The 56,412-nt window shown below is 68.7% G+C and carries 50 protein-coding genes and 11 pseudogenes; 31 read left to right on the top strand and 30 right to left on the bottom strand.

Annotated elements, in window-relative coordinates; genetic code table 11:
* Window positions 1-97 precede the first annotated feature (97 nt).
* Window positions 98-973 (top strand): alpha/beta hydrolase, encoded by an 876-nt coding sequence (locus tag AB0L95_RS34065; protein WP_365168619.1) that lies wholly within the window; start codon window positions 98-100, stop codon window positions 971-973.
* A gap of 115 nt (window positions 974-1,088) precedes the next feature.
* Window positions 1,089-2,225 carry a zinc-binding dehydrogenase gene (locus tag AB0L95_RS34060; RefSeq protein ID WP_365168551.1) on the top strand — a complete coding sequence of 379 codons (1,137 nt, stop codon included), beginning with the start codon at window positions 1,089-1,091 and terminating at the stop codon, window positions 2,223-2,225.
* 311 nt (window positions 2,226-2,536) lie between these two features.
* Here the strand turns inward: AB0L95_RS34060 and AB0L95_RS34055 are convergent, their stop codons facing one another.
* The gene (locus tag AB0L95_RS34055) at window positions 2,537-3,154 is read right to left on the bottom strand and encodes a TetR-like C-terminal domain-containing protein (protein WP_365168549.1); all 618 of its coding nucleotides are present in this window, start codon (window positions 3,152-3,154) and stop codon (window positions 2,537-2,539) included.
* A gap of 68 nt (window positions 3,155-3,222) precedes the next feature.
* On the opposite strand from AB0L95_RS34055, the gene AB0L95_RS34050 reads away from it, so the two are divergent.
* Window positions 3,223-4,557 carry an alpha/beta fold hydrolase gene (locus tag AB0L95_RS34050; RefSeq protein ID WP_365168547.1) on the top strand — a complete coding sequence of 445 codons (1,335 nt, stop codon included), beginning with the start codon at window positions 3,223-3,225 and terminating at the stop codon, window positions 4,555-4,557.
* Window positions 4,558-4,869: 312 nt separating this feature from the next.
* Here AB0L95_RS34050 and AB0L95_RS34045 read toward each other — a convergent pair whose 3' ends face one another.
* From AB0L95_RS34045 to AB0L95_RS34035, 3 genes are all read right to left on the bottom strand, one after another.
* Window positions 4,870-6,747 (bottom strand): FG-GAP-like repeat-containing protein, encoded by a 1,878-nt coding sequence (locus AB0L95_RS34045; RefSeq protein WP_365168545.1) that lies wholly within the window; start codon window positions 6,745-6,747, stop codon window positions 4,870-4,872.
* A gap of 387 nt (window positions 6,748-7,134) precedes the next feature.
* Complete coding sequence (locus AB0L95_RS34040; protein ID WP_365168543.1) at window positions 7,135-7,746, bottom strand: DUF4232 domain-containing protein; 612 nt, start codon at window positions 7,744-7,746, stop codon at window positions 7,135-7,137.
* A gap of 294 nt (window positions 7,747-8,040) precedes the next feature.
* Complete coding sequence (locus tag AB0L95_RS34035; RefSeq protein WP_365168616.1) at window positions 8,041-8,289, bottom strand: hypothetical protein; 249 nt, start codon at window positions 8,287-8,289, stop codon at window positions 8,041-8,043.
* Window positions 8,290-8,632: 343 nt separating this feature from the next.
* Between AB0L95_RS34035 and AB0L95_RS34030 the strand changes: the two genes are divergently transcribed.
* The 4 genes from AB0L95_RS34030 (at window position 8,633) to AB0L95_RS34015 (ending at window position 11,438) form a co-directional block, all read left to right on the top strand.
* On the top strand, window positions 8,633-9,508 hold the full coding sequence (locus AB0L95_RS34030) for an SDR family NAD(P)-dependent oxidoreductase (RefSeq protein WP_365168540.1): 876 nt from the start codon (window positions 8,633-8,635) through the stop codon (window positions 9,506-9,508).
* 224 nt (window positions 9,509-9,732) lie between these two features.
* A complete protein-coding gene (locus AB0L95_RS34025; protein ID WP_365168538.1) occupies window positions 9,733-10,326 on the top strand; it encodes a TetR/AcrR family transcriptional regulator in 594 nt (197 codons plus the stop codon).
* A gap of 499 nt (window positions 10,327-10,825) precedes the next feature.
* Window positions 10,826-11,158, top strand: coding sequence for a hypothetical protein (locus AB0L95_RS34020; protein WP_365168536.1), 333 nt, complete (start codon window positions 10,826-10,828; stop codon window positions 11,156-11,158).
* Complete coding sequence (locus AB0L95_RS34015) at window positions 11,124-11,438, top strand: hypothetical protein (protein WP_365168534.1); 315 nt, start codon at window positions 11,124-11,126, stop codon at window positions 11,436-11,438. Before AB0L95_RS34020 ends, AB0L95_RS34015 begins: the two co-directional genes overlap by 35 nt.
* A 244-nt stretch (window positions 11,439-11,682) precedes the next feature.
* Here the strand turns inward: AB0L95_RS34015 and AB0L95_RS34010 are convergent, their stop codons facing one another.
* Window positions 11,683-11,979 carry a hypothetical protein gene (locus AB0L95_RS34010; protein ID WP_365168532.1) on the bottom strand — a complete coding sequence of 99 codons (297 nt, stop codon included), beginning with the start codon at window positions 11,977-11,979 and terminating at the stop codon, window positions 11,683-11,685.
* Window positions 11,980-12,451: 472 nt separating this feature from the next.
* On the opposite strand from AB0L95_RS34010, the pseudogene AB0L95_RS34005 reads away from it, so the two are divergent.
* A pseudogene (locus AB0L95_RS34005) lies at window positions 12,452-13,955 on the top strand (hypothetical protein); the annotation flags it as partial.
* A gap of 449 nt (window positions 13,956-14,404) precedes the next feature.
* Here AB0L95_RS34005 and AB0L95_RS34000 read toward each other — a convergent pair.
* Both AB0L95_RS34000 and AB0L95_RS33995 read right to left on the bottom strand, forming a co-directional pair.
* Window positions 14,405-14,704 (bottom strand): hypothetical protein, encoded by a 300-nt coding sequence (locus AB0L95_RS34000; RefSeq protein ID WP_365168530.1) that lies wholly within the window; start codon window positions 14,702-14,704, stop codon window positions 14,405-14,407.
* 805 nt (window positions 14,705-15,509) lie between these two features.
* Window positions 15,510-16,205: a glycerophosphodiester phosphodiesterase family protein gene (locus tag AB0L95_RS33995; protein ID WP_365168528.1), complete on the bottom strand. Its 696-nt coding sequence runs from the start codon at window positions 16,203-16,205 to the stop codon at window positions 15,510-15,512.
* A gap of 824 nt (window positions 16,206-17,029) precedes the next feature.
* Between AB0L95_RS33995 and AB0L95_RS33990 the strand changes: the two genes are divergently transcribed.
* Complete coding sequence (locus AB0L95_RS33990; RefSeq protein ID WP_365168526.1) at window positions 17,030-18,331, top strand: hypothetical protein; 1,302 nt, start codon at window positions 17,030-17,032, stop codon at window positions 18,329-18,331.
* A gap of 284 nt (window positions 18,332-18,615) precedes the next feature.
* On the top strand, window positions 18,616-19,551 hold the full coding sequence (locus AB0L95_RS33985) for a LysR family transcriptional regulator (RefSeq protein WP_365168523.1): 936 nt from the start codon (window positions 18,616-18,618) through the stop codon (window positions 19,549-19,551).
* A gap of 134 nt (window positions 19,552-19,685) precedes the next feature.
* On the opposite strand, the gene AB0L95_RS33980 is transcribed toward AB0L95_RS33985, so the two are convergent.
* A complete protein-coding gene (locus tag AB0L95_RS33980; RefSeq protein WP_365168613.1) occupies window positions 19,686-20,468 on the bottom strand; it encodes an MBL fold metallo-hydrolase in 783 nt (260 codons plus the stop codon).
* A gap of 98 nt (window positions 20,469-20,566) precedes the next feature.
* Here AB0L95_RS33980 and AB0L95_RS33975 point away from each other — a divergent pair, with 98 nt between their 5' ends.
* On the top strand, window positions 20,567-21,175 hold the full coding sequence (locus AB0L95_RS33975) for an ABATE domain-containing protein (protein ID WP_365168521.1): 609 nt from the start codon (window positions 20,567-20,569) through the stop codon (window positions 21,173-21,175).
* A gap of 616 nt (window positions 21,176-21,791) precedes the next feature.
* Here the strand turns inward: AB0L95_RS33975 and AB0L95_RS33970 are convergent.
* Together AB0L95_RS33970 and AB0L95_RS33965 are read right to left on the bottom strand one after the other, a co-directional pair.
* On the bottom strand, window positions 21,792-22,310 hold the full coding sequence (locus AB0L95_RS33970; RefSeq protein ID WP_365168610.1) for a LysR substrate-binding domain-containing protein: 519 nt from the start codon (window positions 22,308-22,310) through the stop codon (window positions 21,792-21,794).
* A gap of 200 nt (window positions 22,311-22,510) precedes the next feature.
* Window positions 22,511-22,633 (bottom strand): annotated as a pseudogene (locus AB0L95_RS33965) (LysR family transcriptional regulator); the annotation flags it as partial.
* A 150-nt stretch (window positions 22,634-22,783) separates the two neighbouring features.
* On the opposite strand from AB0L95_RS33965, the gene AB0L95_RS33960 reads away from it, so the two are divergent.
* Both AB0L95_RS33960 and AB0L95_RS33955 read left to right on the top strand, forming a co-directional pair.
* Window positions 22,784-23,464, top strand: a complete 681-nt coding sequence (locus tag AB0L95_RS33960) for an SDR family NAD(P)-dependent oxidoreductase (protein ID WP_365168607.1) — start codon at window positions 22,784-22,786, stop codon at window positions 23,462-23,464.
* Between the two features lie 264 nt (window positions 23,465-23,728).
* Window positions 23,729-24,715, top strand: a complete 987-nt coding sequence (locus tag AB0L95_RS33955) for a L,D-transpeptidase (RefSeq protein WP_365168518.1) — start codon at window positions 23,729-23,731, stop codon at window positions 24,713-24,715.
* Between the two features lie 272 nt (window positions 24,716-24,987).
* Here AB0L95_RS33955 and AB0L95_RS33950 read toward each other — a convergent pair whose 3' ends face one another.
* Window positions 24,988-26,079 carry an aromatic acid exporter family protein gene (locus AB0L95_RS33950; RefSeq protein WP_365168515.1) on the bottom strand — a complete coding sequence of 364 codons (1,092 nt, stop codon included), beginning with the start codon at window positions 26,077-26,079 and terminating at the stop codon, window positions 24,988-24,990.
* A gap of 287 nt (window positions 26,080-26,366) precedes the next feature.
* On the opposite strand from AB0L95_RS33950, the gene AB0L95_RS33945 reads away from it, so the two are divergent.
* Both AB0L95_RS33945 and AB0L95_RS33940 read left to right on the top strand, forming a co-directional pair.
* Window positions 26,367-26,681: a transposase gene (locus tag AB0L95_RS33945; protein WP_365168513.1), complete on the top strand. Its 315-nt coding sequence runs from the start codon at window positions 26,367-26,369 to the stop codon at window positions 26,679-26,681.
* A 40-nt stretch (window positions 26,682-26,721) separates the two neighbouring features.
* Window positions 26,722-26,892, top strand: a pseudogene (locus tag AB0L95_RS33940) (transposase); the annotation flags it as partial.
* 99 nt (window positions 26,893-26,991) lie between these two features.
* Here AB0L95_RS33940 and AB0L95_RS33935 read toward each other — a convergent pair.
* Window positions 26,992-27,516, bottom strand: coding sequence for a GNAT family N-acetyltransferase (locus AB0L95_RS33935; protein WP_365168510.1), 525 nt, complete (start codon window positions 27,514-27,516; stop codon window positions 26,992-26,994).
* A gap of 512 nt (window positions 27,517-28,028) precedes the next feature.
* Here AB0L95_RS33935 and AB0L95_RS33930 point away from each other — a divergent pair.
* Together AB0L95_RS33930 and AB0L95_RS33925 are read left to right on the top strand one after the other, a co-directional pair.
* Window positions 28,029-28,349: pseudogene (locus AB0L95_RS33930) on the top strand (AMP-binding protein); the annotation flags it as partial.
* Between the two features lie 131 nt (window positions 28,350-28,480).
* Complete coding sequence (locus AB0L95_RS33925) at window positions 28,481-29,140, top strand: AMP-binding protein (RefSeq protein ID WP_365168508.1); 660 nt, start codon at window positions 28,481-28,483, stop codon at window positions 29,138-29,140.
* Window positions 29,141-29,670: 530 nt separating this feature from the next.
* Here AB0L95_RS33925 and AB0L95_RS33920 read toward each other — a convergent pair.
* On the bottom strand, window positions 29,671-30,459 hold the full coding sequence (locus AB0L95_RS33920; RefSeq protein ID WP_365168505.1) for a crotonase/enoyl-CoA hydratase family protein: 789 nt from the start codon (window positions 30,457-30,459) through the stop codon (window positions 29,671-29,673).
* A gap of 165 nt (window positions 30,460-30,624) precedes the next feature.
* Here AB0L95_RS33920 and AB0L95_RS33915 point away from each other — a divergent pair, with 165 nt between their 5' ends.
* Both AB0L95_RS33915 and AB0L95_RS33910 read left to right on the top strand, forming a co-directional pair.
* Window positions 30,625-30,900, top strand: coding sequence for a hypothetical protein (locus AB0L95_RS33915; RefSeq protein WP_365168502.1), 276 nt, complete (start codon window positions 30,625-30,627; stop codon window positions 30,898-30,900).
* Window positions 30,901-31,306: 406 nt separating this feature from the next.
* The gene (locus AB0L95_RS33910) at window positions 31,307-33,406 is read left to right on the top strand and encodes a SpoIIE family protein phosphatase (protein WP_365168500.1); all 2,100 of its coding nucleotides are present in this window, start codon (window positions 31,307-31,309) and stop codon (window positions 33,404-33,406) included.
* A gap of 50 nt (window positions 33,407-33,456) precedes the next feature.
* Here AB0L95_RS33910 and AB0L95_RS33905 read toward each other — a convergent pair.
* The 4 genes and pseudogenes from AB0L95_RS33905 to AB0L95_RS33890 all read right to left on the bottom strand — a co-directional run.
* Window positions 33,457-33,734: pseudogene (locus tag AB0L95_RS33905) on the bottom strand (alpha/beta fold hydrolase); the annotation flags it as partial.
* Between the two features lie 73 nt (window positions 33,735-33,807).
* Window positions 33,808-34,131, bottom strand: a complete 324-nt coding sequence (locus tag AB0L95_RS33900) for a helix-turn-helix domain-containing protein (protein ID WP_365168498.1) — start codon at window positions 34,129-34,131, stop codon at window positions 33,808-33,810.
* 136 nt (window positions 34,132-34,267) lie between these two features.
* Entirely contained in the window at window positions 34,268-35,173 is a 906-nt protein-coding gene (locus AB0L95_RS33895; protein WP_365168496.1) for an NADP-dependent oxidoreductase, read from the bottom strand.
* Between the two features lie 85 nt (window positions 35,174-35,258).
* Window positions 35,259-36,329, bottom strand: coding sequence for an alkene reductase (locus tag AB0L95_RS33890; RefSeq protein ID WP_365168494.1), 1,071 nt, complete (start codon window positions 36,327-36,329; stop codon window positions 35,259-35,261).
* Between the two features lie 246 nt (window positions 36,330-36,575).
* On the opposite strand from AB0L95_RS33890, the gene AB0L95_RS33885 reads away from it, so the two are divergent.
* Window positions 36,576-37,106 (top strand): MarR family transcriptional regulator, encoded by a 531-nt coding sequence (locus AB0L95_RS33885; protein WP_365168492.1) that lies wholly within the window; start codon window positions 36,576-36,578, stop codon window positions 37,104-37,106.
* A gap of 73 nt (window positions 37,107-37,179) precedes the next feature.
* Here the strand turns inward: AB0L95_RS33885 and AB0L95_RS33880 are convergent.
* Window positions 37,180-38,099: pseudogene (locus AB0L95_RS33880) on the bottom strand (transposase); the annotation flags it as partial.
* 242 nt (window positions 38,100-38,341) lie between these two features.
* Window positions 38,342-38,728, bottom strand: a complete 387-nt coding sequence (locus AB0L95_RS33875) for a VOC family protein (RefSeq protein WP_123965401.1) — start codon at window positions 38,726-38,728, stop codon at window positions 38,342-38,344.
* 587 nt (window positions 38,729-39,315) lie between these two features.
* Between AB0L95_RS33875 and AB0L95_RS33870 the strand changes: the two are divergent.
* Window positions 39,316-39,542: pseudogene (locus AB0L95_RS33870) on the top strand (IS5/IS1182 family transposase); the annotation flags it as partial.
* Window positions 39,543-39,655: 113 nt separating this feature from the next.
* Here the strand turns inward: AB0L95_RS33870 and AB0L95_RS33865 are convergent.
* A complete protein-coding gene (locus AB0L95_RS33865; RefSeq protein ID WP_365168489.1) occupies window positions 39,656-39,964 on the bottom strand; it encodes a hypothetical protein in 309 nt (102 codons plus the stop codon).
* 168 nt (window positions 39,965-40,132) lie between these two features.
* Entirely contained in the window at window positions 40,133-40,945 is an 813-nt protein-coding gene (locus AB0L95_RS33860; RefSeq protein WP_365168604.1) for a class I SAM-dependent methyltransferase, read from the bottom strand.
* 748 nt (window positions 40,946-41,693) lie between these two features.
* Between AB0L95_RS33860 and AB0L95_RS33855 the strand changes: the two are divergent.
* A pseudogene (locus AB0L95_RS33855) lies at window positions 41,694-41,891 on the top strand (alpha/beta hydrolase); the annotation flags it as partial.
* Window positions 41,892-42,093: 202 nt separating this feature from the next.
* Here AB0L95_RS33855 and AB0L95_RS33850 read toward each other — a convergent pair.
* Together AB0L95_RS33850 and AB0L95_RS33845 are read right to left on the bottom strand one after the other, a co-directional pair.
* On the bottom strand, window positions 42,094-42,237 hold the full coding sequence (locus AB0L95_RS33850; RefSeq protein WP_365168486.1) for a hypothetical protein: 144 nt from the start codon (window positions 42,235-42,237) through the stop codon (window positions 42,094-42,096).
* 187 nt (window positions 42,238-42,424) lie between these two features.
* Window positions 42,425-42,880, bottom strand: a complete 456-nt coding sequence (locus AB0L95_RS33845; protein WP_365168484.1) for an ATP-binding protein — start codon at window positions 42,878-42,880, stop codon at window positions 42,425-42,427.
* 132 nt (window positions 42,881-43,012) lie between these two features.
* Between AB0L95_RS33845 and AB0L95_RS33840 the strand changes: the two genes are divergently transcribed.
* The 4 genes from AB0L95_RS33840 to AB0L95_RS33825 all read left to right on the top strand — a co-directional run bounded on the left by AB0L95_RS33840 (window position 43,013) and on the right by AB0L95_RS33825 (window position 46,594).
* Window positions 43,013-43,495 carry a MarR family winged helix-turn-helix transcriptional regulator gene (locus tag AB0L95_RS33840; protein WP_365168482.1) on the top strand — a complete coding sequence of 161 codons (483 nt, stop codon included), beginning with the start codon at window positions 43,013-43,015 and terminating at the stop codon, window positions 43,493-43,495.
* 136 nt (window positions 43,496-43,631) lie between these two features.
* Window positions 43,632-44,870, top strand: a complete 1,239-nt coding sequence (locus AB0L95_RS33835; protein WP_365168479.1) for a cytochrome P450 — start codon at window positions 43,632-43,634, stop codon at window positions 44,868-44,870.
* Window positions 44,871-44,905: 35 nt separating this feature from the next.
* Entirely contained in the window at window positions 44,906-45,115 is a 210-nt protein-coding gene (locus AB0L95_RS33830; RefSeq protein WP_365168477.1) for a ferredoxin, read from the top strand.
* Between the two features lie 156 nt (window positions 45,116-45,271).
* The gene (locus AB0L95_RS33825; protein ID WP_365168474.1) at window positions 45,272-46,594 is read left to right on the top strand and encodes an FAD/NAD(P)-binding oxidoreductase; all 1,323 of its coding nucleotides are present in this window, start codon (window positions 45,272-45,274) and stop codon (window positions 46,592-46,594) included.
* On the opposite strand, the gene AB0L95_RS33820 is transcribed toward AB0L95_RS33825, so the two are convergent.
* Together AB0L95_RS33820 and AB0L95_RS33815 are read right to left on the bottom strand one after the other, a co-directional pair.
* Window positions 46,525-47,127: an MOSC domain-containing protein gene (locus AB0L95_RS33820; RefSeq protein ID WP_365168472.1), complete on the bottom strand. Its 603-nt coding sequence runs from the start codon at window positions 47,125-47,127 to the stop codon at window positions 46,525-46,527. The two genes, AB0L95_RS33825 and AB0L95_RS33820, sit on opposite strands and share 70 nt — an antisense overlap.
* Window positions 47,128-47,197: 70 nt before the next feature.
* Window positions 47,198-47,311, bottom strand: a pseudogene (locus AB0L95_RS33815) (MOSC domain-containing protein); the annotation flags it as partial.
* A gap of 280 nt (window positions 47,312-47,591) precedes the next feature.
* On the opposite strand from AB0L95_RS33815, the gene AB0L95_RS33810 reads away from it, so the two are divergent.
* Together AB0L95_RS33810 and AB0L95_RS33805 are read left to right on the top strand one after the other, a co-directional pair.
* A complete protein-coding gene (locus AB0L95_RS33810; RefSeq protein ID WP_365168470.1) occupies window positions 47,592-48,005 on the top strand; it encodes a hypothetical protein in 414 nt (137 codons plus the stop codon).
* Between the two features lie 231 nt (window positions 48,006-48,236).
* Entirely contained in the window at window positions 48,237-48,422 is a 186-nt protein-coding gene (locus tag AB0L95_RS33805; RefSeq protein WP_365168601.1) for a tyrosine-type recombinase/integrase, read from the top strand.
* 17 nt (window positions 48,423-48,439) lie between these two features.
* Here the strand turns inward: AB0L95_RS33805 and AB0L95_RS33800 are convergent.
* From AB0L95_RS33800 to AB0L95_RS33780, 5 genes and pseudogenes are all read right to left on the bottom strand, one after another.
* Window positions 48,440-49,162 (bottom strand): annotated as a pseudogene (locus AB0L95_RS33800) (SDR family oxidoreductase); the annotation flags it as partial.
* A gap of 71 nt (window positions 49,163-49,233) precedes the next feature.
* Window positions 49,234-49,794: a LysE family translocator gene (locus AB0L95_RS33795; RefSeq protein ID WP_365168468.1), complete on the bottom strand. Its 561-nt coding sequence runs from the start codon at window positions 49,792-49,794 to the stop codon at window positions 49,234-49,236.
* A 486-nt stretch (window positions 49,795-50,280) separates the two neighbouring features.
* Complete coding sequence (locus tag AB0L95_RS33790; RefSeq protein WP_365168465.1) at window positions 50,281-51,243, bottom strand: alpha/beta hydrolase; 963 nt, start codon at window positions 51,241-51,243, stop codon at window positions 50,281-50,283.
* 254 nt (window positions 51,244-51,497) lie between these two features.
* Window positions 51,498-52,193, bottom strand: a complete 696-nt coding sequence (locus AB0L95_RS33785) for an ABC transporter ATP-binding protein (protein WP_365168463.1) — start codon at window positions 52,191-52,193, stop codon at window positions 51,498-51,500.
* Window positions 52,190-53,275 carry an ABC transporter permease gene (locus AB0L95_RS33780; protein ID WP_365168461.1) on the bottom strand — a complete coding sequence of 362 codons (1,086 nt, stop codon included), beginning with the start codon at window positions 53,273-53,275 and terminating at the stop codon, window positions 52,190-52,192. The genes AB0L95_RS33785 and AB0L95_RS33780 overlap by 4 nt, the downstream gene beginning before the upstream one ends.
* Before the next feature lie 172 nt (window positions 53,276-53,447).
* Here AB0L95_RS33780 and AB0L95_RS33775 point away from each other — a divergent pair, with 172 nt between their 5' ends.
* The 3 genes and pseudogenes from AB0L95_RS33775 to AB0L95_RS33765 all read left to right on the top strand — a co-directional run.
* Window positions 53,448-54,659 (top strand): sensor histidine kinase, encoded by a 1,212-nt coding sequence (locus AB0L95_RS33775; protein WP_365168459.1) that lies wholly within the window; start codon window positions 53,448-53,450, stop codon window positions 54,657-54,659.
* Window positions 54,656-55,291, top strand: a complete 636-nt coding sequence (locus AB0L95_RS33770) for a response regulator transcription factor (RefSeq protein WP_365168457.1) — start codon at window positions 54,656-54,658, stop codon at window positions 55,289-55,291. The genes AB0L95_RS33775 and AB0L95_RS33770 overlap by 4 nt, the downstream gene beginning before the upstream one ends.
* A 912-nt stretch (window positions 55,292-56,203) precedes the next feature.
* Window positions 56,204-56,412 (top strand): annotated as a pseudogene (locus tag AB0L95_RS33765) (hydrolase); the annotation flags it as partial.

Below are 56,412 nucleotides of genomic sequence, written 5' to 3'. Positions count from 1 at the left end.
TGGCCGGTCAACGTCAAGAGAGATTCATCGTTTGCTCTGACCGCCAGGTGCGGCGACGGCACAGGAAGGTCCTTGAGTCGCGAGGGGGTTCGTGGCCATGTTCGACCGTTTCGAAGAATTCGACATCACTACCGCTGATGCGTCGATCCACGGATGCCGTGGCGGCAACGGACCGCCTCTGCTGCTCCTGCACGGCATTCCGGAAACTCATCTGATGTGGCACCGGGTAGCGCCCCACCTCGCGGAGCGCTACACCGTCGTCGCCACCGACTTGCGCGGGTACGGCGACAGCGGCAAGCCGCCCAGTGCGACCGATCACGAGCCCTACAGCATGCGCGCGATCGGCCGTGACCAGCTCGAGGTCATGCGACATCTGGGCTACGACCAGTTCGGCATCGTGGGACACGATCGCGGGGCGCGCTGCGCCTACCGCCTCGCACTGGATCACCCGGATGCCGTTCTCCGGCTCGCCGTCATGGACGTCGTTCCTGTCGGCGACGCGTACAACCGTGCCGACAAAGACTTCAGTCTCCTCTACTGGCAATGGTCCTTCCTCGCCGCACCGGAACCAGCACCGGAACAGTTCATCAACGCGGCACCGGCCAACCTTGTCGACTTCATGCTCGACACGTGGTCCGAGGTGAGGAACGCTTTTCCGGCCGAGGTCCGCGGGGAGTACATCGAGAAGTTCAGTCACCCCGATACGGTGCACGCCGTCTGCGAAGAGTTCCGCGCATCCCCAACCTTGGACTACCAGCAGGACGAGGCGGATCGTGGGAACCGGAAGATCTCCTGCCCTGTGCTCTTTCTCTGGAGTCAGCGCGGTTCGGTCGCGAAACTCTATGGTGATCCGCTCGCGATATGGCAGGCGTGGGCCGATGATGTGCGCGGCGTCCCGGTGCCGGTCGGTCACTTCATTCCAGAAGAGGCGCCCGAGGAAACCACACGCCAACTGCTGGATTTTCTTCAGTAGTGCGGGTTCGGCGTGACTGCTCGACTACTCGACCGCTCGACTGCCGAGCGACAGCCGGGAGAGCTTCCGGCGGCGAGTGCGTTCCTCCTGGAGCGGCCTGCGAGAGGGCAGCATCATGAAGCAGACTCAGAAGGTTCCGGAGACGTTTCTCGGTGTCGGCTACACAAAAGATCGAGCTGGGCTGCCACTCGAGGCGGTGCGTGTTCCCGTCCCGCAGCCGGCGGACGAACAGGTTCTGATCCGCATCGCCGCCTCGTCGCTCAACCCACTGGAGTACAAGCTGGCCGACCTCAACTTCATGGGACGGACCCCACCCGTCATTCTCGGTCTTGACCTCGCCGGCGTGGTGGTCGCCGTGGGTCCTGGTGTGAGTGACGTAGCCGTCGGCGACGCAGTGGCCGCCATGGCCGATTTGAACGGTGACGGCGGCTGGGTCGCAACCGGCGGGAACGGAGGCGACGGCGGCTATGCCCTCGCCCACCGATTTCTCACCGTTCGCAAGCCACCCTCCCTGAGTTTCCGCGATGCGGCGGCGCTTCCGATGTGCTTCCTGTCCGCTTTCGCAGGTCTCTACCGGAGGGTCCAGGCCGGTGACACGGTCTACGTTCCGGGCGGTGGGGGCGGCGTCGGGCATCTCGCCGTGCAGATGGCTGCGCGTGCCCTGGGGGCCGGACTGGTCATCAGCAGCGGCAGCACGCCGCAGTCCATCGCAGTGGCCCGACAGTCCGGCGCCCACCACGTTTTCGACTACAAGCGCGACGACATCACCGCCGAAATCACCAAGCTGACCGATGGCCGGGGCGCTGACCTCGTCTTCGACTCCACCTACAGCGAGCACAGCTTTGTCGAGACCGCGAAGGCCGTCCGGCAGGGCGGCAGTTGGATCGTGCTCGGCGTCGGCCCGGGCAAGACGACGCGCTTGGTCGAAACACACAGCCCGGTGGATGCCACCCTGGCCGAACGCGGCGCCGAGCATGTCAACGTCAATCTGCTGCGCTACTTCTCCGAACCCGCCACACTCGACGGCGAGGCGCGCGCCTTTCTCCAGCGCGGGATGGCTCTGGCGATGGAGTGGGCGGCGCAGGGACTCGTGGTCCCGCACATCGACCAGACCATCGACAGCACCGTCGAGGCAATCAATGCGGGACTGCAGGCGCTGAAGGCGGGCCATGGCGTCGTCGGCAAGGTGGCGGTGATCGTGGATCGCGACCTGGCATACGTCGCGCAGGACACCCCGCCCGCGATGCTATGAATCAATCACATGAACGGAGTGCCAGGGAGGCGCCCGGCCCTCAGTGACCACCCTCGTTGATGCAGCGTTGCAGATCTCTCGGGCGATGAAGCGGCAGGGCCACCACGTTTGGCAGGATGCATACACCCGATGCATTCGACCTCTGGCCGCGCGACTGCTGAAACACCGCCGACTTACGCCGCACCGTCGGCCTGACACAAGAGGCCCGCGATCCCGAGTGATCATTTCTGATCTCTATTGATCCGCAACTCAATCGGTTCCATCCGAGGATGTAGCCGACGTAGGGACCCCCGAAGTAGGCGCGACCGCCGTCACAGCGCGGAGTCGGTGTGCCGAAGGCTGCGGAACACCGCGGTGGTCGCCCAGCCGCGCAGCGTGGCGTGAATCGTTGATGGGAACGTGGTCTCGGCCGTGGCGGCATCGAGGGCTCCGGCCAGTTCGAGCGTGACGAGCCCGTGCAGGGTCACCCACAGCGAGACGGCGATCAGCGTCTCCTCGCCCGCGAGGACGGAGTCCGCAACGGCGCGTTCGATCGTTTCGAGGAGCGGCCGGACGGGGTCGCGGGTGCCGACCACGCCCGACGGGTCGAAGGACTGCACACCGCCGAACAACACGGTGTACAGGTGGCGGTGTTCGCTTCCCCATCGCCGGTACGCGGTGGCCAGCGCGTAAAGGTCGGCGAGGGCGTCGTCGGTGGTCGGAACCGCCGACAGGGTCTCGAACAGGCCGGCGACCGCTCTGTCGCGCACCTCACCGACCAGCGCGTCCTTGCCGTCGAACAGCGTGTACACCGCCGCCGTCGAGGTCCCGGCGGCCGCGGCCAGGGCGCGAACGGTGACCGACTCCTGCGGACGGGTGGCGAACATCTCGGTCGCGCATGCCACAAGCCGCTCTTTGACTGCGGCGTCGTTCGTTCTCGGCCTACCCACGGAGACCAGCCTACCCGTTCTGATAACGTCGTTTTGAAACGGCGTTCTGAAACTACGGGGAGACTGCCATGCCATCGTCTGTCTTACGTCCTGTCCGCATCGCCGGTCGCCTGCTGTCGGCTGCGGCCGCCGTCGTGGGACTGGTCGTCGTCTTTCTGGCGCTGATTGTCCTCACGGATGGGGCGGGTTCGGGGCTCGTCGCCTGGGCGGCGACCCTCGGGGTCGCGATCGTCGCCGCGCTGTGGCGGGGGCGGCGCCGGCCCTGGCGGGGACGACTCGTGCCGTTCCTGCCTGTGGTCGTCGCGGCGGCGCTGACAGCGTCGGTCTGCATCCCGACGGTGCCCACAGCGCGACGGTATCCATCCGCCCTGCCGTTCGCGGCCACGCAGCACTGGAGCCTGGCCACGGGCAGCCGGGTCGCGGTGTACCACTACCCGCCCGCGCATGCCGGCACCCGGCACCCCGTTCCGCTCGTGTACCTCAACGGCGGGCCGGTGCGCGGCATCTCGGTGCTCGACCACCGGTTCCTGCAACTCCTGGCGCGGCAGGGTTATGACGTATACGCCTACGAACAGGCCGGCGGCGGACGGAGCGATCTGCTGTCCATGGACCAGTACACGATCTCCAGGTCGGTCCGCGACCTCGGCGCCTTCGTCGAACGGCTGGGCCAGGGCAGGGTCGACGTTCTGGGATTCTCCTCGGGCGCGGTCGTGCTCACCCGGGCCCTGACGTCCCCGCGCGTCGCCCCGCATGTTCACCGGGCGATCATCGCCGAGCCCGGCCCGATGGACGGCGCCACCGCGCGGATCACCGGGCACCAGGGGCGACCGTCCGCGCGCGGCATCGCGCCGGCCATGACCGGACCGCGCTCGACGCGCGTCCCGCGTTATGCCGTCACGTTCGGCCTCATGCGGCTCGGGCTCCTCAGCCCCGACACCGGGCTGGTGGGACAGGCTGAGGGTGACAACGCGTTCACCGTCGCCGATCTCGGCAGCGACACCGCATCCGGCTACTGCGCGCAAGACGCGCACCGCATTCCCGTGGAGGACACCGCGCGAAACTTCTCCTTCAGTCCCGCCGCCAGCCTTCGCGTCCAGCAGACGATCAAGGACTCACCCTCCATAGCCCCACAGTTGAGGCGCTCCCGGACGCCCGCGATGCTGATGATCGCCGAGTGCTCCTCCCAGGTCCGGCAGTGGGAGATGGCCGTCCTCGGCGACGACCCCGCCATCCAGCGCACGCAGTACATGCCCGGAGTCGGACACCACATGTGGAACGGCCTCGACGACAACAACCAACGGGCCGTCGCCGCCGTCACCGCGTTCCTCCAGGACAAACCGGCGCCCCTGCCGAACTACCCGACCCGCGCTGACATCCCCGCCTTCCTCCGCGACCACAAGTGAGCAGGGCCTGCGGCCCGCTTGCGGCATCGGCGGGTCGCCGCCGCGGACCACTCGCCGAAAGAGCGGGCCTCTGATGCTGCACCGCCGGTCACCGAAACCCGCAGGTTCTTCCACCGGCGACAGCACCAGCCACACATCACCCGCGACTCGGCTTCGACGGGGTGTCCGTCATACGGGTCGAGCGGCTTGGGGACGGCACCCGCCGGGCGCATTTGGCCGCGGCGGAGGAAGCGGCTCGCGCCTGCCCTGAGTGCGGGCAGTGCCGCCCAGCACCGCTGGGCGCTGGGCGGCCTCGCGATGGGGGGCTTCTGGTCAGGCGTGAGGGACCAGGACATGCCCGGTGCCCAGGTGGTCCTTGCCCGTGTCGGTGTACGTGGTCGTACCGCCGTCGGACGAGCGGACGACGAGGTCGTCGGTGCGGTGGTCACCTGTGTAGTTGCCGGCGGTCACCACCGTGCCGTGCGTCCAGAGCCCGTGGGGATTCTTGATACGTACCTTGGTGCCGAGGCCGGAGGCGGTGGTGCCCACGTAGTTGTCGAGCTCACCGTCCGGCCGCTGGACCATCAGGTCCCACTTCTGGTTGCCGGAGAACTCACCACTGGTGAGCAGCGTGGCGTCCTTCCAAGTACCGCTCGGGACACTGAGTTTGTGCTCCTGCCCAAAACGTCCCGCGCTGACATTGGTGTAAAGGCTCACACCTCCGTCCGACCAGCGCACCACCAGGTCGGTGACATACTGCGAGGCGCCGAAGCGGCCCGCGGCGATCTGGGCGGCCTTCTTCCAGGTGCCGTTGGGGCCGACCATCTGGGTACCGGGCACCTTGAGGCCGTTGCTGCCGACGTCGCCGTAGAGCGTGACTTTTCCGTCGGACCAGCGGACCATCAGGTCGAAGCGGTTCGATCCGGTGAAGTCGCCCGCGGTGATGGTCGCCGCGCCCTTCCAGGTCGGGTTGCGCTTCAGCATCTGTCGTTCGGCGACGAAGTGTCCGTTGCCGTCGCTGGTGTAGAGGGTCACCTCGCCGTCGTCCCAGACGACGATCAGGTCGCTGTGGCCGACGCCGTTGAAGTCGCCGGAGGCCATCAGCTTCGCGTGCTTCCAGGTCGTACCGTTGCCCATCGTGTAGGGCAGCGGCGGCTGTTGGTAGGGGCCGTAGTCGGTGTGGAGACCCTTCTGGGCGTCGGCGTAGAGCTGGAAGAAGCGGTCCCCGTGCAGCGGACTGTAGGTGATCCTGTTGTACAGCGGGTCGCTGGGCTTGACATCGGGGCCGCCTCCGTTGAAGCCGCCGACGTTGCCGATGATCTGGCCGGTGTTGCCCGAGGCGTCGAACTGGGAGAACCATGGGCCTCCGGAGACACCGCCCCACATTCCGCCGCAGTCGATCTGCATCTGGTAGTAGGACGTCAGCGCGGTCGTCCGGACGTCGGAACAACGGAACGCCTGATCCTGCGGGTTGTGTCCGATCGACGGGTAGCCGACGACCGTCACCTTGTTCGCGAAGCCGGGTGTAGGGGCCAGGGTGTTGCCGCCCACGACGTCCTCGATCTGCCTGCCACCGTTGGGCCCCAGGGCGGCGAAGGCGAAGTCCAGGTCGGAGTTGGCACTCTTGTCGGAGGCGTACCGCGTGTCGCGGAACCACTCCTTGACCGGCCAGATCCCGTACGGCTGCTGGGCCGCCGGCTTGGTGTGGTCGTACTTCGGAACGAACACGGCGTTCTTGCCGAGACAGTGTCCGGCGGTGAGGATGAGGTCGTGTCCCGCACTGCGCACCACGCCGGCCGAACAGTAGTGGGCCCGCATGTTGCTGTCCGTGTGGAAGAGCATGCCGACGGATGTGATGCCGTCGAAGTGCTGACCGGCGAGCCCGGCGCTGGTCAGTCCGTTCCTCCGCGGAGCCATCCAGCCGCTCGGCTGGGGTACGCGGCCCGACGGGTCGGTGGCCGAGGCCATCCGCTGGGGTGTCCAGAACCGAATGGCGTCCTGGACCGTCCAGCTTCCGTCGGCGGACGGCGAGGCCGTGACCGGCTTCGAGGCGCTTGGTACGGATGTGGCCTCGTGTGAATCCGCCGACGTGGCGGGCGCCGGGCTGGTGGTCGCTGGGACCGGCGTGGCGCCCTGTGCCGGCGCTGCGCTGCCCAGCAGCACCGGGGTGCACAGCACACCCACCGCCCCGAATATTCGTCTCTTGTACAACGTGGTCTTCTCCAAGTACGGCCGGCACGGTAGGTCGCCGACTGTGCGTGTCGCTGGCAGGCACGGCGAAGTCACGGGCCAGGCCGGCCCTGCTCCCCCGCAGTGATCCACCGCTGCGCAGCGCGACGCGGGTGTTCCACCGGCCGCCTTGCAACGCAGTGCACCACAGGCTCACGCACCGCGAGAAACGTCACGACCCATGTGTACTGCGGGCAGGTATGGACGTTCCCGCACGGCTCACTGCACAGGGCTCACCGCACACAGCAGCGCACCCCGTTGCATGCCCCCGTGCCGCCGAATGGCGGATTCCAGACGACCGTGATCAGCGGCCCCAGTCACCATGATCGCACGGACGAATGGCCATACGCACGATAAATAGCCACTTGACTAGCGCAGTTGGGGCGCACCCAGCTGGATGGTGGTCCCGCACACCTGCGCCCGCAGGCGGCGGCCGTTCGCGTCGGTCAGCTGCGCGAAGGCACCGTAGTCGTGAGCAGCGGCGTGCGGTGGGCGCACGGAGATACGGGGGTCGTCGTCGCCCGGAATGAAGCAGCCCCCGCGCGGGGCGGCCGTCGGCGCGTAGAAGAGCGGGAACACGACGGCGTGGCCCGCGTTCAACGTCAGCCGGACGGACGTGTTTTTCTTCGGCTTCGACGAGACACTCGGCCCCTTGCCCACGTAGACGTCGACAACGGGGTAGCCGTCGAAGGCGCACGGCCGGGGGCCGGTGTTCGTGGCGCTGAGCAGGGCCGTCGGCGCGTTGTGCGGTTTGCCGTCGAGGCGCGTCAGTTTCCACCGAAGGTGCGGCGTTCCGCAGGCGCCGGTCCCCTTCGCGTGCGACGGGGCCGGGGATGACGCCTTGGGCCCGGTGGTGGGAGCGGTGGTCTCCCGCGGTCCTGTGGCCGGCCGGGTGGAGACGGTCTCGCTCCGACCGCAAGCGGTTGCAGCCAGAAGCACCGTCAGGCCGATCACGGAGACAGCCGCTGTCCGCCGTGCCATGAATTCCCCTCTGGGTGAAGACACCCCGGCGGCGGCCGGGCGCCGCCGCTTCTGCCTTCCCGGACAGAGAGATGTAGGGCCTGCCGAGGAGGTTCCACGAGCATGCATGGCAACCGCAAGGCAACGGCCACGGCGGTATCGACGATCCGCCACCGAGCGCAACCCAATGCTCCATCAGTGCCGGGGCCTTCCTCGGCAGTCGGTCGAGTCCCCGGCTGCCCGCAATGCGGAGGTCACGGCCGTCAAGATCCCCTACACCCGTGACGGAAGCCACCCGGAGCGCGGGCCGTCCTGTCAGCCCGCGTCCGGTGCGGTGATGACGTTGCCGTCCTCGTCGAGCGTGTGAGTGCGCCAGTACACGTCCCACTTGTCATCGACGTGCCGCGGCACGTTGCCCTCCGGGTAGCGCACATATCCCGCCGGTGGCTGCTCACCGTCCGAGACGCAGGCCGAACCGGTGCCGTTCACCGTCATGACGGGGTACTCACCGTTGCTGCAGATGTCCTCCCTGAACTCGAAGGAGGAACATCCGGTGAGTGTCACGAGAGCGGCCGATCCGACGAGAGCGGCAGCAAGCAGGCCTCGAAGCCGCCGGGCCTCGGAGGCGATGGTGGGGCGGGTGATGCTGCGGGACACGGGCACGATCCTCTCCAGTCGTCGGCTGTCCCCAACTCTCGCCGCCACTGGTCGCCGAGCCGTGAGTACGCGTACTCAGAAGCGCCCGCCGGGATGCTCAACACGCCGCGATCCGGATGGAGTCGGCGCGCGCTGCGGGCCGGGGTACGGCAGCGCAAATCCCAGCCGAACACAAACCGGATAGGCCATCCGATCTGCTACGGTGACATCAACCGGATATTCCATCCACTTATGTAGGACGGGTCGTGCGATGAAACAGACAGCGGTGGTCACTGCTGGGACAGCGGGAATCGGGCTGGAGACCGCCTTGGGGCTGGCCGAGGCAGGCCTTGCGGTCACGGTGGTCGGGCGCGACGCCGACCGCGGCGCCCGCGCGGTCGAACGGATCAACGCGGCAGCACCGCTGCATTCCGCCCAGTTCCTGGCCGCCGACCTCGCCTCGCTCGACGCGGTCCGCACTCTCGCCGGCCGGGTCGCCGCCAGCGGTCCGCTGACCGTGTTGGTCAACAACGTCGGGGCGATGTTCCCCGACCGGCGGGACTCGGTCGACGGGATCGAGGCGACGTTCGCCGTCAACCATCTCTCGCCGTATCTGCTGACCGAACTGCTGCTGCCCGAACTGCGGGTCAGTGCGCCGAGCCGGATCGTGAACGTCACCTCGGGCGCGACCGGCGCCGCCAAGCGCGCCTTCGATACCGTCGAGCCGCCGGGTGGCTACTACGGCTTCCACTGGTACGGCCGCGCCAAGCTCGCCCATCTCGCCTACACACTCGAGTTGGCCGGCCGGCTCGAGGGCACGGGCGTCTCGGTCTTCGCGGCAGACCCGGGCGGCGCCGCCACCGACATGACCAACGGCACCATGAGCGATCCGAAGATCGTCTCGCCGGGGCTGCGGCTGCTCTGGCCACTGGTCCGGCGCAAGTTCGAACGCTCCACCTCAGGCCCGGCGTCCGTGGCGGCCAAGCCCTCGATCTTCGCCGCGACCGACGGCTCGCTGACCGGCCGGACCGGCGTCGTCATCGGACCCCAGGCGCATCCGGTCGCCCCCTTCCGTCCGGCAACGGATCCCCGTATCGCCGAAGCAGTCCGCCACCTCAGTGAGCGCCTCGCGCCACTCACGGGGTGACAGAAGCCGAGGCCGCTCAGCCACGACCACAAGGCGGCCCGGTTCCCCAAGACAGCGGGGCGGGCGTCCGGCGAAGGGGGCCAACAGGTCGGCGACGGCGCCCGCTCCCCGCCCTCGGGCCCGTTGCGCAGGCTCGGCACAAAGGCGCCCGAAGGGGTGACGGGTGACTCATCCGATTCGCATGCCGAAGCAATCCGGATGGGCCATCCAGATAGAGTTCTCCCATGACGACCGCCCCTCTGCGCAAGGACGCCGCCCGCAACTGGGAACGGATCGTCGCCGTGGCCCGCGATCTCGTGGACGAAGGCACGCCACTGCAGCTCAACGACATCGCGCGCCGGGCCGGAGTGGGTGTCGGCACCGTCTACCGCCACTTCCCCACCGCCGAGGCGCTCCTGGAGACTGTGGCCACCCCCTGCCTGGAGGAACTTGCCGCCCACGGCGACCAGGCACTAGCCGACACCGACCCGGGGCGCGCCCTCGCCGACTTCCTCACGCGCACCGTCGAAGCGCAGGTCACCGACGCCTCACTGTCCCCGGTCACCGCCGCGTCCACGGACACCCTGCCGCGCACCACCGAACTGAAGCAGACCCTGCGGTCGGTCGGCGCGCAGTTGCTCGAACGGGCCCGCGAAGCCGGGGTGGTGCGCGCAGACCTGACCTCCGACGACCTGGTCCCGCTCATGTGCGGAATCGCCTACGCCGCACAGGTGCACAGCACCCCCGCAGCCCGCGCCGAGACCGCCCGCCGCTATCTGACCGCGCTCCTGGAAGGCTTGTGCGTCGGCAGGGCACGGCATTCACGTTCGCATGGTTGAGGCCGCATGACGGCTGCGCCGGGCGCAGACGTGGTCTGTGCCCGGTACGTGGCGTCGTCGCCCGGCAGAGGCCGGCAGGGCCAGGTCCGTGGTGACGCCGCGGCGGGCCGACGAATCCCCGCCGGCGCATGTGGCAGGTGAGCCCTGTCAGGCGCGGGACGGTGCGGCTGGGGTCGATCATGAAGACCCCTGACGCGTTGAGCTCCTGGAGCCACGACCGCACTCCGCAACTACAACGAGTGTGCGAGTGGACACTTTCGGCTACAGTCGGTTTGTGGTCAGAGGCGTCGAGGCGCCCCTGCTTACCACGCACCGACTGGCGGGAGTGCACGTTGACCACCGACGAAGAAGCCCCGACAGCAGAGAGCTCTACCTCCATCTTGGGCAGCGATATCGCCGCGCCGTCGCCGCAAGAGGTGGAGCGCGGCGCGCGAGCCCGCGAAGAACTGGCTGTACGCGGTCTCAACGTCTGGACCGAGAAGAAAAGGAAGACACCAGCTTGTGGTGGACCGTCTTCGAAGAGGGCAAGGGGTGGAGCCAGGACAGGGAACTGAGCAAGCATGCCAACAACGCCGGGCCCGCACTGATCGTCTACCGCGACAAGAACGGCAGCCACGACCAGCTGATGTGTGTCCACCGCGGCTTCGGCAAGAACAGCGCCTCCCACACCGCCGCCGAAGAAGGCACGTCGAGCACGGTGGGCAGCACCGACGGACTGGCCCCACGCAACGAGGCCAAGCACGAACAACGCGGCCCCGACCCCTCTCCCCCTTCGCACACAGCCCGAGGAATGCGACATGCCCTCCGAAGAAGCACAGCCCGCGTCGACTGATTCCGCAATGCCGCAGATTCCGGCTGTCATCAAAGTCGGGGAGGTACCCGCGGCCGCGGAGGCACGCGAAAAGCTACTACAAGCCATCGCCGCCGAAGCAGAAGCAATCACCGACAAGTCCCAAGGGCAGGCATCCACGGCCCTGGAGCAACTCGCCCGTGCCTACGCCCTGATCACCTCCGGGCCAACCGCCATCGCACCATCCGGCGAGGCCACGACGGTCCCGCTCACGAGCAGGGGTGGCCATCAGGTGGGCCTCTGCCTCGAACTGGAACCCTAAGATCACTCATTCCTCACATGCTGGGGCTGCGGTGGCAGATGAGGGCCGCGGCCTGGCCCGCCCGGCGAACGCGCTGACCGGCCAGGGTCTGTGGGTAACCCCGGCTTTCACAACTGAATGGTCCTCCAGTTGAAGATTCGTCTCGATCACCTGTCGCGGTGGAGGTCCTCATACGGTTCCCAGTTCGCGTAAAAGTCACCCGCAACGCGCCCCTGCGCCGTCTGAGCCGACGCGGCGCGTTCGATCAAGCGCCGTCGATGATGCAGTCGAGCAGTTCCCGTGCCTCGGCGATGCGGCGGTGGTTCGGGCCGAACGCGGCCAGGCAGGCGTCATGGGTGACCGCGGCCCGGGTACGGGCCTCGCTACCGCGGCCCAGCCCCAGGAGGTCCGTGGCCATTGCCGACTCGACGGCGCCGGCCTCTGGGCGGCTCTGCTCCTCGGGCAGGCTTCGGCGCAGCACGTCGGCGCGCTCCGCCTCGGCGAGAGATCGGCACTGGTTCGTCGGCGTATGTGACGTCGGCACCCCGGTCCATGCGCCCATCGGTGTCAGGACCGACGATGAGACAGGGGATGAGCAGCAGCCGGCGCGGTACCGCGCACAGGCCGTCATCAATTCCGTTCTGGTCTGCGGCATGGGGGCGCTCTGGGCATCCCATGTCCTCCCCTACGGGATCGGTCCTGATCTCGACACAGTGCGCCTCGTGGACGCCCACACACCACGCTCGCCGCGGTGGCGTCAGCAGCAGCGCCGTCGGCGCGGCTGACGCGTGAACTGCGGCCGTCCATCGAGTCGGGACGATCCTGAAAACCTGGCCCCTGGTGCCACTCGGTGACAACAAGCATGCAGTTGTGACGACTATCGTGCGTCAGCTCAGGAGCTGCTGTGACTGAGCGCTTCGGTTGGCGGGTTTCGCCAGGTACCGCGCCAAGCACGTGTCCGGTCGTTCCGCCAGCAGCTCGTTGGCATCAAAAAATCCCGAACTCATCATTCACGCTCCGGGCAGGATGTCTCTGTGCATCACATCCGGTGCGGGCTCGCCACCTATCCAGTCCTGTCGTCCGAGCTGGTCGACCGGCTGATATCCATCGCGGACGACGACATCGCCACGGACCTCGCCCGTCGCGCGGACCTCAGCCACGCACAGGCGGTCGCGTTGGCCGAGCGCGTCGACGAGAGCGCGGTGCAGCTCGCGTACGCGGGTCGGCTGACCGCCGCCGACATCGATCCCTCTGTCTGGCCGGATGCCGCCCTGGCCCTGCTCGACCAAGGTGTCGGCCGCCCTGAGTGGGCGCGTCTCCTCGCGGCGGACCCGGTCCGTGAACGGCGGGAGAAGCTGGCAGCCTGCCCCGGCCTCCCGTCCGACGTGGTGGACACGCTCGCGGCGGACCCGGACGTACGTGTCGTCGCCGAGCTCGCGTTGTGGACCGCCCCAGACATGGCCCTAAGGCTCGCGGCGCATCCGCACGCCGAGGTCCGCCGCGCGGTGGCGGGTAACGAGGCGACGCCCCCAGCCGTACTGGCAGCGTTGGTGACCGGGGAGGGGCTGCCTCCGGCGCTGTCTGGTCTGTGACCGCGAGGAGACCCCCTTCATCCACGATCCGCAGTGCTCACGACTCGACTGCGATCTGCCGCCGGGCGCCTCTTGCGACGGCTCCCACGAGTCCACCGTCCACCACATGCGGGAGGCGGCACTCCGTAACCCTGCCACCCCCATCGAAGCCATCGTCGGCTTCGTGGACCATCCGTCGATGCTGTTGCGCTGGGCGCTCGCCGCCCGACAGGACCTGCCCCAGCAGGAGTGCGCACGACTCGCCTTGGACCCCACTCCCGGTGTCCGCGCCGACCTTGCCGAAAATCCCGCGATCGACGATGCCCTGATCCGTGCGCTGGCCGCTGACCATGACCCGGACGTGCGCCGCAGGCTTGCACACCATCCTCGCGTACCGCTCGACGTGCTCACCCACCTGGCCCGGACTGCCAAGATCGGCGGCATCACCCTTCTGCCCCGTATTGCCGCCTCCTCTCCCGCCGAGGTCGAAGAGCTGGCCAAGTCACCGGACCCGGCTGCCCGAATGCTCGTGGCCCAACGACGCGATTTGCCGCCCGAGATACGCGACCGGCTGGCCGACGACCCCGACGCGAAGGTGGTCAAGGCTCTCGCTCCGCACCCCGGCCTCACCGAAGCGCAGTTGCGCGCCATGGTCGACCGACACGGCGTCCGTGTCCTGGCCAAGGTGGCGACCAACCCAGACGCGACCCCTGCGCTGCTGGAGGACCTGGTCCGGCACGAACCGACGGTGCAGAAGGTGTTTCGTGAGGTGGCCCGGCATCACGGGGCGATGGCCTCAGCGCTGCTCGTCTGTCTGGCGAACAAACAGGTGAGACCCGTAGCCGCCGGCCACCCAGCACTCCCACCACCGGTCATCGTAGAGCTGCTCACCGACGCGGACTGGCAGGTAGCGGAAGCAGCAGCCAACCCATCCCTGCCGCCTGCCGTGATATCGGGTCTGCCGCGGACCCGGGTAATGAGATCGGCGGTGCCGATCTGGTCGAGCTGCTGGCCGAAGTGGAGGCGCGCGTTGCGCTGGAGCTGGTCGCGTTCGGCGCGGAGTTTGCGGATCTCCTCGCCGGCCAGTTCGAGATCGACGCGGAGGCTGGTCGAGCTGGCCGGGTTGTCCCGCATGTACAGGGAGGCGGGACCTGTCCGCTGATGGCGGCATCAACGTGTTCGCGCACGCCGTCGGCATAGGTGAGCCACGAAGAGACGCCAGCGGTGCGAGCGACGGTAATGTGTGTGATCTTCTCGTCGCTCTGCTGAAGAGACCGGATCGCCTCAAGGACGCGGGCTCGCTTGGCCTGGCTGTCCCGGAGCCGGGCTTCCTGAAGGACCTGCGCGAGAGTCCGGCTCCGCGCGCTCGAGTTCGTCGCCGATGACTGGGCCACGAGGACCTCCGGTTCATCGCCGTCAACGGGAGGGTGGTGCGTCCGCGGCTGGCTCGCGCCTTCGCAACACGGCACTGGCCTCTTCGACCTCCGGGCGTTCCTCGGAGCCCATCGCGTCCAACTGCTTGCGCATCGCGCTCAGGACCTGTTGGAACGCGGCGATCTGGTCGCTGAGGTTGCGGGTGACGAAGGGGTCGGCGTCCATCGCCTCGGCGGTGAACCGGTCGGCCCGCAACGAGTTGATGTGCTCCTTGATGGTCGGGAGGTAGGAAGGGCCGGGCCGGTAGAAACCGCAGCCGCGTACTGGAAGCGGATGGGACACGCGCTTCCGCCGGCTTTGACGTTGGATGGTTCGCGGCAGTTGCCGAACGGCACGGCGACGGAGAGCGGCCATCGGCCAGGACCTTGGGCCGGGCTGCCAGGGCTTCGGCGAGCCGGCGCGGCTTTGCACGGCCTCCGGCGACGCCGAGGCCCCCCGGACGGCCGCGTGATCGAGGTCCTTCTCGACGCGGGTGATCAGGCCGACGGGGTCCGCGTCGGATATCAGTGAGGCACACGAGAGCTTTACGGCCCAAACACACGTGTCAGCCATCGAGTTGGACCTCTAGATAGAGGCAGACACCGTACCGGCGCGCCCACCGGTTCTCACCGGTCCCGTTCCAGCCGGTGCTGCGCCGGGAGATGCTCTACGCCCTGCAGCGTCGTGATGCGCGCGCGGAAAGATCGACCCGAGCCTGGTTCTTCCTGCGCCAGACTTGCCCGCGAAGCGCTGACTCTCCAGTCCGCACAAGGCACGTCCACCGTGGTCCTTCGTAGCAATCTGGCCCGCAGTCTCAACGGCCAGGTCCGCCACGAGGAGGTGCTCGGGGAGGCGGAACGCGCGGATGAGGTGCGCCGCAGCCTGCCCGAGGAGCGGCGCCGCACTGTGACCGGCGCCGTGGAACCGACCAGGGCCGCCGCTTCCTGTGCCAAGTGCGCGCCGGGGGACGTCTGGGCTGGTCAAGCAGCCGGCCTGACGCCGGCGAACGGGCCGTGGTTCCGGTTCCCCCGCGCGGGGGGCTGCGCCCACGGCGTTCATGCTCTCGTGTGACCGCATGGGCGGCCGGTTCGGTCCCGGACGCCTGAGGTCAGGTTGTGGCCTCGACCAGCCGCTTCATGCCGGGCTGGTCGGTCACGCAGCCCACCAGCCCGAGCGTCCGGGCCAGCGCCAGGTCGCGCTCGTCGTTGACGGTCCAGGCCATCACGTCGATGCCGACGGCGCCGCACTTCTCCACGATGGCCCGGTTCAGCTGGCGTAGCTCCACGCTGACCAGGGTGGAACCGACCTTCTGAGCGCGGCCGACGAAGGTGTCGCGGTGCGCGCTGGGGCCTGCCACCAGCACGGTGCGGGCCTGTGGCAGCAGGTTGTGGATCTCGATCAGCGCGACGTCGTGGAACGACAGCACCGAGACCCGGTCCAGCAGGTCACGGTCGGTGAGCACCTTGGCCAGCGACCGGGCGGCGGCCACGTCCTTTATCTCCGCCTGGATCGGCAGCGTCGGCCCGACGGCATCCAGTACCTCCCCGAACGTGGGGATGCGCTCGCCGAGGCCGGCGTCGAGCTTCTTGAGCTTCCGCAGCTTCTGGTCGGCGATCGGACCGGAGCCGTCCGTCGTGCGGTCCAGGGTCTCGTCGTGCATGACGACCAGCTCGCCGTCCTTGCTCAGGTGCAGGTCCAGTTCGATCCCGTCCAGCCCCTCGCGTTCGGCCCGCAGGAAGGAGCGCAGGGTGTTCTCCGGCTCGGCGGCCATGACACCGCGGTGGCCGATGGTGAAGAAAGACACTCGGTTGCCGTCCTTGGGTGTGGTGGTCCGGGGCAGCCGCACGAGTGCCGTACCCCCGCCCCGCCGGGCGACGGGCGACCGCCCGTCGGAGCGCCCAAGCCTAACGGGCCCGTCCGGCCGCGCGCGGCCCGCCCCAGCTCCAGTCACGGGCCTGTACCTGCGCCGCGGCGGGCTGGCCGCCCGGTTCGGGCAGACCCTGCCCGAACAGATGCAGTCCGCGCTCGGTGAGGCGGCCTCGATGCTCGCGCTGCTCGGTATGGTCGGATCGGGCGTCGACCAGGTCACCGGCGCGCCGGCGAGGGCACTACGCGAACGCCGCCAGACGGTACGCCCGCTCGCCGGATGCGCGCGGCTGGCCGACCTGCTGGAGGCCCAGCCCGACATGGCGAGCGGCCTCACTCCGCGCCGTGCGTGGAACCACAGGGCAGCGAGGTGGCATCGTCATGGATGCCCGCCCAAGTGCCAGTCAACGCAAGGTGAGTTGGGTGGGACGGTACGGCACACGTCGTCAGTGGCGGAGCTGTGCACAAGAGAACTCCGGCCACGGCGGCAGATTCGCCACGGGAGGAACATTGGGCGTCAGTTGTTGCAGCGCTCTCACGGGGGCGGGGGGACTCAGGCTCACCGATGTGATCCCTGCACCCGGCTACGTCCTGGGTTTCTTGACGGCATGGGTGATACAGATCCCCGCGCCACCCAGGGCCCTCTACCTAGTGCCGCCCCCTTTTCAGCCGGCCCGCAGTCTGCGGTTTCTCGGAATTTTTTCATTATTCGCTGCCCTGGGTGTCGCCCACAGCTATTTCTATGGTCTTGTCATAGGAAACATGCTGCTGGCGTTCCTGGCGCTCTACAAGACCCGCCTTCAGTTGGCCGGTGTGCTGTTGCGGGCGGTCGTACCCGTTCTGCTTGCCGGTCTGACCATCCGCATCCTTCTGTCCAATCCTGGAAAAAGTAGCGGCGGCCAGAGGACGTGGTTGGTCGGCCTGGTGCTCTCGCTCTCGACGGCAGGCATCTTCTGGGCCCTTCCGTACGGTAAAAAACTGTACTGGCGCGGCTCCTGGGATTTCCCCTACCCTCGCACCACGCCTCCGGAGCTATCGCGGTCGCAGGACGACGCACAGCAGGGCCCTCCCTACACCCTCCTTCCCGGCCAATCCCCGCTCATGGGGATCGGGATGTGGCTGGCCGGTTGGCCATGCTGCCTGGGAGCCCTCGGACTGTCATTTTGGGGACTTCGCCACATTCTTCCCGTCTCGTCGACGAGCGGCTTCTTCGGCATAGTGGCGATGGTGGGTGTGTCCGTGTTCAATCAGAGTCGGAAGCTATTCCTGAAAGGCCGCAGGCATCTCAAAGTACCTATGGCGTCACCGGATGCCCTCCGCCCCGGCTCCTACGTGCTGTACCTGAGATCATTCGAGGACGACAAAGCCCGCACCGCGTTAAAACACTACGAAACGCCCCACGGCACGTCCATCTTTCCGGGTGGCTTTGTCGGCCTGGTCGCATCCAGCCGCGACGAGGAAGAACATATCGCGGACACGCTGCGCCCCGTCGGACCGCTGGTCGCCGTCGGTGCACCCGACGAAGTTCTTCCCTTTGCGGGAGCAGTACGCACGTATCTGCCGAAAACGTCCTGGCATCAACCTGTGCGAGACCTCATGGCGCGGGCCCGCCTGGTCACTCTCACGCTGGGCTCAAGCGCCGGAACGATGTGGGAGTTGTCCGAAGCCATGCGTATTCTCCCGCCCCAGCGCCTGCTCCTGTTTGTGCCCGGGATGATACGCGAGGGAGAGTACGCGACGATCCGCAAGAAGAACGAAAGGGCTCTACGAGCTCTTCCAGAATCCGGAAGGAACCACACGTGGAAGAGCGACACCCTACCCTCTCTTCCTGACTGCGCGTCCGTTGGACGGTTCACCGGTCCAGTGATCGGTGTCATCCATTTTTCCGCGGACTGGGAGCCCACCTTCACCCGGACGGCCGGTACCGGTGTCCCCTGGGAGACCCTGGGCAACGTGGACAGTTTCCCCTGGGAGAACTTGTGCACCAGTCTTATCCGCGGACTGCGCCCGGCCTTCGAACAGTTGGTCGCATATGAGGAAGAGACCGGCTGGCACTGCGGCTGACGCCGCCTCCTCGAACTCGCCCGGGTCTTCCACATCACCGTCCGTGAAGACCACAACCAGGTCGACGGCTGCATCACCCGCCTGCGAAACCTCACCGCCGCAGCGCCACTCCAGCCGAAGTCCGAGCAGATGGCCCAGCCGGCACCCCCTCCTCATACCCGACGCCTCTCGCCACTCCCCCGCACAACCGATCCGCGATCGGAAGCATCAAGGCGAGCGCCATACCCGGGGATCAAACAACCGCAGTCGGCCACAACCAACGGTTGTGCCTATACGGTGTCGACATGGACCTCAACACCGTCCGGACCTTCGTCGCCGCCGCCGACGCGGGGCAGTTCCAGGAGGCCGCCGCCGAGCTGGCGGTCACCCAGCAGGCCGTCTCCAAGCGCATCGCCGCGCTGGAGCGCAACCTCGGCGTGCGACTGTTCACCCGCACCGCGCGCGGCGCCGAGCTCACCATCGACGGGCAGGCGTTCCTGTCCCACGCACGGGAGCTGCTGCGCGTCGCCGAGCGCGCGGTCGCGTCGGTGCGCACCGGCCGCCGTCCGCTGCGCGTCGACATCATCGCCTCACGCGGCGCGGCGTCGGGCCTGATGCGCGGCTTCCACCGCGCGCACCCCGAGATCGACCTCGACGTGGTGATGCTGTTCGACATCGAGACGGCCGTCGCCGCCATCCGGTCCGGTGCGATCGACGCGTCCTTTCGCGCCGTCGCCATGCCCGGCCGGCCCCTTCCCGAGGACATCGAGTCCGTCCGAGTGCTCGACGAGGCGCTCCAGCTCCTCACCGGCCCTGCCCACGCGCTGGCGGGCGTACGGTCGGTGACCGTCGCTCAGCTCGGCGGGCACCGGATCTGGATGCCCGGCATCGTCCCCGGTACCGAGTGGGCCGCCTACTACGACGACCTGGTCGCCGAGTTCGGCCTCACCATCGAGGCGACCGGCCCCAACTTCGGCTCCGACGCACTCCTGGACACCGTCGCGGACACCCCGGCCCTGGCCACCTTCATGGGCGAGCAGACCCGCCTCGTCTGGCCCGCCGGTCACGGTCTGCGCCGCATCCCGGTGACCGATCCGACGCCCGTCTACCCTCACTCGCTCCTCTGGCACCGCGACAACCCCCACCCAGCGCTGGCCACGCTCCGCGCCCACCTCGCCGCCACAGCGGCCGGCCACGCCGCCGCCGGGACCTGGGCGCCGGCCTGGGTGATTCCGCGCTGAACACTGTCGCGTCTTCGATCATCCGATCCGATTCGGGCGCGGCTTCAAGTCTGGCCCAGCCGGTGCAGTTCGGGCAGAGGGTTCCGCTTCCGGTTGATGAACTGCCTTGGAGAGGTGGCTTTCAGTCGGTCGGGTCAGATGTGCCGGCCCCAGTCCAGGCGGTCGGCAAGGCCGGCGGCGGTGAAGGCGGCTTCCAGTTCGTCGCGGCCCTCCGTGAAGTGAGCCCAACTGTCGTAGTGGGCGAGAACGACGCGACGAGCGCGGAGGATCCGGGTGGCCTCGGCGGCCTGGGCACTGTCGAGGACAATCAGCGCGCCGTCGAAGAGGGAACTGAAGCGAGGGGCTCCGGCGAAGAGGACGGCGGTGTCCACCGGGGCGAAACGCTCGGCGATCTCCTTGACCGCGTCGAGTGAGGCGTTGTCGCCGCTGACATAGACGGTAGGCAGGTCGTCTCCGGTCAGGATGAAGCCGACGACCTGGCCGGTGATCAGCTCGATCTCCTCACGCGTGCCGGGGCCGTGCACGGCGGGTACGCCGGTCACCGTGATCGTGCCGCCGTCGGGGCGGTTCAGCTCGACGGACTCCCAGTTGCCCAGGCCCTTGGCCTGCTTCCCGAGGCGCTGACCGCCGCCGGGCGTGGTGAGGGTGAGCGGGACGTCGGCGAGCAGCGCCCGGCCGGAGGTGTCGAGGTTGTCTGCGTGCTCGTCGTGCGAGAGCAGGACCACGTCGATGGGGCCGAGTTGAGCGGGGTCGACGGCGGAAGGAGCGGTCTTGGTCAACACCCGGCCCCGCGAGGGGTAGTCGCCTGGGCCGTCGAAGGTCGGGTCGGTCAGAAAGCGCAGGCCGCCGTACTCGAACAGGGCGGTGGGGCCGCCGAAGACGCGGACCGGGAACTGCTGGGCGTCGTGCAGGGACATACTCGTCACTCCTCACTCCTCACGGAAAGACTCCACGCTTTCCGTGAGCACACGCTAGGCGGGCGTCACGGAAAAACGCAAGCGCTACCATGAGAGACATGAACAAGACCGTGGGCACCGACATCACGCGGGCCGCTCTGCCCCCGGCTCCTGGGGCCGACCGGCACCGCTCCCTGGACTTCGCCGACACCGCCGCGACCCTGCCCGCCGGCCAGGGCTACGACCTGTTGGCCGCCCCCGGCTCCGCCATGCACTGGCTCGCCACCCAAGACCTGGCCACCCCGGACGTGCAGATGTACGACGTGTGCGCACAGCGGATGCGCACGCTGCGTGATCACGTCCGCGCTCTGTTCGCCGCGCGCGTCGACGGCACCATGCCGCCCGAGGAATCCCTGCGGGCGGTGAACGAGGCACTCACGGCCGTGCCCACGGCACCCCTGCTCGCCTGGGACGGGGCGCAAGGGCTGCGCCGCATCCACGCGCACCCCACCGACCAGGCCGTGAACCATGCGCTGGCGACCCTCGCCGCCGACGCCGCCGACCTGCTCACCGGCTCCGACGCCGACCTCCTCGCCACCTGCGGCTCCGCCCCCTGCGACCGGTTCCTCCTGCGCACCCACGGCCGACGCCACTGGTGCTCCACCCGATGCGGCGACCGGGCCCGCGCCGCCCGCGCCTACGCCCGGCGCAGCAGCGCCTCGGCGTGACGCACCGCCCCAGGGTCCCCACGGGAAAGTGCCGAAATTCCCTGCCGGGGCAGCAGAAGCTGACGTCCTCCAAGGTGTCGGCACCGCACGCCGGTTCGGCCGGCGGCGGGACGACCGGCCGCGGAGCGGTCTCCTGGACCGCGCCGATGCGGAGCCCTCGATGAGGCGTTCGCAGGCGGCGCAGCGACTCGACGGTTCCGATGTCGCCGGTCAGCCGGGAGAGCAGGTCCCTGGTGGCGAAGCCGTCCAAGGAGTCAGGGGGCACCTGTTGCAGGTGCTGGAAAACCCGGTCGCGCAGACCGAGCAAGCAGGAAGTGCTCACTGGTCCAATCGACGAGATAGGCGCCGGGCGCGGAGGCGACCGCGCCGAAGCAGCGATCAAGACGTTCGCCCAGCTCTACGGCGCGAACTCGTCAGCGACCGCCTCAGTGGAACCTTCACCGAGCGCGGGAGCGACTACCGAGGCATCTACCACCGCGCCGACAGCCCAGACGGGCGGATCGAGATCCAACCCAACCCCCGATTCCCGATGAGCGCGTCGGGTAGTTTGACCGTTTGCCGGGCGGCTGTCCGAACAGTCAACCGCATTCCGCGCGAGCGGATGCAGGACGGCCGGTCAAAGACGTGTTGCTACGCGAAGCAGGTCGGCGACTGCGCGAAGTCGGCTCTGCGACGGCCAAGCGATCACCGTTGTCACGGGCGGAGCATCCAGGACCGGCACGGCGGCCAGATCCCGGCGCAGGTCGTTGCTGGCGGACTCGGGCATGATCACGGTGGTACGGCCGAGCGCGATCAGTTGGAAGAGCTGTGTCAGGTTCCGTACCTCTGCCCCTGGTCCCTCCGGATAGCTGCCGTCAGGACCGGGCCAACGAGCCATCGGGAGTTCCGGCAATGCGGTGACCTCGGCCACCCGGATCTGAGAGCGGCTGGCAAGTGGGTGAAAGGTCGGCAGGATCACCACCTGTCCCTCGGTATACAGAATTTCGGTGTCGAGTCCGACCGCCGAATCGAATGGCAAGTGCAGCAGAGCCACATCGGCTTGCCCATTCTGCAGCAATTTCTGTTGCTGATGCGCCTCGCAGAGCAACAGATCGACGGTGGCCGCGCCGGGCTCCGCGTGGTAGCCATCGAGCAGTTTGGCCAGCCAACTCGCCGGCGGTGCCGGATTGACGGGGCGACGACGAGGCGAGGGCGCCTTTGCGCAGCCTGCTGGGTACGCCGCTCAGCTGCGGCTACCGCGCTGAGGATCGCGCGCCCCTCGGACAGCAGCACGGCCCCGGCCTCCGTGAGCGTGACCTTGCGGCTGGTGCGCTCCAGCAGCGTGACCCCGAGCTGTCGTTCGAGTCGGGCGATGGCACGGGACGGGGGCGGCTGGGCTATCTCCAGACGCTGGGCGGCCTTGCCGAAGTGCAGTTCCTCGGCGATGGCGACGAAGTACTGCAGCTCGCGTATCTCCACGCAGTCACAGTAACTCCGGCGGGCGGTCGATTGATGTCGCTCAGGTATTGCTGCATTACCGAGATGGTGTTGGTGCCTGGTCGAAGCGCAGCCATGCTCGCTGTCATGAGTGAGAAGACGATCGCGCTGGTCACCGGCGCGAACAAGTGAATCGGGTACGAGATCGCGGCCGGGCTGGGCGCATTGGGCTGGAGCGTCGGTGTCGGCGCTCGAGACGAGCAGCGCAGGATGAACGCCGTGGCGGAACTGCGCGCGGCAGGTGCCGACGCGTTCGGCGTGCCCTTGGACGTGACCGACGACGAGAGCGTGACCGCCGCGGCGAGACTGATCGAGGAGCGAGCGGGACGGCTTGACGTGCTGGTCAACAACGCCGACCTCGCAGGTAGTTGGCCGGAGGACCCGACCACCATCGACTTGGATACCGTGCGACGGCTGGTGGAGACCAACGTCATCGGCGTCATCCGGGTCACCAACGCGATGCTGCCGCTGCTGCGCCGCTCGGCGCACCCCCGGAGCGTCAACCAGTCCAGCCATGTAGGTTCTCTGGCCCTGCAGACCACGCCCGGTGTCGACGTCGGAGGGATCAGCGGGGCTTACGCGCCGACGAAGACCTACCTCAACGCCATCACCATTCAGTACGCCAAGGAGCTGAGCGACATCAAGATTTTGATCAACAACGCCTGCCCCGGCTACGTGGCTACCGACCTCAATGGGTTCAGCGGTACTCAGACCCCTGAGCAGGGGGCGATGATCGCCATCCGGTTGGCGGCTCTGCCCGACGACGGTCCCACCGGTCAGTTGGTCGACGACAATGGAGTCGTGCCATGGTGACGTTCTGATGTGTTCCTGCTCGACCGGACTACGGCTCAACGCTGCCCACCAGCGGCTGGCCGCTGCTGTCGAGCGCCGTCGGCGCAGACGGCTGCCCGGCGGTGCAGAGGCGACGTTGTCGCGCCCCTCGTGGTCCCCGACCCGGGGTGCCCACCGATTTTTGAGACACGTTTTACGCAACGCACGCAACTGCGGCCCGCACCCTGGCTGTCTGACAGAAAGTCGGGCCCGCCAGGGCCGAAGAACGAGAGAGCGGGGCAGGTCGTGGGACGGCGCAAGAGCGGCATAGGGATCGCACTCGTCACGGCTGCGATGCTAGTGGGCGCGAGTGCCTGCGGCGGGGGCGGCAGTGACAAGGCGAGCGGGGACGACGCAAAGGCGTCGGGCAAGCCGAGTGCGAGCGCCTCTCCGTCACCGACCAAGCCCGCAGGCCCGCCGATGCTGCTGGAGGCGATCACCCCGCAGTCGGGAACCACGGTCGGCGTGGCCATGCCGATCTCGGTGGTCTTCACGAACCCGGTGGCGACAAAGGCACGGGCCACGGTGGAGAAGCACATGAAGGTGAGCGCCTCGCAGCCGGTGGTCGGCGCCTGGCACTGGTTCGGCGACAAGCGCGCCGACTGGCGACCGAAGACGTACTGGCCCTCCGGTACAAAGGTGAAGATCGACGCTGACATGAACGGCGTCAGCAACGGCAACGGACGCTACGGCGTGCGCAGCTACACGCACACCTTCACCGTCGGCGACGACGTGCGCGCGGATGTCTCGGTCACCGGCCACACCATGAAGGTGACCCGGAACGGCAATGTGGTGCGCACCCTGTCGATCAATGCGGGCAGCGCTCAGTATCCGACGTGGAACGGCACGATGGCCGTCATCGACAAGCAGGAGAAGGTCCACATGACCTCCTGCAGCGTTGGCATCAGCTGCGACAAGGGCAGCCCCAACTACTACGACCTGACGCTGCCCTGGGACGTCCACCTGACCCAGTCCGGCACGTACGTGCACTACTCGACCGGCGACCCCAATCCGGGCAGCGGGAGCGCCCGCGGCTCACACGGCTGCGTCCACCTGTCCATGTCGGACGCCAAGTGGTTCTACGACCAGGTCAAGCAGGGCGACCCCATCACCATCACCGGCTCGCCCCGTGCCAAGGCCCCCGCCGACAACGGCTACGCCGACTTCAACCTGGGATGGGACGGGTGGCTCGCGGGCAGCGCGTCCGGGGAGGGGACGACCGCGACGCTGTGACGCACCGCGGTGCGGGCGCCAGTCAGCACTCGATGATGTCGACCGCAAGCTGCTGGAACGCTCGGCCGATGACGACTCAAGCCATGAGTGCAGTTCGGCGATCGCCGTGCGGAGTGCACTGACGCTGTAGCCGTCAGATCGTTCCCATGGGCGGTCGCCCTTTCCAGGATCGTCCCCTGGCAACGGCCGTTGCCTCCCAGCAAGGCTGGGCGACACCAAGCCGAGCCGGTGTCGTCCCCCGGGCTGCCGGAGTCGGTGACTGCGGCTGACTCTCATGCGTGGAAGGCGCCGCGATGCGGGCCGCTGTCCGGGTCGAGTTCGTGGATCATTTTGCGGGCGTCCTCGAGGATGCCCGCGGTGCACAGGACTCTCCAGTCCGCATAGGCGGGCGACTGGTCGAGGGCGGTGCGCAGGAAGCTGGTCTCTGCGGCGCCGAGGAGAGTTCTGAGCTGGAGGAGCAGGTTCGGGTCGGGTGCGTCTTCCAGAGTGTGGACGTCGGCCAACTGTCCGAGCAGGGTGGCCAGATCGGCCAGGACCCGGTCAAGACCCGGTGGGGCGCTCGCGGGCTCCGGCAGCAGGTGGCTGTCGTGCTGGTCCCAGTGAAGGGCAGGCGGTCGGCCTTCACGGAAAGTCAGGTTGTACAGACCCCGGGTGATGCCGCGGACCTGGTGACCGACGTGATCCAGACACTGGGTGGCCTCAGCGAGCCGGTTGATCCGGGGCCGTGCCCTGCCCGCGCGGGGGCGGAACCGAATAGCGTCCTCCGCGTCGCGCACCGCCTTACGGACGGACTCCACCCGTTTGGACAGTCCCCGGGCACGGTTGACCCACTGCCCGCTGCACGCCGCCCAGTCACCTGCGGCGAGGTGGCCGGACACGTCGGTCAGCAAGTCAGAGATTTGCCGCGTCAGGCGGGCCAGTTCCTCGCCCCCGCGCCGGGTGAATCCGGGTGCGGGCAGCAGGAGACCGATCAGAGTGCCGATGAGGACGCCTACCACGTTGTCCTCCAGGCGGGTCGCACCGTATCCGAAATGCTGGGCGGTGCCCATCACCAGCACCGCGGTCAGGGCGATCTGATGCATCTGCGGCCCTAGCCGCAGCAGTCTGCCCGCATACATGCCGATCAAGACGGTGAGCAGCATCGTGATGGTGTTCACGCCCAGCGACGCGGCCGCGGCGACGCCCAGCAGAAACCCGAAACCGATCCCGGCCGCACGCTGCAGGCTCTTGCGCGCGGTTGCGAACGGCGTCGTGTGCGCCCCCAGGATCGCACCCACGGGCGCCAGCGTGGCCGCATCGGAATGCAGCAGTGCGGTCGCGATCCACCAAGAGAGCGCGGCAGCGATGGCGGTACGCACCACCATCACACCATCCCCGAATCCGGCCACCATCTGGGAGCGCACTGCAGCGGTGCGCGCACGAGCATCCATTCACGGTCCAAGGGGTGTCACGAAGGGCAGGCGAGCCAATCCGACCCGCACGGAGAAGGAACAGTAGTCCGTTTTGGTCGGATCCTTCTTCGCCACCGCGTAGGCTCCACCGCCGTCCGGGTGCACGGATCAGCCCGGGAAGGACGTACCTTCCTGGGTGATTGAGCGATTGGTCACCGAGTAGGACCGGTGTTCGCAGCACCGGCCGGGAAGGCACGCTCGTGCTCAGCGTAGTGAACGACGACGGCACCAGCTCCAGCGGCTCCTCCCTGATCGACGACATCGTCCGCGAGGGCGCGAGGCGGATGCTGGCTGCCGCGCTGGAGGCCGAAGTCAATGCCTACATAGCCGAGTTGGCCGATCAGCGTGACGAGAGGGGGCGTCGCCTGGTCGTGCGCAACGGCTATCACCAGCCCAGGAAGGTCACGACCGCAGCCGGAATGGTCGAGGTGAAGGCCCCGCGCGTGAACGACAGGCGCGTCGACGAGGCCACCGGCGAGCGCAAGCGGTTCTCCTCGGCGACTCTGCCGCCGTGATGCCGCAAGTCCCCGAAGATCAGCAAGGTGCTTCCGCTGGGCGTTTTACGACTTCCCCGCCGAGCACTGGATCCACTTGCGCACCACGAATCCGATTGAGTCGACCTTCGCCACCGTCCGCTTGCGGACCAAGGTCACCCGAGGTGCCGGCAGCGCGGCCGACGCCCTGGCCATGGTCTTCAAGCTCGTCGAGTCTGCCCAGGCCCGCTGGCGGGCCGTGAACGGACCCACTTCGTTGCCCTCGTCCGCGCCGGAGCCCGCTTCGAACGCGGCCAGCTCGTTGAGCGTCCCTAGGCCCTCGCCGCTTGACCTACCTCAACTCATCCCGTACAGACTTTTCGAGGAGCGTGAACGACTTGGGCGTACCCCCTGGCTGCGGTTTACCCTCCTTGCGTCCCACGACCCGATAGCCGGCGCTGAGGTAGTACGCACTCAGGCGTGCGTTGGTGGCCAGGCAGTCCAGACGAACCAACGGTCGGCCCGCCTCGGCCACGCGGCGCTCCGCGACTCGCAGAAGCTGTCGCCCTGTCCCGGGCGGGACACTTCTGTGGTCCACCATCAGCCGGTGCACATAGCCAGCCGTCGGCGGCTGCGGCCCCCAGGCATCCTCGTCCTCCCACCAAAGCTCCCACGCCCCGACCACACGACCGGCAACCTCTGCGAGCCATACCTCCCCGCTCTTCATGATCCGGCGGAAGTGGTCCCCGCCCAGCTCACCAGGCTGCCACTGACCAGTGACGCCTTGGGCAAGCATCCAGCGGGCCGCGTCGTCGCGCAGACGCACGACAGCGGCAAGATCGGCGTCGTCAGCGAGACGGAGGCGTAGATCGTTCACGCCGCGATCTTCGCACAGGCATCCGCCCCCACACCGAGCTGCCGCAGGGGCCGCCCCTGGAAGAACGACAGACATCTATCGCCGCCTGAGCGAGCTCAACTGATGTACAGGTATTGACAATTACTCCCTCCCGGCTTCGTAGAATCATCGGGAACCTGCACGCTCACTGCGGTGGACAGGGGTCCTGGGCGCGGTCGATCGTCACCGGAGTGCTCACCACCGGAACGCTCTTGCGTGCATGCCCGGGATCGCCTCCGTTGCCGTGCAGTGGCATGGCGTCTGCTGCAGGGCGTAGCGTCGCCTGCATCAAGGCAGGCTCCGCCGGGACTGGCTCGCAGTGCGACGCACTGGACGCCCCGGAGCGCGCGAGCCCCTGGCAGTGGAACCGTCGCATCGGATGATCAGTTCCACAGAGCCCATCGAGGGCGAGGCGAAACCGGCACCGGCATTGGGGCCGATCCCGCTGGGGCTACGGGCCTACGAGGCTCAGGACGCTGGGGAGAGGAGCTGGCGTGAACCTCGCATCATGCGTGGTGGACAGCGCTCGGACCCACCCGGAGCGCGCCGCGCTGCGTCTGGGCGACGACAGCGTCTTCTATGGCACGCTCGACCAGCGCAGCGCCCGCATGACCGAACTGCTCCACGACCGCGGAGTGAAACCGGGCGACCGCGTCGCGATCATGCTGCCCAACGTGCCCGAGTTCGCCGTCGCCTCCTTCGGTGTACTCCGGGCCGGCGGCGTGGTCGTTCCGATGAATCCCCTGCTCATGGCCAGGGAGGTCGCCTACTACCTCGGTGACTCGGGTGCCCGGCTGCTGTTCGCCTGGCACGCCGTCGCCGACGAGGCGCGGACCGGTGCACAGGAGGCCGAGGCCGAAGTGGTCGTCGTTGGTCCCGGCGAATTCGACAGGCTGCTTGCGTCCGGCCCGCTCGCCCAGGACCCAACCGACCGGCACGGATCGGGGTGCTGCACGACGTCCAGGCCACGTTCGGCTGCGTCGTACTCGAAGGGTATGGCCTGTCCGAAACCTCGCCCGTCGCCTCGTTCAACACTTTGCAGGACGGGCCCGAGCCCGGTTCGGTCGGCACCCCGATCCGGGGCGTCGGGATGGGGGTGGTCGGCAAGGACGACACGGAGGTGCCGCTCGGGGAGACCGGCGAGATCGTGATCCGTGGGCACAACGTGATGAAGCGCTATTGGCAGCGCCCCGAGGAGACCGCCGCCGCGGTCCGGGACGGTTGGTTCCACACCGGCGACCTCGGCCGGGTCGACCAGGACGGATACTTCTGGATCGTCGAGCGGACGAAGGACGTGATCATTCGGGGCGGGTACAACGTGTACCCCCACGAGATCGAAGATGTGCTGTACAAGCATCCGGCGGTAGCCGATGCCGCGGTCATCGGTCTGCACAACCCCGATCTCGGTGAGGAAGTCGGGGCTGCGGTCGTCCTCAAGCCGGGCGCCCGAACGACAGCCGAGGAACTGCGCGTATACGTCAAGCGACAGGTCGCCGCCTACAAATATCCGCGGAAGGTATGGATCGCGGACGCGCTGCCGAAGGGACCCACTGGCAAGATCCTCAAGCGGGACATCGTCCCGCCGTCCGAACTGGGCAGGCAGTGAGGCGACTTGGGGCGGGCGGACCGGAGATCCGCCGACGGCCAAGGTGGGGTGTGAGGGAGCACTGGCCACGGTGGGGCACTGACGGGTATTCGCGTCGCAGCGGGTCGATGTGTCGGGCTGCGCCACCCGATTTTCTGTGGTCCGCTGAATGAGGCGGGCGGAGTCGGCCCGTCGGCTACCGGCTGCGCCAGCATCACCTGGGGCTGATGGCCTGTCTCCGCCCACGTCCGCACACGGCGGTGCCGAAGTGGGACGCCTCCACCGGTTCACCGGCTGCGTTGCCGGGAGGCTCTACTGAACCGTTCCGGGATCGGTGGAGGCTCCGGCCTGCCCCGAGTTGCCGTTGGCCTGGCCGAGGTCGGCAGGCTGTCCACGTACATCGCGAGCTGGTACGCGCCGCACTCCCCCTCGTACTCCACCGAGAGCACCTGCCCGGACTCGGCGGAGTCACCCAGTCCCGTGGCGTGGAGCATCCGAATGCCCTCGAAGCGCACCGTCAGCTCGGCGTCCCGCAGGGGCTGCGGGACGTGTCAGCGGCCCTGCCAGTGCGGCGAGCGCTTCTCGGCGAAGGCGCGGGCCCCTTCCCTCGCGTCCTGGGAAGCCAACACAGGGGCAACGATCTGGTCCTGCTCGCTGAGGGCGTCCTGGTCGCGGAACGCGGTCCGCTCGTTGACGACGCGTTTGACGGCCGTGATCGCCAGAGGAGCGTTGTGTGCGACGCGGTCGGCGAGCTCCAGGGCCCCCGTCAATGCCGCGCCGGGCTCGGTGAGGAGGTTGACGAGGCCGAGCTGCTCGGCCCGTTCGGCGGGGAGGGGGTCGCCGGTGAGCAGCAACTCCAGGGCGATGTTGCGGGGGATGCGCTCGGGCAGGCGCACCATGCCGCCTTCCGGGGGCACGATGCCGTAGTGGACCTCGGTCTGGCCGAAGGTGGCGTTCCGTGCGGCCACGATCATGTCGCAGGCGAGCGCCATCTCGGTTCCGCCGCCCAACGCGTAGCCCTCGACGGCGGCGATGAGCGGGGCATTGATCTGGGTGCGGGTGATGCCCGCGAAGCCCCGTCCGGGGATGACGGGTGTGTCGCCGGCCGCGAACGCCTTGAGGTCCATGCCCGCGCTGAAGACGCCGCCCGCGCCGGTGAGGATGCCGACCACGAGGTCGTCGCGGGCGTCGAGTTCGTCGATGGCGGCGGCCAGCGCGTGCGCAGTGGCGCCGTTGATGGCGTTGCGGGCTTCCGGTCGGTCGATGGTGATCACGAAGATGCCGTCGCGTTGCTCGGTGTGCACCGTCGGGGTGTCAGTGGCCGCACTCATGGTGGTCATTCCTTTCTCTCCCGTCCCCCGCCCTCCGCCGAGGTGGCTGTGCCCCGGGCGGTGTGGAACGGGGGCCGTTCTGGTCGAGCCGCACGGGGCTGTCGATGGTCAGGTGCGGTTCCGGACTGCCGTCGTCGATGGGAACGAGGATCTCGCTGGCCGGGAGTTGGGGGCGTGGGCGCACTCCTCGATCGTCTGGACGACTCCGTAGGTGAGGCCCGCGGCGTCGAGCACCTCACGCCACTCGGCCAGGGGACGGGTCGCATGGCCAGACGGTTGCCCGCCCATGGGGCGGTCGGATCGGTTGAAGGGCTTCACTCCCCGTCCGCTTGTGGCCTGGATGAGGCGGTGGCTGTCACCCTGGTTGTCGACGATGTGAGCGTGGTGCATGCGCCGGTCGACCGTTGCGATGGCGAGCGTCTTCGGCATGATCTCGTCGAATTCGGATGAGGGGCTCGGAACGGCGATCGAGCGCTCACGCGCGCAGCTGGCGCAACGCTTCCCTGACCACCGACCAGACAGATCGGGGCGAACCGGACAATCCTATCGCAAAGGTGTTTCATGCAGCGCCCCGACGCAGGGCGCGCGGGAGACCGGCGCGGTGCTGCGGCCTCAGCGCGCCGGGTGGTCGGGGACCTTTTACGGCAGGGTGACGTCCCGCCCGACCAGCACCGTCCTGCCCCCTTCGCTGCGGCGATGGGCCAGCCGGCGCTGGACTACCGGGCTGGGCCGCAACGGCGGCCGCACGTTCCGACACCACGTCCTACGAGGCGTGGAAGCGGCGCATGGGAACTAGGAGCAGTCTGGATGGTGGAGGTGTGTTGTCGTGTCGCAAAACGAAGCCATCTCGCCCGGCGTGAGTGCTGCAGTACTGGAAGCCCTCTTTCACCAGTCCCCGACAGGCCTGCTCGTCCTGGACACGGACCTGCGGATCCTGCGGGTCAAAGCCGCCCCGCCACTCCTGGACGAAGTGCCCTGTGAACAGATCACGGGCCGACACTGCAACGACGTGTATGACCTTTCCGCACCCGGTGCGTTTGAGGCGATGCTGCACAGCGTGCTGGAGAGCGGCACGCCCGCACGGGAGCAACTGGTGAGGGCACGTCGGAAGGCCGCGCCGGGGCCGGAGTACCTGTTCTCCGTCTCGGCATCTCGCCTGGAGGACCGGCAGGGGACGATCTTGGGGGTGCTGGCAGAGGTTATCGATGTCACCGAACGCGAAAAGACGCGCGCCCGGGTACGCGTCTTCGGCTCGGTTCGTGAGCTTGTGGGACGGACCCTCGACGTGGTGGCCAATTGCGAGGAACTGGTACAGGCCGTGGTGCCGGACTTCGCCGACTTCGCCGTGGTGGAAGTGGTGGACGCAGTCGTACGCGGCGAAGACCCTCCGCTGAGCCCTCTGGGACCGGAGGTGCCGCTGCGCCGTGCCGCCGCCTTCAGCCGCAGCGGCGGCGAGGGGGAGGAGGAGGAGGTGCGGGCACTTCCGGTGGGTGACGTGCGCGCTCTGCCGTTCCCGACTCCCTACGCCCAGGCCCTGGCCGACCTCAAGCCCCGCCTTGTCGCCCTGGGCCCTGACACGCCCTGGCTGGCCGGCGTCCCATCACGCGCCGAGGCGCTCCGCGCCTCCGGTGCTCACAGCCTGATCACCACACCCCTGACTCTGCGCGGAACCGTGCTCGGACTGATGAGCCTCTACCGCACCGGCCAGGACGACCCCTATGACCAGGACGACGTCGCCCTCAGCATCGAACTGGCCGCCCACACGGCGCTGTGTATCGACAACGCTCGCCGCTACACCCGCGAGCACACCATCGCATCGACGGTCCAGCGCCACCTGCTGCCTGCCAGTCCTGCGTCGCAGACCAGCATTGAAACCGCCCACCTGCACGTACCGTCCGAGATGGGCGGTGGCGCCGGGTTCGACACCTTCGCCCTGTCCGGCGCCCGCACCGCGCTGGTGGTCGGCGAAGTGGCCGGCCACGACATCCACGCGGCCACCACCATGGGGCAGCTACGGACCGTCATCCACTCCTTGGCCGCACTGGACATTGAACCGGACGAGCTCCTCGCACGCCTCAACGACACCACGGTGAGCCTGGCCCAGGAACGCGCAGCTCTGCCGACCGGCGATCCCCTGCACCGGCAGCCGCTGACGGCAAGCAGTGTGTACGCGATCTACGACCCCCTCAACCACACCTGCACCATCGCCCGGGCCGGCCACCCCCCACCCGTCATTGCCCACCCCGACGGCACCACCGAGATCCCGGACGCGCCCAGCGGACCTCCCCTGGGCAGTGCCGAGGGACCGCCCTTCGCCACCACCACGGTCACGGTCGCCGACGGCAGCATCCTCGCCTTCTACACCGCATCCCTCCTGCCCGACTCCGGGTCCGGTGCAGGCACCCCGGACACCCGCACCCTCCAGCAGGTGCTGACCCACCCTGACCGGCCCCTGCAGGATCTGTGTGATGACGTGCTCTACCGGCTGCGGAGCGGCCCCGGTCACGGTGACGGCTTCCTTCTCCTCGCCCGCACCCACACCTTCCCGGTCGACCAGGTCGCCACTTGGCATCTCGAACACGAGCCCCGAGCCGTCGCCACGGCGCGCACCCACACCCAACACCAGCTCAGGGATTGGGGTGTGGACGAGGAATCCGCATACACCGCCGAAGTGATCGTCAGCGAACTGGTCACCAACGCCGTCCGCTACGGCGCTCCGCCTCTACAACTGCGGCTCATCAAGGACCGCACACTCACCTGCGAGGTCAACGACAGCGGCTACAGCGCACCGCGGTTGCGTCACGCCAAGACGGTCGACGAAGGCGGTCGCGGCCTGTTCATCGTCGCCCAACTCACCCACAACTGGGGCGTCCGCTACAGCGCCGACGGCAAGACCGTGTGGGCCGAACAGACTCTCCCGCCCCCAACCACGGCCCGCCCCGAAGAGCGGCCGTAGGTTCGTCAGGACACGCATCACTCCCTGTTGGGCTTCACGACGGACCAGCCCGGGTGGCGGGCGGCCGCGCGGATGGCGACCGGGCCGCCGAGCGAGTAGCCGGACACCGCGAAGGTCTCCAGGCCCTCGGCAACGGAGGCGGCTACGAGTTGGTCGGCCAGGTCGTCCGGCGACAGCGGTTTGGTGACGGGGGGGCTCGCCCGCTGCCGGGGTAGTCGATGCCGACGACGGTGTGGTGGGCGGCCAGGCCCTGCAGGGTCGGACCGTAGGCGTTGTCGATGCTGCTGCCGGCGCCGTGGGCGAGGGCGAGGCCGGGGCCGGAGCCCAGGAAGTGCGGCGAACGTGGCTTCGGGCAGGGGGCGTGCGGGCGTGTGTGTTCCGATCTCTGAGGAGTGGCGGGATCAGGTGGTGCGGTGCTGCGACCAGGAGCGGATCTGCTCCAGGGCGGGCAGCAGGGCCCGGCCGTCGGCGGTGAGCGTGTAGGTCGCGGGCCCGGGCGGGAGCTGGTCGTGGGTGACAGGGCCGGCGTCGAGAAGCCCGCGGAGCCGGTCGGCGAGCATCTTGGTGCTGATGCGCCCGATGGCGGTGCGCAGTTCGCCGAAACGGGCGGGGCGGGTGGCCAGGGTGTGGAGGATGGTGCCGTTCCACTTCAGGCCGAGGAGCTCGAACGCGGCGGTGAGGTCCGCATCGGCCGCGAGCGGCGCGAGGGTGGGCCAGGCTGCCATCGGTTCTCGGTCCTTGTTCGAAGCTCTTACTGGTGGTGCGGTGCGCGGTGGGTGGACCGCAGCCGGACCGGGGGCCGGCTGCGGCCCTGGGGGCCGCCTCGTTCGTCCCTGTGATGCGAGGCGGCGGTATCGGGGGTCAGGGCAGCAGGACGGCCTTGCCGTGGTTGTGGCGGGCTTCCAGATCGGTGTGGGCCTGCGCGGCTTCGGTCAGGGAGTAGGTGCGCCAGATCGGCACGGTGAGCTTGCCTGCGGCGGCCAGTTGCGCCAGCTCCGGCAGCGACTGGCCGCCCTGGTCGGCGGTTCCGGCGCTGAAGCGGACGCCGTGCTGTGCGGCGGACATGTCCGCGATGGTGATGACCTTCTCCGGATCGCCCGTCAGGGTGACGGAGTCGGCGAGGACGCCGGCTCCGGCGGCGTCGAAGACGAGGTCCACCTCGCCCGGGGCGGCGGCCTTGACCCGCTCCACCCAGCCGTCTCCGTAGCGGACGGCGGTGGCTCCGAGCGCGGCGACGCGCTCGATGTCGTGCTCGCCGACCGTTCCGATGACGGTGATGCCGCGGGCGACGGCCAGCTGGACCGCGAGGAAGCCCACGCTGCCGGCGGCGCCGTGGACGAGCAGGGTCTGACCCGGCTGAGCACCGAGCTGTCCGAGAACGCGCAGCGCGGTCTGGCCGACGGTGACCAGCGAGGCGGCGACCTCCCACGACAGGCCCTCGGGCTTGGCCACTGCCCGGTCGAGCAGGGCGTATTCGCCGTAGCTCCCGCCGACCGTGGCACCGAGGACCTCGTCGCCTGCGGCCACCTCGGCTCCGTCGCCGACCGCGTCGACGACGCCGGCCGCGTCCAGGCCGGGGATCACGGGAAAGTGCGCGGGGACCTTGTCGGCCATCAGGCCGGACCGGATCTTCATGTCGAGAGGGTTGACCGAGGCGGCCCGGACGCGAACCCGGACCTGGCCCGGGCCCGGCTCCGGCGGGGTGACCTCGGACAGTCGCAGCACCTCGGGGGCGCCGTACCCGGAGAAAGTGATCGCTTTGGACATCGGGAACTCCCAGGTGGGGGCAGGTGGAAAGGGGGAACCGCAGACGCTCTGGCTCACTACGCGGCCACGGAGGCGGCCTCGCCGCTCAGGCGGTGAGGGTGGGGTAGTCGGTGTAGCCGCGGTGGTCGCCGCCGTAGAAGGTGGACTGGTCCGGGGTGTTGAACGGTCCGCCGGCGGCGAGGCGGGCCGGAAGGTCGGGGTTGGCCAGGAACAGCGCCCCGTAGGCAACCATGTCCGCCGTCCCGTCCTCGACCAGCTTCAGCGCGTCGGGGCCGGTGACGTCGGGGTGGGTGAACGGGTTGAGGACGAAGGTGCCCGGCCAGCCCTTGCGCAGCCGCGCGGTCAGGGAGCGGTCCGGGCCCTCCAACAGGTGCAGATAGGCCAGGTCCAGGCCGACGAGCCGGTCCAGCAGCGCCGCGTAGACCTCGGTCGGGTCGTCCTCGGCGATGTCGTTGTAGACGTTTCCGGGCGAGATCCGCAGGCCCACCCGATGGCCGCCGATCGCCTCGGCCACGGCCGTGACGACCTCGACGGCGAAGCGGATGCGGCCCTCGGTGTCACCGCCCCAGGCGTCGGTGCGCCGGTTGGTGTTGGGCGCGAGGAACTGGTGGATCAGGTAGCCGTTGGCGCCGTGAAGCTCCACGCCGTCGAAGCCCGCCTCGATCGCGTTGCCGGCCGCGTCGGCGAAGTCGGCGACGGTCTGCCGGATCTCCGCCTCGCTCAGCTCCTTCGGCATCACGAACTCCTTCGGCCCCTCGTAGGTGTACACCTGGCCCCTGGCGGCCACCGCCGACGGCGCGACCGGCACCAGGCCCTCGGGCAGCAGGCTGGGGTGGCCGATCCGGCCGGTGTGCATCAGCTGGGCGAAGATCACGCCGCCTTCGCGGTGCACGGCGTCGGTCACCGTCCGCCATGCCTGGACCTGGCCGGGCGTGTGCAGGCCGGGGGTGTCGGGGTACCCCTGGCCGACCGGCGAGGGCTGGACGCCCTCCGTGACGATCAGCCCGGCGCCGGCGCGCTGCGCGTAGTACGTCGCCATCAACTCCGTCGGCTCGGCGCCGGGCCCGAACGCACGGCTGCGGGTCATCGGAGCCATCGCGATGCGGCTGGTGAGTCGCTTGCCGCCCAGGACGATCGAATCGAAAGCAGTGGTCATGGTCTCTTCCTCGGGATAGGTGACGCTCTGCGGCTCAGGCGCTCCGCCGCCCACAGCAGCAGATGCCTGTCCGAACAAGTAAATCACCTGTCCGAACAGGTAAGCCGGAGAGTCCATTCCCGGGATCAAATGTGAAGCACGTAACACCCTCCAAGCTGCCCATATATGCCCGGCCATCGCGAACGGTCCACCGGCCACAGGCCCGCAGTAGAATCAAGCTGACCAAGCAGGAAAGGCGAGCAAGAGATGACGCAGTCCACGCCGAAGGCCGGGAACAGCGCCGTGGAGATGGGGCAGGAAGCCACCGTCCCGATCCCGGGCGCCGCCAGAGGCGGGCCGGTCAGCCATGCGATCTTTCGCCTGGCCCGCCTGCACCGCATGCTCGCGGGACAGCTACTGCGCCGCATCGGCCTGCACCCGGGTCAGGAGCTGGTGATGATGCACCTGTGGGAACTCGGCTCCCAGCGGCAGGCCGACCTGGTGCGGCTGATGGACTCCGACGCCGCCACCATGACCCGCACCATCCGGCGGCTGGAACAGGCCGGCTTCGTCCGCCGTCGGCCCTCGCCCACCGACAAGCGCGCCTCGCTCATCGAACCCACAGCAGCCAGCCAAGCTCTGCGCCGTGAGGTGGAGCGAGCTTGGAGCCAGCTCGAGGAGATCTCGACGGCAGGCTTCTCGGACGACGAACGCACCGCAGCCTTGCACACCCTGGAGCACCTGGAGCAGAACCTCGCACGTGCCGCCGCCGAAGCCGCGGGCGCAGAAACGGGCTAGCCTCCACCTGGCGGGTTAGAGGTCAACTCGTCTGGAGAGTCTGCGGCAGCAGACACCTCACGTTGCCAACGCGTCAAGCGGCGGCAGCGAGTTCGGTGGGAAACGCGGTGTTCTCATCGACACCCTGCGGTGCTGGAGACAGTGGTAGAGCTGGCCGAGCATGCGGTTGAAGAGGTTGCGCTGGGCAGCTGCGTGCCAGTCTCCATGCTCGCGTCGTCGTCGGTAGTGGGCGTTGGCTCCCTCGGAAGCTCGGAGTGAGGCGAAGGCCCACAGGTATCCAGCGTGGTTGAGCCGGTCGTTCTTCACCCAGCGTCGGGTGATCGAAGACTTCTTGCCGGAGGCCCGGGTGATGGGCGAGGCGCCGGCGTAGGCCTTCAGGCCGCGGGCGTCGGCGAAGCGGGTGCGGTCGTCCCCAATCTCAGCGAGGATCCGGGCGCCGAGCTGGGTGCCGAGCCCGGGGAAGCTCAGCAGGATCTCGGCATCCCGGTGCTGAGGGAAAGCCTCTTCGATCGCCTCGGCGAGCTGGTCGGCCGCAGTGCACGCGGCTTCCAACTGGATGAGGAGGGCGCGCATTTGCTCGCCCAATGCCTCCTCGACGAGCGAGTGCTGGTGAGCCCACTCAGCGCGGAAGACCTCGCGAAGGCGGTCGGCCTCCGCCTCGATGCCACGCTTGCGACCTGCGCGTTTGAGGGCGGCCTGGAGCTGGACGCGAGTCAGCCGGGCCGCCTGGGTGGGCGTTGGCGCGGCCTTGAGGAGCTCGCGGGCCTCGGGACGGCACAGACCATTGGTCCAGGTGGCGAAGGCATCCAGGGCGGCCGGGTAGTACTCGCGCAGCAGGGAGCGGAGCTGGTTGGCCAGCTGCTGCCGATTCCAGAGCGAGTCCTGCTGGGCGCGGGCCAGGACAGCGATGGCACGGCCGAGGTCGCTGTCGTTGGGCAGGGGTCGGTGGGCGTGCATGTCGGTGCGCAGGATGTTAGCCAGGACGAGGGCATCGAGAGTCAAAACGACGGCGAAGATCACAGCAGCCAGCACGGCGGCAGTCACCAGGGCGAAAACGATCTACACCGTCATTGCGTCCTTTTCCCACCGCGACTCACGCCACATGCCCATGCTGCAAGTCTCACATCACAGTCAAGCTATCGCGCCTGGGCCTGACAGCCTGACTCTCACAGGTGGCGCGGTCACCCATTGCGTTGGGTGTGACTCTCCTTGAGTGAGGGCCACGCCCAACTGCCCTACGCCTGCTCCTTGTACACGGCTTCGATGTTGTTGCCGTCCGGGTCGTCCACGAACGCGCAATAGGCGCGGTACTCAGGCCAAAGCCGGGGTTCGTACCGGGACGTGCCACCAGCGGTCAGGGCGGCCTCATAGAAGGCGTCAACCGATGCTCGGTCGCGTGCGGTGAACGCGATGTGTGCGCCCCGGGTCACCGTAGCGTCGCCCGCGGGGTACAGACCGAAGGAAGGAGTGTCCAGCTCCTCTTCCCAGAACTCCGCTCCGCCGTCAGCCGCCTCCCCGACAACACCGAGAGGCTTGAGCGCGGCAGTGTAGAAGCGGGTGCTCGCCTCGAGGTCCGAGGCGATGAAGGTGACGTGGTGGATGAAGGGCCATCGTTGTGTCATGACCGCGCAGTCTACGAGTGCCGACGTCAAAGCCTGGCACCGGGCTTGATGTAGCACCGCGTACGTCGACCCTGGCGGCGGCAAGGGCTCATACTCTGCATCCCGTCCGCACTACCGGGGAGAGTCACACCCAATTGAGATGACTTCTAAGCCCCGGTTCTGGGTAGCCTTGGGTCCTAGCCTGGCGGGGTGTCCGTGGGCGCCAGGGAGGCCGCGGGGTGGACGTGCGAGGGCTGTGGTGAACGGCTGAGGCCGGGTGCTCCAGCTCGTACGAGGTTCTGTTCGGCGGCCTGTCGGGCCAGACAGTGGCGCTGAGACCAGCGGTTGCGCAAGCGGGTAGCCGCCGAGATCGGCGGTGCCGCTCGGGCCGAGTGCCCGGAGTGCGGGGCCAGATGGATGGCCGGGGTGGACCGCCGTTCGAACGCGGTCTACTGCTCGCGGCGGTGCGTGAGGAGGGCCTGGAGGGCCCGGAAGGAATCGTCCGGCGAATGGTCACAGTGACCGCATCGCGAACGCACTCGAATCCCAACTTCGGTCGTGACCCAGTCAATTGTGGTCGTTTCTGTCCGAGGACATCTGGACGAAGAAAGCTCGTGACCTGGGCGAAGACGCACCTCGACCTCACCCTCAAGACCGTCAGCCGTCCGAAGGACGCCAGCGGGTTCGTCGTCCTGCCCCGCCGCTGGGTGGTCGAGAGGTCGCATCGATCATGCACGCCCGCCGCCACGCCCGGGACTACGAACGTCTCATCCAGCACTCGGAATCGCTGATCACCTGGGCCGCGATCACCATCATGACCCGGTGCATTACCCGCCGGACCTCCCGCCGCAGTGGCCAGCTCGCTTCCCGAGAAGCGGCACGGGACTGATCGTCCTCACGGACAGCGTCATCTCCTCGACCCGCACCGGCCCGCACCGCGATGCCGCATCACGCCGCGTTGAGGATTGCGGAGGCCTCCAGGCCGAGTTCGACGATCAGCTCATCCAGATACCATTCCTGCTCGATGCTCAGCGCCAGCACTTCGTGCCGAGCGAGAGTCTCCAAGGTCGCGGCGGCAAACCCCCGCGCAACGGCACCCAACGCGTGAGTCATCGCCTCCACGGCCGCGTCAGGGTCGTCGTCCGCACGGCGCAGAGAGAGCCCGTATGCCTCTGCCGCCCGGGCGACCAGGTTCGTGAATGCCCTGGTGCGGTGCACGTCCCCGGCGTCATAGCCCAGGACAAGGCGTTCGCTCAACTGAGGAGCCGTTCGAACCGGCGATTCGTCGTCAGCCTCTAGATGATCGATTCCAAGGGGTTTAGCGGTCGTAGGCGGTCAGTGCGCGCCGGCTGGCCGCGCATGAACCTGGCTCCACTCATCAGGCCCCCTTGGAATCGATCATCTACGGAACCGGGAGAAGACGCTCTACCGGCGGACCGCCGAGATCAGTCCGCCGGGCCGCTCCTCGCGCTGCGGCGGGGTGCCGATCGGGCGGCCGTAGGCGGCAGCGCGCTCCCGCAGGGTGTGGCTGCTGGCCTCCCAGCCGTGCCCGGCCAGCCAGCCCACTGGGTCGTCGGGCATCTCCGAAACCCACATGGACGCCGCCGATCCCGGCACGACGTCCGCGCCGAAGCGCTCGATCACGCCGCGCGAGCCCAACGTCAGCCCCATCCGACTGCCTGCCGCCGACTGCGCGCTGATCCGGGCCAGCAGCAGCTCCACCGCGTCCTCGGGCAGATAGATCAGCAGTCCTTCGGCGATCCACACGGTCGGCACGGCCAGGTCGTGCCCTGCGGCGGTCAGCGCGCCTGGCCAGTCCTCACGCAGATCCGCCGCGACGGTGATCCGCTCACAGCGTGCGACGGCCCGCTCCTGGCGCAGCACCGAAGCCTTGAAGTCCAGTGGCGCGGCGGTGTCGACCTCGAACAGCCGGGTGCCCTCGGGCCAGTCCATCCGGAAGGCCCGGCTGTCCATGCCGGCGCCGAGCAGCACGACCTGCCGGACCCCGGACGCGGAGGCCTGCTGCAACAGGTCGTCGAGGAACTTCGTCCTGATGACGATGGAGAACGACACGGCCAGCCGGCGGCGTCGCGCGGCCTCGTCATCGGGCGGCGGCGAGGAGGGCCACAGGCCGCCGGCGGCGGCGAAGGCCTGTGCCAGTGGGTCGCGGAACAGCGCGTTCTCCCGCTCGGTCTCCAGCGCCCGCACCCTGGCCACCCCCACCGCCGTGGCCCACACTCCCGACGGCTGCACCCGCTCCTGCTCATCAGTCACCGCGCCAGCCTAGATGATCCCTTCGTGCGGTGCGCGAGCACTTCCTCTCGAACGACCCGGAGGCACCGGGCAGCCTGCTCTTCGGGCGTGTCTGACCCGCCCGATTCAAGGCGTTCGCCAGTTCCGGCCAGCCGCCTCCCCCGGCCATCCCTGGAGTCTGGTCCCAGCGGGCGGCCGTCGCCGAGCGAACAACCTCCCGTCAAGGCGCCGAGGTTGTGGAAGCGCTGAGATCGTCGGTCAACAGCACTGTGATGTCACGGCTGAGCAGGCCGACCACGAGCCGGCCGAACGAGAACCTCACGCGGCGGAGCAACTCGGGCCGGCACATCACAGGGCACCGACGTCGGGGCAGCCTTGGCGTGGCCGACGGACAGGTCATCTTGTCCGCGAGTCCCTCGAGAACTGGTTCTGGCTCAGCTTCCGTGCAACTGTCCCGTCTCCAGGGATCTGGTCCGCGTTGCAGGCGAACTGGTTCGACTCGCTTGTGGGATCAGGCGATCTTGATCGCCGATGCGCTTGCAGCCGGCCACGGTCCGGACCGCCCGCCCCCGTCCGGCGCGCCACCTGGGCCTGACGGGATCCGTCGGCGGAGGTACGACCAAGTACCCTTTGGAACCGATGTGTTGCGGGGTACCAGTGTATAGCTTCGAATGCATGACCACCAGACATCGCAGAGCCGCTGTGGTCGCTCTGCAACTGGTGCTGAGCCTGTTCCTTCACCGAACTGCCCTATCTGGCAAGGCCGTTGGGCCTGTCGGACCCGTCCGTACCGCTGTCCGGGGAACGCGGGTGGCGCATAACCCGCGACTACGTGGCAGCCTTCTTCGACCTTCACTTGCGGGGCGTACCGCAGCCGCTTCTCGTTGGCCCCGACGCCACGCATCCCGAGGTCGCATTCCAGCAGCCGTAACCTGGCGGCCGACAACAAGCAGGTTCCATGGACAGCGGAGCGAGACCAGATCAACTGAGACAGCATCCGGCATCCACCCGTGCGGGGCCACATCACCCGAGATTCCCGGCATCTCCCTGTCTCAACTGAACTGGCTGCCGCAGGTCAGGACCCCGACTCGGAGCCAGATCGTTCAAGACGGAACAGCAGCGGCCACTCTCCGTCAGTCGAGTTCGGGGCAGTGAGTCGGGACGACCTTGAGTGGGAGCTGCTCGGATTCGGTGAGAGTGTCCGAGTGCCGGAGGATCCATCCGGCGAGGGCGGCCAGGCGGTTGGGCTTGCAGTCATCGAGGACCGGTTCTGCCACTGGCCGGTGAACAGTTCCTCCGGCTTCGCGGCGTCGGTGAACCGTTTGACGGTGTGCCGACTCATCCCAAGCTGCCGCTGGACCGATCGCAGGCTGCGTCCTGGCTCCAGCAGGGCATGGACGGCTGAGTGCCGGGCCCGAGCGGTCGGCAAACATAACGGGGGAAGAGCCATGCGATGGTGTCCAGTCAGGCACGCGCATTCACGTCGGCCCAGTGGATGGTGTGTCCGAGCTCCCCTCGGTCGCCGTGCGCGGCGGTGAGGTGGTTGATGATCTCCAGCCCGCGGCCGTGCTCGCCCCGGGTGCAGCTGGCGGCCCAGTCGCCGGACGTGGCGGCCGGGCCGCCATCGGAGATTTCGATGTGCACGCGCAGGGTGGCCGGGTCGCGGCTCAGGTTGAGGTTCAGTGGAGGCTCCGCGTGCTCCACAGCGTTGGTGACGAGCTCGGAGACGGTCAGTAGCACCGAGTCGGCCGCCTCATCGGCGACCCTCCACTGGGCCAGGACCTCTTTGGCGATCTTGCGGGCTTCTCCGGCGGCTTCCGGACGGTGCGCCAGTGGCCAGGCGCCGCCCGATGCCTGCGCCAGCCGAGCGGCGCTTCGCCATGGGGTGACCTCTGGGACGTAGAAGTAGATCACGGTCATCACCTTCTTCCGGCGCTGCCGTGGCGCCTTGGTTGTGACCAGGACCCCTGACGATCCACTGCATTTATATCACTATTCTATATAGACAGTCTATATGCCCGATATATATAGAAGGGTGATATAAATAGAGGTATGGATGAGACATCTGAAGAGAGTTCCCAGGAGGTGGCGGCAGCGCTGAACGCGCTGGTCACCGGGATGGTCAGACGTCTCCTGTCGGACCGGCAGGGCATGAGTCTGACTACCGCCGCAACGCTCGATCGGCTGGATCGGGGAGGCCCGATCCGGCTGACCGCCCTGGCAGCGGCGGAGGGCATCGCCCAACCGTCGATGACCGTACTGGTGCAGCGGCTGGAAGCCCAAGGCCTGGCGTCACGAGTGGGCCATCCCGATGACGGGCGGGTCCGCCTCATCGCCATCACCGATGCCGGGCGAGAGCTGCTGGCCGAGCGCCGGTACGCACAGAGTGCCCGCGTGGCCGAGATGCTGGCCGCATTGCCCGAGCAGGACGTGCGAACACTGGGAGAAGCCATACGCACGGCCCTGCCCATCGTCCAGCGGATGATTCAAGCCGTCCCGCGACCCCTCGTTCCGGGCGGCGGGTCGGCTTCCTGAACCTCCGAGCTGCGCTCTTCGGTATCTCCTCCTGCAGGCGCGACCCGTTCCGCTGCCCCGTCGCGGCGCACGCCCGCCGGGGCCCCGGGGTCCTGGCACTGCCTCCCTATCCGGCTTTCAGAAGGGCGGAGAAGCCATGAGCAACCTCTCGGCACCCGGCAGTGATGCGCTGTCGGCGCAGGTACCGGACTACCCCATGCCCCGGGCGGCCGACTGCCCGTTCGACCCGCCGCCCGCCCGGCACACGCTGCAAGCCCAGGCTTCGATCAGCCGGGTGCGGCTGTGGGACGGCAGCACCCCCTGGCTGGTCACTCGGTATGCGGACCTGCGGGCGCTGCTGGCTGATCCACGGATCAGCGCAGACGCCACCCGCCTGCACTACCCGCATACGGGCGCGGCCCAGAAGGAGCGCCGGAGGGAGTCGCGAAGCTTCGTCGCGATGGACGATCCGGAGCACGCCCGGCTGCGCCGGATGGTCACCGCGGCCTTTTCCATCAAGCACGTGGAAGCGCTGCGGCCGGCGATTCAAGCGATCGTGGACGACCTGATCGACGCCATGCTGGCCGGGCCGAAGCCGGTGGATTTGGTCCAGGCGTTCGCGTTGCCGGTGCCCTCCAAGGTGATCTGCGAGCTGCTCGGCGTCCCGTATTCCGACCACGACTTCTTCCAAGCCAACAGCCGGGTCCTCATGAAGCGCACGACCACGCCGGAGCAGGCGCGGGCGGCCACCGGGCGGCTGATCGACTACCTGGACCGGCTGATCGGCGAGAAGCTCGCCCACTTGGCGGACGACCTGCTCTCCACGCTGGCCGCGCGTGTCCAGGCCGGGGAGCTCTCCCGACGTGAAGCGGCCGACATGGGGATCCTGCTCCTGGTCGCCGGACACGAGACCACCGCAAACATGATCGCGCTGGGCACCCTTGCCCTGCTGCAGCACCCCGACCAGCTGGCCCGGCTGCGCGAGAGCGACGATCCGAAGGTGACAGCCTCTGCGGTCGAGGAACTCCTGCGCTACCTGACCATCACCCACAGCGGACGGCGCCGCGTGGCCCTGGAGGACATTGAGATCGACGGCGTGACCATCCGCGCCGGCGACGGCATCGTCCTTGCCAACGACATCGGCAACCGCGATCCCGCCACCTTCCCCGACCCCGACGAACTGAACCTGGACCGCCACGCCCGCCACCACATGGCCTTCGGATTCGGCGTCCACCAGTGTCTGGGCCAGCCGCTGGCCCGGGTGGAACTGCAGGTCGTCTACAGCACGCTCTACCGCCGCATCCCCACTGTGAAGCTGGCCGTGGATCTCGACGAGATCCCGTTCAAGCACGACGGGAGCGTCTACGGCGTCTATGAGCTGCCCATCACCTGGTGATCGCGGCCAAGTGCCGTGCGGGAAAGGAGGATTCGATGAAGGTGATCGTCGACCAGAACAAGTGTGTGGCCTCCGGCCAGTGCGTGCTGACCTCACCGGAGGTGTTCGACCAGCGCGAAGAGGACGGCATCGTCGTTCTCCTCGCCGAGAACCCGCCTGAGCGCCTGGCGCAGGACGTCCGGCAGGCCGCCGCTCTCTGCCCGGCCCAGGCGATCTGGCTGGAAGAACGGGAGAAGAAGGAGTGAAGCGGATTGTCATCATAGGAGCCTCGGCCGCAGGCCTGACCGCGGCCGAGACCGTCCGGCGCCGAGGCTGGGACGGTCACCTCACCTTGATTCGGTGAAGCGCGCCGTCCGCCGTATGACCGGCCACCGCTGTCCAAACAGCTCCTCACCGGCGCCTTGGAGCCGGAACGCGTCACTCTTCGCTCCCTAACCGATCTTGCACGGCTGGAGGCGGACCTGCGGCTCGGACGGTGCGCCACCGCATTCGACGTCCGAGGCCGCCGAATGCGTCTGAGCGACGGCGAGGGCATCGGCTTCGACGGTCTGCTCATCGCCACCGGCGTGGCGCCCCGCCGCCTTCCCGGCAGTGATCTGGCCGGGGTCCACGTCCTGCGCACCCTCGACGACGCGCTCGCCCTGCGCGCCGCACTGCTCGCCGGGCCCCGGGTGGTCGCGGTGGGGGCGGGCTTCCTGGGTACCGAAGTCGCCGCGGCGGCCCGCACACTGAGCCTGCAGGTGACCGTGGTCGAGCCGGAACCTGTCCCGCTGCGGCGCCCGTTCGGGGACCGCATCGGCGCGCTCGTTGCCGATCTGCATCGCGACCATGGAACGCGCCTGCGCTGCGGGGTGCCGGTACGGCGGCTGCGCGACACCGGCGGCCGGGTGACCGGGGTGGAACTCGGCGACGGCACCACGCTGTCGGTCGATGTGGTCATCCTCGCCGTCGGATCCGTCCCCGCGACCGGCTGCCTGCGAGGCTCGGGCCTGAGTCTGGACGACGGGGTGGTGTGTGACGCGTTGTGCCAAGCCGCTCCCGGGATCTACGCGGCCGGTGACGTCGCCTCCTGGCACAACCCGCGCTTCGGCACCCGTATGCGAACCGAGCACCGGATGAATGCCGCCCAACAGGCCATGGCCGCAGTCGGCAACCTGCTCGGCGACGCCGTCCCCTTCGCTCCCGTGCCCTACTTCTGGACCGACCAGTACGACACCAGGATCCAGGCGTACGGCATCTTCCCGCGCGGCGCGGAGCTGCGGATCGTCCATCGCGACCCGTCGAACGGTCATTTCACCGCTGCCTACGGCCACCACGGGGCGGTGGTCGGCGTGCTCGGCGACATCACTCTCATGTCACGGCTCAGCCCTCACCTGAACGCCACGGAGCCCTCGATCCGCTGGGCGGCGGCGACCGCGTCGGCCCGGATCGGCAGTGCAGAGGACTCCACGGGGCTCGGCACCGGTCTGACGGGGCACGTGACCGCCGAACCCACCGCGGCGACGGCCGACACCCCGAAGCCGGACATCGACCACAACGAAGGTGACATCCCTGGTTACGTCAGTCGGTCTTTTCCGTCGCTCGCCGACCGCGTTTGCATCGTCATGGTGAAGGCCGGTGACGGTGATGGCCTGAATGGCGTGTGCGTTGCCAGTCACGGTCCGTCCTGCTGCGTGAGCGGATCGCCCGCGCGGACCAGGCCTGGTGCGAGAACGTCCAAGTAAACGCCAAGACACGCAAGCCGACCCAGGTCGAAGACGGGGAGCCGGTGTGTGCGGGAGATCGTGCGCATGAGGGAGAGGTCGGGCCGAAGTTCGTCGTGGCCGAGGGTGGGGACCACGCAGCGGGGCGTCGGGACCACCACGCGACACAGTGCCTCGCCCACGCGCACCCGACAGCCGACGCACGTGTCCTCCAGGAAACCCTGTCCTTCGCCAGTGTCGATGACCAGGTTCGGCCGGAAGCGGCGCGGATCGAAGTCGTAGTCGGGTCGGACGGCCCGGAGCACGGCCAAGGAGGACGTGGTGACGAGGTGGATCCTGCCGTTGTCGAAGAATGTCCCCGGGGCAATGCTGTCGACGGTGATCTCCTCTCCTGTCTCGTCCACATACGAAGACGCCCGCACGGTGTCTGGAACGCCGCCCTCGTACTCGGGCGTAGCGCGCTCGAGCGGGGCGTCGGCCGGTGCGTCGGCCGAGAGCCTTGGCGAGCGGCCCAGCAACTTGGAGAGTTGGGCGTTCAGTTCGGGATCCCCCACCGGGAAAGACGGACCCGTCAGGAAGTTCGACCTCGACCGTGCCGCCTTCGGTCAACCGGCTCCGGCACTGCAGCAGTTGCCCCCACTTGCGCGGGTGCTTGGCACTCCCGATCGTGCCGACGTCGTCGAGGACAGCGTGGGTCCGGTCTCCCGACAGCCCGGTGCGGGTGATGGCCGCGGACATCAACGTCTCACCGAGCATGGATTTCACCGGATACCGGTGCAACGCGACCACAGTGCCCATGAAGATCAATGATGGCGTTCGGCTGTGGCCTCCGGTCCAGACCACGTGGGCTCTCGGAACGCGCGTGTCCGAACTCGGCGCGATGAAGCAGCTGTTGGTGCCGCACACTGGACAGCGGAGGGACGCTCCGGAGGCGTCCGGAAGAAGACGCCGGGTACCATGACATGTTTTCAGAACCAACGATCCGATCGGCGCAGTCTCTCCATCGACAGGAGGCACCGTGCAACGCAAGGTTGAAGCGGTCCGCAATGATGACGCATCGGAATGGGGCTGGTTCCTGGCATGGCTCGCGGTGGGGGCTTGTCTGGCCCTCGGACTGGCTGCGCTGCTCACGGTGGGCGTGGTCCTGATCGCCCTGGCCGCCGTGGCGGCGGTGTTCCTGCTGCGGAGGGGACACACGAACGCCCTCGTCGGAAGCGTCGCGGGCGTGGCTCTGCCCTTCTTCTACCTCGCCTATACGAACCGGGGTGGCCCGGGCGACGTGTGTCACGCCACGGCAGGAGGAAGCACGTGCACCGAAGAGTACGCGCCGGTGCCGTTTCTGATCGTCGGCGTCCTCCTGTTCGTCGTCGGCTTCCTGGCCTTCCTCGTACTCGATCATCGGCGCAAGCAAGGCGCCGGAAGTCCCTCGTAGCGGAGCTATCAGGGCCTTCCGGCAACGCCGCTGGGCCCCCGGTTACCTTCTTCGTGGCTCCGCAATAGGGCCTCCGGCCTTCGGGTCCGGCATGACTTCCCCTCCTGTTGTTGATGATCCGGGGGGTGGTGTCACCGGGTACGGAGGCATCGACGGATCGCTGATGAGGGGCTTGAACACCGGCTTCGCCCGAGCCGGAAGGGCTCTCCGTAACGTGGATGTGGCAGCTCGGTGCCCTGGCAGGCCGGACGAAAGCGTGACCGGAGGGGCCTGCTGCTGTTCACCGACCACGGCCGCCCCGTGAACGCCTCCCGCATCGAAGCTTCTGTTCGCAGGGCCGTCGAGCGGGCCGGACTGGGCAGGATCACCCCGCACCAGCTCAGACATACCTCATTGGCGCCGCCGAGCGCGGTCTGACGTGGCCTGTCGGGGGCCTGCTCGAAGTGGAACGACTTGATGAAGCAGTCCCGCGGCTGGCCGAGGGCGAAGAACACGCACTCCGCCACTGAGTGGGCCGTCAATGTGTCACCGGATCCGCGCGGAGCGTTCTCCGACTGCGGGGACAGCGGATCCGGGTTGCAGAAGTCCGGCGGGTACAGCGAGATGACCCGCACTCCCTGAGGTCGCAGCCGCGTGGAGAGGATGTCTGCGAAGCCCGCCTGTGCGCTCTTCGCGGCGTAGAACGCGGCATGCGCGTCGGAGCGCTGATGGCCCGGTAGCCCGGCAGCGGAGATCATGTTCACCACGTCCGGCCTTGCGGATGCGAGCAGCAGCGGCAAGAACCGCTTCACCATCAGGACCGTACCGGTGGCTCCGGCGGCAATGGTGTCGATCACGTCATCGTCACTGGCGGAGACCAGATCCGGCCCCTCCAGCCAGCGGGCGGCGTTGTTGACCAGCACGTCCACCCGGTCGGTGCGCTCTGCCACTTCGGCCGCGAATTGCCGGATCGAGGCCGCGTCCGTCAGGTCGCACGCGAAGGCATGGACGTGTTCGTGACCGAGGTCGCGGATCTCGCCTGCCACACGTCGCGCCGCCTCCAGACTGCGGGCGGACATGAAGACCTCGGTACCGCGCTGGGCGAAACGAATGGCGAGAGTCCGACCGAAGTCACGGGAAGCACCGGTGATGACGACGCGCTGCTGTTCGTAGCTCATGTAATGGCCTATTGCCTTGCTTCTGGAGTTCCACTGCTGCGTTGCGGTCACTGCCCTACGTGACGGGGCGCTCAGTTGGCGCGGTCCATCACCGCGACCTTCAGGCCAAGTCCGATCAGGGCCGTGCCGCCCGCGCGTTCGGCGAGCGCCAGCCGCCTCGGGGACCTGCCGAACCAGTCACGTGTGGTCGGGGCCGTCAGCCCCCACAAGCCGTCACACAACAGAGCCAGCAAGGTGCCGATCAATCCGAGTACCAGCATCTGGCCCACGACATGGCCGCGGTGTCGGTCCACGAACTGAGGCAACACGGCCGTGAGGAACACGATGCTCTTGGGGTTCGTCGCCCCAACGAGTATGCGGTCCCACACCATGCGTCCCACCCCCGTAGGCACACTCTGCGTGCTGTCGGCCACCTGCCGCGTGGTCCGCCCTGCCCGGATGGCCTTGACACCCAGAAAGACCAGGTAGGCCGCGCCACTGAACTTGACGACGTTGTACACCAGCGCGGAGCGTTCCACCGCCGTCCCCAGTCCCAGCGCTACCGCGACGACGACCACACAACCACCGACCGCGTTGCCGAGGACGGCCGCCAGCACGGCCCGCCGCGCGTGGGCCAGAGCACGTCCGATCACGAACAGCACGTTCGGCCCGGGAAGAGCCGCCGGAGCGAGGACATGGCACAGAATGCGAGCAGTTGATGAAGTCCCGGCACACCGGCATCATCACGAGCCGATCGCATACGGGGAACGAGACCTTCGACCTAGGACTTCCGCGACAGGGGAACCCGCCACCCACGAGGCCAGGCCGGATCCACCACTCAGGAGGAGAGGATCCCGCCCCGGAACAGCAGGGTCGGACCGTGGCCACCGCTGTCAAGGCGGCCGGCGAACGCCCGTGGTCTCCGGCTGCGTGGCCGGGCGGCGGGGAGGGCGAGAGGCAGGCCCAACCCCCTGCCCACGAAACCGATCTGAACCAGGGCCGCCTCCCAGCCCGGCGTCACCGGGCCGTCACCACCCCTGGCCTCGACCTGGTCGGCGGCGGGGCCAAGCCCAAGCACCCCATCAGGCTGGTTCTGCGCGGCGTAGGCTCTCAGCGCGGTGAGCTGGTGCGCGACGGCCTCAGGCTCGGCCTTGGCCACTGCGGTCCGCGACCGCATCGTGCAGGAAGTCCAGGATGATCGCGGCGGTCTGGTCGGGGCGCTCGTAGTGCGGAAGGTGACCCACGCCGTCGAGCGGGCGCAGGGCGGCGCGGGAGAAGACAGCGCGAAGGACCTCGTCCGGCGGCATCGGGGTGATGGGGTCCTGGCGCCCCCACACCACCTGGACGGGGATGTCCCGCGTGTCCAGGAACCGGTACAGGTATTCGGCGCCGTGGATCGGGACGTTGCCGAGCGCGGAGAGCAGGCTTCGTTTGAAGCCCCGGTAGCGTAGTTCCGGCCGCAGACGCGCCTGAACGCGGGCGACCACGCGCGGATCGCGGGAGTAGCCGGGCAGGCGGGACTTCAACGCCCGGTTTCCGGTCAGCTGGAAGAACGGCCGACCGATCCCCGGCAGCATGGACAGGCGCAGTCCGAGGTTGAGCGGGGTCGCGAACCCGTCGGGCGAGACCAAGCACACGCCGGCGACCCGCTCGGGATGGTGCACAGCGAACTCGGCCGCGATCGGGCCGCCGAAGGCCAGCGCGACGAGCGTCACCGGGCGGTCGACACCGAGGACCTCCAGCAGGTCAATCATCTGTTCCTCGAACAGTGCCTGGTCGTAGTCGATGTCGGGACGGTCGCTGAAGCCGATGCCGTATCGGTCGAAGCGGATGGTCCGGTAGCCGGCCCGGGCCAGCCGTTCGAACAGTCCGTCCCACACCCACAGCGACAGGGTCGCTCCGGGAACGAACAGGACCGGCTCTCCTGATTCGGGTCCGTCCACCATGACGTGCGTCGTGCCTCGGCGGAGCCGGACGAAGGATCCGGGCGCATCCCGCCTGGCACGGGCGTCCATGGGGATCGTCTCGCCGCCGTGGCGGTTCAGCAGGACGGGCAAGGCTATCGCCGTACCCGCGAGCGCGAGTCCGGAACGCAGGCTCATCGGGTGTCTCTCCTTGGTCGAGGTTTACGCTCGTGCCCAGGACGAGACAGCGCCCCCTGTTGTGACATCCTCATGGCAGGAGCCGGGGCCTCGGCATGGCCGACGAGCGTCATGGCTGGTGCCGGGCGTCTGACCACGACGTACGCGAACGACAGTCGAACCCGCTACCTCGCGCCCCAGGAACGACGGCGGTTGCGCCCTGGGGACCCGCCCTTGTCGGTGCCGTCCGCGCGTTCCCTCTCCTCTGGGGACCCTCAGCGGTGCGCGCAGGAGGGCGGCGTCGGGAGGCTGAGCCTTCCGTCGTGGACCTCGGCGATGCTGTCGGCGGCGGTGAGGTGGGTGCGATCGTGGGTGACGAGAACGGTGGCGGTGGCCTGCCGGCGGGTGAGGCGGGTGATCATCTCCATGACGGCGGCGCCGCGTTCGTGGTCGAGGGCGCTGGTGGGTTCGTCGACCAGCAGGACGGTGGGGTCGTTCATCAGGGCGCGGGCGATGTTGACGCGCTGGCGCTGGCCACCGGAGAGCTGGTGCGGACGGCGGTGTGCGTGATCGGCGAGCCCGACGGCGTCCAGGAGGTCCCTGGCCCGGCCGCGCGCCTTCTTCGGTGAGCGACCGTCGATCTGTGCCATGACCTGAAGTTGCTCGGCGGCGGTGAGTGAGGGCAGCAGGTTGGGCTGCTGGAAGACGATGCCTATCTTGTGGCGGCGCAGCTCGGTCAGCTCCCGGCGGGTCATGCCGGTGGTGGGGGTGCCGTCGACGGTGACGGTACCGGCGTCGGGGGTGATGAGGGTGGCGGCGACGGCCAGGAGGCTGGACTTGCCCGAGCCGGAGGGGCCGACCACGGCGGTCAGGCCGCCCCTCGGCACGTCCAGGGTGACCCGGTCCAGGGCGGTCACCCGGGAATCGCCGTCAGGGTAGGTGAGAGTGATGTCGGTCAGGTTCAGACTCATCGGGCGTTCCCCAGGGCGGTGAGCGGATCGACGGAGGTGATACGGCGGACGGACAGGGCGGCCCCGAGCGCGCCGAGCAGGATCATCACCGCCGCCGGGACGACGACAGTGCCGGCGTCGAGGACGAAGGGCACCGCGGAACCGGAGACGACGGCGCCGAGGGCGGCGGCGATTCCGGTACCGATCAGCGTGCCCCCGGCGAGCAGGACGACGGCTTGACCGAGGGCGTCCTTCAGCAGGCCGGCCGTGGACGCGCCCAGCGCTTTGAGCACGGCGACGTCGCCGCTTCGCTGGATGGTCCACACGGTGAAGAATGCGCCGATGACCAGGGCCGAGATCGCGAACAGGAAGCCGCGCATCAGCTGCAGGGAGCCGTTCTCGGAGGAGTAGGAGCCGATCGCGGACAGTGAGTCGTCCTTGGCGACGGTCCGAGTGCCCGCCGCACGGTCGGCAGCGGCGAGGTCGGCGTCGGACGTGGTGTTCAGGGCGATCACCGTCGCGAAGGGCCCGTCGCTGCCGGTGGGCGGTGCGGTCCGCCGCCAGACATCGAGATCGGCCCAGATGACGGGGGTGTGGCTGAAGTGCGCGTCGCCCCGGACGGCGGCGACCGTCAGCCGCCGCCCGGCCAGGGTGAAGGTGTCACCGGGCCTCAGGCCCAGATCGTCGGCGGCCGTGGTGGACAGCACCGCGGCGCGGTCGTCGAGCTCGTCGCTGTCCGGCGCGAGCGAGGAGCCGGGTCGCACCCCGAAGACGGAGACTCCGGCGTTCCTGTCTCCCGCTGTGGCCCTGGTGGTGCTGATGCCCAGCGGTTCGACGCCGGTGACTCCGGGCGTCCGGGCCCACTGCCGCCACTGCTTCCCGGTGACGGTGGAGTCGGCGTAGGACAGGTCCCGTCCGCCGCCGGGCGCGTCGAAGGCGATCCTGTCGGCGGGCACGGACGTGATCGCTGAGATGTTCTGCTGTCCCAGCCCGGCGGTCAGCCCGGACAACAGCCCGACCAGCAGAGTGATCAGCACGATGACGGTCCCCATCAGGGCAAACCGCCCCTTGGCGAACCTCAGGTCTCTCCAGGCGACGAACACGGCCTCGGTCCTGTCCTCTCCGGTGGTGGAAGCGCTACGCCCCCACCGTCGTCGTCGCTCCCCCGCCGGGGCATCTGGCGCAGGACGGCACTTCACGGACCGGAAGGCGGCACGCCGGTTGTACCTTTCGGCAGAGGCCCGGACCGGCGGACCTCTCTAGCCTGGAAGGACTGTGAACACCACCGCTCCAACCCCGACCACCCGAGCCCTGACCTGGTGCCTGCACCTGCTGGTCGTCGGCCTGCTCGCCCTGGCCGCGGCCCGCGCCGTGGCCGGCCACCTGCCGCACGCCGGGGCCGTCGTCACCGTCGCGGCGCTCTGCGGACTGGCCTACGCGGCCGGGCCGCTCCTGCTCCGCGTCCGCCGCTCGCGGCGCGCCGCCGCTCTGTGGCTGGCGGCCGTGGGCACCGTCTGGCTGGGGCTCCTGGCCCTGTCCGCCGACGCCGTCTGGGTCGCCTTCCCGCTCTACTTCCTCCAGCTCCACCTGCTGCCCCGCCGCGCCGGCCTCGTCGCGGTGGCGGCCACCGCGACCGCCGCCGTCGCCGGCTTCGCCGCCCACCAGGAGACCTTCAGCCCTGCCATGGCCATCGGACCCACGCTAGGTGCCGCCGTAGCTGTCGCGGTGGTGTGGGGTTACCAGGCCCTGTACCGGGAGAGCGAACACCGCCGCAGGCTGATCGAAGAGCTCACCGCCACCCGCGCCGACCTCGCCACCGCCCAGCACACCGCTGGCGTCCTCGCCGAACGCGAACGCCTGGCCCGCGAGATCCACGACACCCTTGCCCAGGGACTGACCAGCATCCAGCTGCTGCTGCGCGCCGCCGAACGCGCCCTCCCCGACCGACCGGAAGCCGCCGCCCGCCATGTGGACCAGGCCCGCCAGGCCGCCGTGGACAACCTGGCCGAGGCCCGCCGCTTCGTGGCCGCGCTCACCCCACCCGCCCTGGAAGACACCACCCTGGCCGACGCGCTGGAACGCCTGTGCACCACCACCGACGCCCGCCACCGGCTCACCGCCGGATTCCGCCTCACCGGCGACCCCGTACCGCTGCCGACGGCGCACGAAGTCGCTCTGCTGCGCATCGCCCAGTCCGCCCTCGCCAACACCGTCCGCCACGCGCAGGCCACCACCGCGGGCATCACCCTCGACTACGCCCACGGCCACGTCACCCTCGCTGTCGACGACAACGGCACCGGCTTCGACGTGAGCCGACTGGCCGGTCCCGACCCCGGAGGCGGCGGCTTCGGCCTCGCCGCCATGCGCGCACGCTCCCACGCCCTCGGCGGCACCCTGACCGTCGAATCCGCACCCGGCCACGGAACGATCCTGACCGCCCGGCTGCCCCTGCCCCCCGCCGAGACCGACCCCGAGGCCCATCCGTGACCGATACCCCCATCCGCCTGCTCCTCGCCGACGACCACCCCGTCGTCCGGGCCGGGCTGCGCGCCGTCCTGGAGACCGAACCCGGCCTCACCGTCGTGGCCGAAGCCGCCACCGCGGAGGACGCCGTTGCCCGAGCCGCCGACGGCGACATCGACGTCGTCCTCATGGACCTGCAGTTCGGCAAGGGCATGGGCGGCGCCGAGGCCACCGCCGCCATCACGGCCCGGACCGGCGCACCCCGCGTACTGATCGTCACCACCTACGACTCCGACGCCGACACCCTGCCCGCCATCGAAGCCGGCGCCACCGGCTACCTGCTCAAGGACGCACCTCCCGAAGAGCTCGCCGCCGCCGTGCGTACCTCCGCCGCCGGCCGCATCACCCTGGCCCCCACGGTCGCCGAGAGGCTCATGAACCGGCTCCGGGCACCTGGCACCGCCCTGACCCCGCGTGAGACCGAGGTCCTCACCCTGGTCGCCGAGGGCCTGTCCAACCAGGCGATCGGCGGGCGCCTCCATCTCACCGAGGGAACCGTCAAATCCCACCTTGCCCGCATCTACGCAAAGCTCGACGTCGAGTCACGCACCGCCGCCGTCGCCACCGCCACGACCCTCGGTTTCATCCGCCGCTGACCGGACTGCGGCTCCGGCGTCCCCTCGCCGGGCCCACCACCCAAGACCTGCCATCGACGGCATCCGTCATACGCACCGCCCTGGCCAACCCGCCGGCCTCGGTCGCCTGGCGGAAGGCGTCCCCGCGCGCGGGTGACGGCATCGGCGAGCGTTGGCTAAAGACTGACCAGCGCGGGGCGCAGTTCCGTGCTCGGCTTGAAGAGTCGACGGCTGAACTGCCGGCCCTCGTAGGCGTACAGGCGGTAGAAGGCGCCGGCCTGTTCGTCGCGACCCGGCGGCGAAGGTGTCCGGGAGCCCGGCGAGCAGATCGATGTCGCGCTTACCGGTCGCCGCGTCTGCCATCGCGCTCAGATGCAGAGCGTCAAGTTCTGCGGCGGACAAGGAAGTGTCGGCCGCGACGGCGTGGGTGGCTACGGCCGCGTAGGCGTCGATCAGCCGCACACTGAAGATCACGGTTCGCTGCGCCGAGCCGGAACGCACCAACGGTCGACGCGCCCCAGCGCAACCTGGTCCGAAGTCGGTGCCCAGTCCCACTGACTCCCGAGTGTCTTCGCCCGAGCCGCGTCTCCCCATGGAGCTCTGGGTCGGCAAGGGTTCCGCCGTACTCGTCTTCCTCAATGCCCCTCTGGTGCAGAACGACATCCAGCCCTCCCGTCCTCCCGGGCAGAGTGATGCACATCCCATGTAGTTAATCATTCAACCTCTTGCACCGAAATTACTTTCCTGGCAGATTCCTCTCCGTGAGTGCCCCCTCGGGGGACGGACCCACAGCTCCGGCGTGAAAACCCGAAGGAGACCGCGATGCCGGCATCCAAGAACCGACTGCAGGGACTGCTGGCACGTTTCGGCCGACCCGCGGCCAAGCACGCCAAGCGCGCATCCCTGTCTGGACCAGAAGAAGAGGAACCCATCATGTTCAGCGCTGCTCGCGTCAAGGCCGCTCCCAGCCCGGACCTGCTGACGCCCGACAACTCGGTGATGCTGTTCGTCGACCACCAGCCGCAGATGTTCTTCGGCACCGGCAGTGGCGACCGCACCGCGATCATCAACGCCACCGTGGGCCTGGCCAAGGCCGCCAAGGCGTTCGACGTCCCGGCCGTCCTGACCACCGTCGCCGCCGA

Source organism: Streptomyces sp. NPDC052036, assembly GCF_040680495.1.
Classification (GTDB): domain Bacteria; phylum Actinomycetota; class Actinomycetes; order Streptomycetales; family Streptomycetaceae; genus Streptomyces.
The sequence above is the reverse complement of the archived record's forward strand: the minus strand, read 5'-3'. Positions and strand labels throughout refer to the sequence as shown.

Coding starts and splice junctions, on each gene's coding strand:
- AB0L95_RS33840 (WP_365168482.1), top strand. CDS start 43,013: ATGGATGAGACATCTGAAGAGAGTTCCCAGGAGGTGGCGGCAGCGCTG.
- AB0L95_RS33980 (WP_365168613.1), bottom strand. CDS start 20,468: ATGTCCCTGCACGACGCCCAGCAGTTCCCGGTCCGCGTCTTCGGCGGC.
- AB0L95_RS33845 (WP_365168484.1), bottom strand. CDS start 42,880: ATGACCGTGATCTACTTCTACGTCCCAGAGGTCACCCCATGGCGAAGC.
- AB0L95_RS34025 (WP_365168538.1), top strand. CDS start 9,733: ATGACGACCGCCCCTCTGCGCAAGGACGCCGCCCGCAACTGGGAACGG.
- AB0L95_RS33985 (WP_365168523.1), top strand. CDS start 18,616: ATGGACCTCAACACCGTCCGGACCTTCGTCGCCGCCGCCGACGCGGGG.
- AB0L95_RS33790 (WP_365168465.1), bottom strand. CDS start 51,243: ATGAGCCTGCGTTCCGGACTCGCGCTCGCGGGTACGGCGATAGCCTTG.
- AB0L95_RS34015 (WP_365168534.1), top strand. CDS start 11,124: ATGCCCTCCGAAGAAGCACAGCCCGCGTCGACTGATTCCGCAATGCCG.
- AB0L95_RS33830 (WP_365168477.1), top strand. CDS start 44,906: ATGAAGGTGATCGTCGACCAGAACAAGTGTGTGGCCTCCGGCCAGTGC.
- AB0L95_RS34010 (WP_365168532.1), bottom strand. CDS start 11,979: ATGGGCGCATGGACCGGGGTGCCGACGTCACATACGCCGACGAACCAG.
- AB0L95_RS33920 (WP_365168505.1), bottom strand. CDS start 30,459: ATGACCACCATGAGTGCGGCCACTGACACCCCGACGGTGCACACCGAG.
- AB0L95_RS33975 (WP_365168521.1), top strand. CDS start 20,567: ATGAACAAGACCGTGGGCACCGACATCACGCGGGCCGCTCTGCCCCCG.
- AB0L95_RS33785 (WP_365168463.1), bottom strand. CDS start 52,193: ATGAGTCTGAACCTGACCGACATCACTCTCACCTACCCTGACGGCGAT.
- AB0L95_RS33885 (WP_365168492.1), top strand. CDS start 36,576: ATGACGCAGTCCACGCCGAAGGCCGGGAACAGCGCCGTGGAGATGGGG.
- AB0L95_RS33950 (WP_365168515.1), bottom strand. CDS start 26,079: ATGGTGGTGCGTACCGCCATCGCTGCCGCGCTCTCTTGGTGGATCGCG.
- AB0L95_RS33835 (WP_365168479.1), top strand. CDS start 43,632: ATGAGCAACCTCTCGGCACCCGGCAGTGATGCGCTGTCGGCGCAGGTA.
- AB0L95_RS34030 (WP_365168540.1), top strand. CDS start 8,633: ATGAAACAGACAGCGGTGGTCACTGCTGGGACAGCGGGAATCGGGCTG.
- AB0L95_RS34060 (WP_365168551.1), top strand. CDS start 1,089: ATGAAGCAGACTCAGAAGGTTCCGGAGACGTTTCTCGGTGTCGGCTAC.
- AB0L95_RS34050 (WP_365168547.1), top strand. CDS start 3,223: ATGCCATCGTCTGTCTTACGTCCTGTCCGCATCGCCGGTCGCCTGCTG.
- AB0L95_RS33895 (WP_365168496.1), bottom strand. CDS start 35,173: ATGTCCAAAGCGATCACTTTCTCCGGGTACGGCGCCCCCGAGGTGCTG.
- AB0L95_RS34040 (WP_365168543.1), bottom strand. CDS start 7,746: ATGGCACGGCGGACAGCGGCTGTCTCCGTGATCGGCCTGACGGTGCTT.
- AB0L95_RS33900 (WP_365168498.1), bottom strand. CDS start 34,131: ATGGCAGCCTGGCCCACCCTCGCGCCGCTCGCGGCCGATGCGGACCTC.
- AB0L95_RS33890 (WP_365168494.1), bottom strand. CDS start 36,329: ATGACCACTGCTTTCGATTCGATCGTCCTGGGCGGCAAGCGACTCACC.
- AB0L95_RS34065 (WP_365168619.1), top strand. CDS start 98: ATGTTCGACCGTTTCGAAGAATTCGACATCACTACCGCTGATGCGTCG.
- AB0L95_RS33875 (WP_123965401.1), bottom strand. CDS start 38,728: ATGACACAACGATGGCCCTTCATCCACCACGTCACCTTCATCGCCTCG.
- AB0L95_RS33990 (WP_365168526.1), top strand. CDS start 17,030: ATGCTGCTGGCGTTCCTGGCGCTCTACAAGACCCGCCTTCAGTTGGCC.